Here is a 55520-nt window from a genome sequence, read left to right as displayed (position 1 = left end):
TCCTGGAGCGTACGGCCGGTCTGCGCGACCCGCGCCGCCAGCAGCAGCCCCGTCAGCGTGCCGTCACCCGTCGTCGCGTGGTCGGAGATGATCACGTGCCCGGACTGCTCGCCCCCGAGCGCGTACCCGTGCTCCTTCATCTCCTCCAGCACGTACCGGTCGCCGACCGCGGCCTGCACCAGCCGCAGCCCCTCCCGCTCCAGCGCCAGCTTGAACCCGAGGTTGGACATCACGGTGGCGACCACGGTGTCGGACCGCAGCGCGCCGCGCTCCCGCATGGCCAGCGCGAGGACGGCGAGGATCTGGTCCCCGTCGACCTCGTTGCCCTCGTGGTCTACGGCCAGGCACCGGTCCGCGTCCCCGTCGTGCGCGATCCCGAGGTGCGCCCCGTGCTCCAGGACGGCGGCCTTCAGCGGCCCGAGGTGCGTCGACCCGCACCCGTCGTTGATGTTGAGCCCGTCCGGCTCGGCACCGATCGTGACGATCTCGGCGCCGGCGCGGGTGAACGCCTCCGGAGAGACCCCGGCGGCGGCGCCGTGCGCCTCGTCGAGGACGATCTTCAGGCCGTCGAGCCGGTTGGGGAGGGCCGCGAGCAGGTGCTCGACGTACTGCCCGAAGCCGTCGTCGTAGGACCGGACGCGCCCGACGCCCGCACCCGTGGGCCGCTCCCAGGGAGCCCCGGTGCGGTGCTCCTCGTAGACGCCCTCGATCTTGTCCTCCAGCTCGTCGGCGAGCTTGTGACCGCCGCGGGCGAAGAACTTGACCCCGTTGTCGGGCATCGCGTTGTGGCTGGCGGAGAGCATCACACCGAGGTCGGCGCCCAGCTCGCCGGTGAGGAACGCCACCGCGGGGGTGGGCAGCACACCGACGCGCAGCACGTCGACGCCCGCACTGGCGAGGCCGGCCACGACGGCCGCCTCCAGGAACTCCCCGGACGCTCGCGGATCCCGCCCGACCACCGCCACCGGCTTGTGGCCCTCGAACGTTCCCGCCTCGGCGAGTACGTGTGCCGCCGCGACGGAGAGTCCGAGCGCGAGCTCGGCCGTCAGATCCGCGTTGGCGACACCGCGCACGCCGTCCGTGCCGAAGAGTCGTCCCACTGTGGTGTCCTCCGAAATTGCTCAGAATGTGCGGCTCGTACTGATGGTCACGAGTGTCCCGGCATTCCCCTGACCAAGTACATCCCCTGAGACTGTCCTCCCCCGTTCGGGGTTGTACCGACAGTCTGTGTATAAGCCTGCGATGAAGGGACGCGTGCTGGTACGCCCTGCCAAGCAAACCGCCCCGGCGGCACGGATACGTGCCACCGGGGCGATACGCGCAATGCGCGACGCACGCGGATCGCGCCCAGCGGCGCGAGCGCGATTTAGCGCTTGCTGTACTGCGGAGCCTTGCGGGCCTTCTTCAGACCGGCCTTCTTGCGCTCGACCGCACGGTCGTCGCGGCGGAGGAAGCCGGCCTTCTTGAGGGCGCCACGGTTGTTGTCGACGTCGGCCTCGTTCAGCGCGCGGGCGACACCGAGACGGAGCGCACCGGCCTGACCGGAGACACCGCCACCGGAGATGCGGGCGATGACGTCGTAGCGGCCCTCGAGCTCCAGCACCTTGAAGGGCTCGTTGACTTCCTGCTGGTGCACCTTGTTGGGGAAGTAGTCCTCAAGGGTGCGACCGTTGATCTTCCACTTGCCGGAGCCCGGGACGATCCGGACGCGGGCGATGGCGTTCTTGCGACGGCCCAGGCCGGCGGCCGGCTGCGGGTCGCCGAAGCGGGAGGCCATGGACTCGGAGGTGTACTCGCCCTCGACGGGGACGTCCGACTCCGTGGTGTAGCTGTCGATGTCAAGCTCTTCGAGCGGCTGCTCGGCAGTGGTCTCGGCCACGATTCTCCTCAGATCTTTTCTGTTTGGGGGTGTGGCCGGAACTACTGCGCGACCTGGGTGATCTCGAACGGCACCGGCTGCTGCGCAGCGTGGGGGTGCTGGTCGCCCGAGTAGACCTTCAGCTTCGAGAGCATCTGACGGCCCAGGGAGTTCTTGGGGATCATGCCCTTGATGGCCTTCTCGACGGCCTTCTCGGGGTTCTTCGCCAGCAGCTCGTCGTAACGGACGGAGCGCAGACCACCCGGGTAACCGGAGTGGCGGTACGCCAGCTTCTGGGTCTTCTTGTTGCCGGACAGGTGAACCTTGTCGGCGTTGATGATGATGACGAAGTCGCCCATGTCCATGTGAGGGGCATAGGTCGGCTTGTGCTTGCCGCGGAGGAGGTTCGCCGCAGTGGTAGCCAGACGGCCCAGGACGATGTCCTGTGCGTCGATGACGTGCCACTGGCGAGTCACATCGCCGGGCTTGGGGCTGTACGTACGCACTTCGCAGCCTTCTTCTTCAGTGGATGGGTGGTGACACATGGCATCACTGAAGCGATCGTGCAGCTGGGGACGACAGTGCCGGGAACGCTGCCCGTATGCCGCCCACTGGTAACTGCTCCAGGGAACCCGCGTAAGGGCTTCTCGCCTGAGAGCGACCAAGCCAATACGCATAACAATCGGCAAGAGTACTCGGGCCGCCCCGGACGGGTCAAAACGGCCCCGGGACCGGCCCCCACGGCACCCCTTGATCCACTTCGCCCACGGGTCCGATACGATCCGGCCCCACGTGCCGCGAGGCACGCGATTCAGGCATGCAATCTGCAAACCACGGCGTTCACCTATGAAGTTTCACAAGAACGTTGCCACCGCGATCGTGGCGGCCGGTGTCGCCCTGACCCTGGGCAGCGCCGGCACGGCGTCCGCGTCGAGCCACTACTCGGTGCCCGGCGGCCAGGTGAAGTTCACGTCCAAGGGCGAGATCCTCAAGGTCTGGGACACCAAGGCGGGCAAGACCGGCATCCACGTCGTCGTGGACGACCTGTCCGCGAAGAACCCGACGATGGACACCTGCACCGTCAAGGGCAAGGGCAAGTCCAAGACCTGCGACATGAAGTTCACGAACGGGCACAAGCTCCAGATCGACGTCTTCTCCTACACGAAGCTGAGCGACCACAGCACACGCAAGCTCGTCGCCAGCTGGAAGGACAAGGCGTAACCCGGTACCGAGGAGTAACGCGGTACCAAGGCGTGACCCATAACTGAGGAAGGCCTCCCCTCGCCCGTCTAAACTGCGGCCCATGAGCTTTGGGCAGGGGGGGTCTCAGTGGAGCCCCGGGGGTTCCCACAATCCGTGGGACAGTCAGTGGAGTTCCTCCAGTAACCAGACCCCGGACTGGGCGTCACTCGCCGAGCAGTCCGAGACACGCAACAGGCGCCGCAGACTCCTGCTGATCGTCGGCGGCGCCCTCGCCACGGTCGGCATAGGCGTCGCCGTGGCGGTGGCCGTCGTCAACACCGACAACGGCGGCAGCACCACGGCGAACGGCCCGAACGACCCGCCGGTCACGCAGGGCATACCGAGCGCCAGCGCGAAGACGGACCCGTCGTTCGCACCGACGTCGGCCCCGCCCCCGCTGAACCCGAAGGACTTCATCTCCAGCTCGGGCAAGGACAAGGCGCCGATCAGCCCGGACATCCTGTTCCCGGGCTCCCAGTTCACCAAGCGCGAGGGCGTCGTCTACCGCAAGGGCGCCACGGCCTCGACGAAGGACTGCGCCTCGGCCGTGCAGGGCACCCTCGACAAGCTCCTCACGGACAACGACTGCACCCGCTTCATGCGCGTGACCTACTTCCGGGACAAGGTCGCGACCACCATCGGCGTCGCCCTGTTCGACACCGAGGCCAAGGCGACCAAGGTCAAGGACGACTGGGACAAGCAGAGCACCATCGTCTCCCTGTCCGGTGACGGCGTCCCCGCCTTCTGCCGTACGACGGTCTGCCGCACGACCGCCAACTCCTACGGCCGCTACGCCTACTTCACCCTCTCCGGCTTCACCGACGGCAAGGACGTCACGGAGAAGGACAAGGCCGTCTTCACCGCCGGCGACGACCTCAGCAGCTCCACGTACGGACAGATCCGGCGCCGCGGCGAGACCCAGGCGGCCGCCGCGGCCAACGGGCAGTAGCCCGTCAGAACCCCCGCCGCCCGGGGTCAGCAGCAGCCGGCCCCGGGGACCCCTGGCAGACTCCGCCGGTTCCGCGCCTCCCTGCTCCGCGCGGCCAGCAGCTCGTCCGCCGGGTACCCGACCTCCTCCAGGGTCAGCCCGTGCGGCCGTACGACATGCACGGCGGAGTCCCGTACGCCGGCGGCCAGCACCTTTCCGGGCCATTCGGGCCCCCGGTGGCCGTCCCCCACGAACAGCAGGGCGCCGATCAGCGAGCGCACCATGTTGTGGCAGAAGGCGTCGGCCCGCACGGTGGCGGTGATGATCCCGTCGTCGCCCCGCACCAGGCTCAGCTCCTGCAGTGTGCGGATGGTGGTCGCCCCCTCCCGCCGCTTGCAGTACGCGGCGAAGTCGTGCTCCCCCAGCAGCCGCCGCGCGGCCTCGTTCATGGCGTCGACGTCCAGCGGCCAGTCGTGCCACAGGACGTGACCGCGCAGCAACGGATCGACACCGCCGGGGTTGTCGGTGACCCGGTAGGCGTACCGCCGCCAGATCGCCGAGAACCGCGCGTTGAAGCCGCTGGGCGCCTCCCTGAGCGCCCAGACCCGCACGTCCCTCGCCAGGCGCCCCGCGAGCCGCTTCAGCAGCTTCTCGTGGTGCTCACGCCAGACCGCCTCCGGCAGGTCCACGTGCGCCACCTGCCCCCGCGCGTGCACCCCGGCGTCCGTCCGCCCGGCCACGGTCAGCTCGAAGGTCTCCCGGGACCGCGTCACGGTCCGCAGGGCGTCCTCGATCTCCCCCTGCACGGTCCGCCGCCCGCCGGCCTGCTTGGCCCAACCGGAGAACTCACTCCCGTCGTACGACAGATCGAGCCGCACACGCACGAACCCGGGCTGCACTTCGTCACTCACTCCTGAATCCTCCCAGGTACAAAAAAGTGGGCCCGCTCCCTAAGGAACGGGCCCACTCAAACGCGCCCCGTTTTTAGGGGCGCGGGGAACTGCGCGACCAGCCACAACGAACCCGCAGCCGAAAACGCAGCCCCCCGCGGAGCGCTACGCGTCCTTGGACTCCTCGGCAGCCTCGTCCGCGCTGTCGTCAGCCTTGGTGGTGTCCACCTTGGCCTCAGCGGCAGGCGTCTCCGCGTCCTTGGCGGCACGCTTGGTGGCGGCCTCGGCCTCGCCCGTGGCCTCCTGCGCGACGGTCAGCGCCTCGACCAGCTCGATGACAGCCATGGGCGCGTTGTCGCCACGGCGGTTACCGATCTTGGTGATCCGGGTGTAGCCACCCGGACGGTTCTCGTACCGCGGGCCGATCTCGGTGAAGAGCGTGTGCACGACGCTCTTGTCCGTGATGACCTGGAGCACCTGGCGGCGGTTGTGAAGGTCGCCCTTCTTCGCCTTGGTGACCAGACGCTCGGCGTACGGCCGCAGACGGCGGGCCTTCGCCTCGGTGGTGGTGATGCGGCCGTGCTCGAAGAGCGACTTCGCGAGGTTCGCGAGAAGCAGCTTCTCGTGCGCGGCACTGCCGCCCAGACGGGCACCCTTGGTGGGCTTCGGCATGGTGTTTCTCCTAGGTGTCTGCCCCGGCCGTACCAGGTACCGGGGTCAGTATCCGAGCGGGCGGATGCCCGTCGAAGATCCGGAGTTCATTTCGACTCCGGAGGGTCCGCGCCCCGTAAGGGGCGCGGGGAACTGCGCGACCAGCCACTACGGACCCGCAGTCAGAATCCGACCGCTCGCGGAGCGACTAGTACTGCTCGGTCTCCACGAACCCGGCGTCCGCGTCGTCGTCGGCGCCGAAGGCGTCCGCGGCGGCGGTCGGGTCGAATCCGGGCGGGCTGTCCTTCAGGGCCAGGCCCATGCCGGCCAGCTTCGCCTTGACCTCGTCGATCGACTTCGCACCGAAGTTACGGATGTCGAGCAGGTCGGCCTCGGAGCGCGCGACCAGCTCACCCACGGAGTGGATGCCCTCACGCTTGAGGCAGTTGTACGACCGAACGGTGAGCTCGAGCTCCTCGATCGGCAGCGCCAGATCAGCGGCCAGGGCGGCGTCCGTCGGGGACGGACCCATGTCGATGCCCTCGGCGTCGATGTTGAGCTCACGGGCGAGACCGAAGAGCTCGACCAGCGTCTTACCGGCGGAGGCCATGGCGTCACGGGGACGCATCGCCTGCTTGGTCTCGACGTCGACGATCAGCTTGTCGAAGTCGGTGCGCTGCTCGACACGCGTGGCCTCGACCTTGTACGTGACCTTGAGAACCGGCGAGTAGATGGAGTCGACCGGGATACGGCCGATCTCCTGGCCCACCTGCTTGTTCTGCACGGCGGAGACGTAACCGCGGCCGCGCTCGACCGTCAGCTCCATCTCCAGCTTGCCCTTGCCGTTGAGCGTGGCGAGGACCAGGTCGGGGTTGTGCACCTCGACACCGGCCGGGGGCGCGATGTCGGCGGCGGTGACCAGACCCGGGCCCTGCTTGCGCAGGTACATCACGACCGGCTCGTCGTGCTCCGAGGAGACGACCAGCTGCTTGATGTTGAGGATCAGGTCGGTGACGTCCTCCTTGACGCCCGGCACGGTGGTGAACTCGTGCAGGACACCGTCGATCCGGATGCTGGTGACAGCAGCGCCGGGGATCGACGACAGGAGCGTGCGACGGAGGCTGTTGCCGAGGGTGTAGCCGAAGCCCGGCTCCAGCGGCTCGATCACGAACCGGGAGCGGAACTCGTCGACGACCTCTTCGGTCAACGAGGGACGCTGAGCGATCAGCATGTGGTGAGTCCTTCAGTCATGGGCACCCACTATTTGATGCCCTTGAGTACTACAAGGGTACGGGCGGTACGCCCCGTAAGAGCCGTACCGCCCGAAAACCTCAGACCAAGCAGTCCGTGTGTCCGACCCGAAGGGTCAGACGCGACGGCGCTTGGGCGGACGGCAGCCGTACTGCGACATTGCGGGGGACGACCCCCGCACCCCCAGCCGGAAGCCGAGCCGCCCGGAGCCGGTGCGTCAGACGCGACGGCGCTTGGGCGGACGGCAGCCGTTGTGCGGGGTGGGCGTGACGTCCTGGATGGAGCCGACCTCGAGACCGGTCGCCTGCAGCGAACGGATAGCCGTCTCACGACCCGAGCCCGGGCCCTTGACGAACACGTCGACCTTGCGCATGCCGTGCTCCTGCGCGCGACGGGCGGCCGACTCGGCGGCCATCTGCGCGGCGAACGGCGTGGACTTCCGGGAGCCCTTGAAGCCGACGTGACCGGCGGAGGCCCAGGAGATCACGTTGCCCGAGGGGTCCGTGATGGAGACGATCGTGTTGTTGAACGTGCTCTTGATGTGCGCGTGGCCGTGAGCGACGTTCTTCTTTTCCTTGCGGCGCACCTTCTTGGCAGCGCCCTGACGACCCTTGGGGGGCATCTACTAACTCCTACGGGGAGGTGGTCGGTCCTACAGCGAAGACCGCTGATGAAGCGTTGTCCGCTGAGGACTACTTCTTGCCCGGCTTCTTCTTACCGGCGATGGCGCGACGCGGGCCCTTGCGGGTGCGAGCGTTGGTGCTGGTGCGCTGACCGCGGACGGGCAGACCACGACGGTGACGGAGACCCTGGTAGCAGCCGATCTCGACCTTGCGGCGGATGTCGGCCTGGATCTCGCGACGGAGGTCACCCTCGGTCTTGATGTTGTTGTCCACGTACTCGCGGATCGCGACGAGCTGCTCCTCGGAGAGGTCGCGAACGCGGGTGTTCGGGTTGACGCCGGTCGCTGCCAGCGTCTCCTGGGAGAGGGTCCGGCCGATGCCGAACACATAGGTGAGGGCGACCTCCACGCGCTTGTCGCGCGGGATGTCAACACCGGAAACGCGTGCCATTCAATGGCTCCTGGTGATTGTCGGAGGTCTTCCGCAGAACCGGCTCCCGGCCGCCGTACCAGGTACGAACCGGGTCCCCGGCCTCCGAGCCGGGGGTGTCAGACGCCGTGCGGCGCCTGGGTCCTGCGTATGAACAATTCAGCTCGCGTCGCGCGAATCCCTGCGATGAAGATGCAGAGGGAGTGGTCGTACGTGCGTCAGCCCTGGCGCTGCTTGTGGCGCGGGTTCTCGCAGATGACCATGACCCGACCGTGACGGCGGATCACCCTGCACTTGTCGCAGATCTTCTTGACGCTCGGCTTGACCTTCATGGGGTGAGGTTCTCCGGGTCAGTGCCACCACCCGCGTCCCGGAAGACCGGGGCACGGAGAGCGGGGGCAAGATCTACTTGTAGCGGTAGACGATCCGGCCACGCGTCAGGTCGTACGGAGACAGCTCCACCACGACCCGGTCGTCAGGGAGGATGCGGATGTAGTGCATACGCATCTTGCCGCTGATGTGTGCCAGGACCTGGTGGCCGTTCTGGAGCTCGACCTTGAACATGGCGTTCGGCAGAGACTCGACGACAGTGCCCTCGATCTCGATGGCACCTTGCTTCTTGGCCACGCTTCGCCCTTCGAATCGACTACCTTGATCGACTCCGCGTAACCGAATGAGGACACACGGAAACACGAGAGCCGACGAGTCAGTCTACGCCAGGGCCTCCAGAAACACGAATTCGGTATGCATGCCCAAGGCTGAAGATCCTTACGCCGCCCCGCAGGAGCGCCCCTGAAAGGGGCGCGGGGAACTGCGCGACCAGCCCCCCACCGGACCCGCACCCGGCAACGAACCCTCAGCCCACCGGATCCGGAGCCGCAGTGATCCCGTACTCCGCCAGCTTCGCCTTGCCCCCGTCGGGAGCCGTCAGCACAAGCGGCCCCTGCTCGGTCAGGGCGACCGAGTGCTCCCAGTGCGACGACCACGTCCCGTCCGTCGTCACCACGGTCCAGTCGTCCGCCAGGACTTCCGTCTTCGGCGTCCCCAGCGACACCATCGGCTCGATCGCGAGGCAGAAGCCGGGCACCAGCTTCGGCCCCTTCCCGCGCCGCCGCTCGACGTAGTTCAGCAGATGCGGGTCCATGTGCATCTCGGTCCCGATGCCGTGGCCGCCGTAGTCCTCGACGATCCCGTACTTCCCGCCGCCCGGCTTCGGCTGCCGGCGGATGTACGTCTCGATGGCCCGCGAGACGTCGACGAGCCGGTTCCCCTGCTTCATCGCGGCGATCCCGGCCCACATGGACTCCTCGGTCACCCGCGACAGCTCGATCAGCTCCGGAGCGTGCCCGGAGCCCACGAACGCGGTATAGGCCGCGTCACCGTGCCAGCCGTCGATGATCGCGCCGCAGTCGATGGAGATGATGTCGCCGTCCTTCAGGACGACCTCGTCGCTCGGGATGCCATGGACCACGACCTCGTTCACCGAGGTGCAGATCGTCGCCGGGAAGCCGCCGTACCCGAGGAAGTTCGACTTGGCCCCGTGCTCCGCGAGAACCTTGCGGGCGACCTCGTCGAGATCCTTCGTGGAGGCACCCGGCACGGCGGCCTCCCGGGTGGCCGCGTGGATGGCGGCGACGACCAGCCCCGCCTCACGCATCTTGGCGATCTGCTCGGGACTCTTGATCTGCACCATGGGGGCCTGCGCTCTCCGTCTTCCTTGTCGTCCACGAGGCACGGGATCTCGTTCTCGCGTTTTTGCCTACACAACAGTACGGCCGCGGCGCCCCTCACGGGCACCGCGGCCGACATACCGACCGACGACCTACTGGTCGTCGTCCTCGCGCTTGAGCGCCTCCATGGCGCGCTGGGTGACTTCCTCCACCGGACCGAGCGCCGAGATCGTCACCACGAGGCCCTGGGCCTTGTAGTAGTCGATGATCGGCTCGGTCTGGGTGTGGTAGACCTCCAGGCGCTTGCGGACGGTCTCCTCGGAGTCGTCGTCACGCTGGTACAGCTCGCCGCCGCAGACGTCGCAGACGCCCTCCTGCTTCGGCTTCTTGTACGTGACGTGGAAGACGTGGGCGGAGTCGTTGCGGCAGATGCGACGGCCGGCGATCCGCTTGACGACCTCGTCCTCGGGGACCTCCAGGTCCAGCACCGCGTCCAGGTTCATGGACTCGTCCTGGAGCGTCACGTCCAGCGCCTCGGCCTGCGAGACGTTGCGCGGGAAGCCGTCGAGCAGGAAGCCGTGCTCGGCGTCCGGCTGCTCCATGCGGTCCTTGGCCATCGCGATGGTGACCTCGTCCGGCACCAGCTCGCCCTTGTCCATGTAGGACTTCGCGAGTTTGCCGAGCTCCGTCTGCTTGCTGATGTTGGCCCGGAACAGGTCGCCCGTGGAGATGTGCGGGATCGACAGGTTCTGTGCCAGGAACGCGGCCTGCGTTCCCTTACCCGCACCCGGCGGCCCGACGAGGACGATTCGCATCAGCGGAGGAACCCTTCGTAATTGCGCTGCTGGAGCTGGCTCTCGATCTGCTTCACGGTCTCCAGACCCACACCCACGATGATCAGGATGCTGGTTCCACCGAACGGGAAGTTCTGGTTTGCCCCGAGGGGCGCCAACGCCATTGTCGGTACGAGAGCGATCAGACCCAGGTACAGCGAACCCGGCCAGGTGATCCGGTTGAGCACGTAGCTCAGGTACTCAGCGGTCGGTCGGCCAGCCCGGATTCCCGGGATGAAGCCACCATACTTCTTCATGTTGTCCGCGACTTCCTCGGGGTTGAACGAGATGGCCACGTAGAAGAAGGCGAAGAAGATGATGAGGAAGAAGTAGATCGTGATGTGCGCCGGCGCGTCCGTGGGGACCAGGTTCGCGTTGATCCAACTCGCCCAGCCCGCCGTGGAGTTGGAGAACTGCACGATGAGTGCCGGGATGTAGAGCAGCGACGAGGCGAAAATCACAGGGATGATGCCCGCCTGGTTGACCTTCAGCGGAATGTAGGTCGAGGTGCCACCGTAGGAACGGCGGCCGATCATGCGCTTGGCGTACTGGACCGGAATACGACGCTGGGCCTGCTCGACGAAGACCACGAGCGCGACCATGACCAGGCCGACGGCGACGACGATGCCGAACTCGATCCAGCCGCCCGCCAGGTCGCCCTGCTCCTTGATCGCCCAGAGGGCGGACGGGAAGGTGGCGGCGATCGAGATGAACATCAGGATCGACATGCCGTTGCCGATGCCGCGGTCGGTGATCAGCTCACCGAGCCACATGACGAGGGCCGTACCGGCGGTCATGGTGATGACCATGACCATGGTGGCGAAGATGGAATCGTCGGGGACGATCATGCCTGCCTGCGCACAGCCGCTGAACAGCGAGCCACTGCGGGCGGTGGCCACGAGACCGGTGCCCTGGAGGACCGCCAGGGCCACCGTCAGGTAACGCGTGTACTGCGTGATCTTCGCCGTACCGGACTGCCCCTCCTTCTTCAGGGCTTCCAGACGCGGGATCACCACGGTCAGCAGCTGCAGAATGATGCTCGCCGTGATGTACGGCATGATGCCGAGCGCGAAGACCGTGATCTGCAGCAGCGCGCCACCACTGAACATGTTGACCAGACCGAAGAGACCTGAGTTCGTCTCGGCCTGGTCGATGCAGAACTGGACGGCGGTGTAGTCGACACCCGGGATCGGGACGTGTGTGCCGACCCGGTAGATCACGATGATGCCGAGCGTGAAGAGCAGCTTCTTGCGCAGGTCGGGCGTCTTGAACGCCCGGGCGAACGCGGTGAGCACGGTGCCTCCTGCGACCCCCGCGCTACTGCGTCAAGGGTGACGGTTTTGAGATTCTGATGAGGACGACTTACGTAACGTTTAACTGCCGCGGCGAGTGCCCGGATGAGAGCACCCTGTGAAAACGGGCAGCGCAGGTCACCTTACCGGCGAGACTGCTTCCCTTGGAACGACCAACCGGGGATACCCCATTTGTGGGGTATCCCCGGTCGGGATCGCTCAAGTCATCGAGACACCTGGTGTGTTCAGACGAGCTCGGTGACGGTACCGCCGGCGGCGGTGATCTTCTCCTTGGCGGAGCCGGAGACGGCGTCGACCGTCACCTGCAGCGCCACGGAGATCTCGCCCTGGCCGAGGACCTTGACGAGGCTGTTCTTGCGGACGGCACCCTTGGCGACCAGGTCGGCAACGGTGACCTCCCCACCCTCGGGGTAGAGGGCGGCGAGCTTGTCCAGGTTCACGACCTGGAACTCCGTCTTGAAGGGGTTCTTGAAGCCCTTCAGCTTCGGGAGACGCATGTGGAGGGGCATCTGGCCACCCTCGAAGCGCTCCGGAACCTGGTAGCGGGCCTTCGTACCCTTGGTACCACGACCGGCCGTCTTACCCTTCGACGCCTCACCACGACCGACACGGGTCTTCGCGGTCTTGGCACCGGGGGCGGGACGGAGGTTGTGGATCTTGAGCGGGTTGTTCTCCGCCATGATCAGTCGACCTCCTCGACCGTCACGAGGTGGCGGACGGTGTGCACCATGCCGCGGAACTCGGGGCGGTCCTCCTTGACGACCTGCGTGTTGATGCCCTTGAGACCAAGGGAACGCAGGGTGTCACGGTGGTTCTGCTTGCTGCCGATGTAGGACTTGACCTGCGTAATCTTGAGCTGCGCCATGATTACGCACCCGCCCCGGCACGCGCACGGAGAAGAGCCGCGGGAGCGACGTCCTCGAGGGGCAGACCACGGCGGGCCGCGATCTCCTCGGGACGCTGCAGACCCTTCAGGGCCTCCACGGTCGCGTGCACGATGTTGATCGCGTTGTCGGAGCCGAGCGACTTCGACAGCACGTCGTGGATACCGGCGCACTCGAGCACGGCACGCACCGGACCACCGGCGATAACACCGGTACCGGGGGACGCGGGCTTGAGCAGGACGACGCCGGCAGCCTTCTCACCCTGGATGGGGTGCGGGATGGTGCCCTGGATACGGGGGACCTTGAAGAAGTGCTTCTTGGCCTCCTCAACGCCCTTGGCGATGGCGGCCGGCACCTCCTTGGCCTTGCCGTAACCGACACCCACGGTGCCGTCACCGTCGCCCACCACGACCAGCGCGGTGAAGCTGAAGCGACGACCACCCTTCACAACCTTGGCGACGCGGTTGATCGCGACAACGCGCTCAACGTACGCGGTCTTCTCGGCGGCAGCTGCGCCGCCGTCACGGCCCTTCCGGTCCCGCCGCTCGCCGCCACCGGCACCGCCACCGCGGCGCTGGGGTCCAGCCATTGGATTTACCTCTCTCTTTCCGCTAGCTACGCAGCGAGCTCAGAACTTGAGCCCGGCCTCGCGGGCGGCGTCGGCCAGGGCCGCGATGCGACCCGCGTACCGGTTACCACCTCGGTCGAACACAACGGCCTCGACACCGGCGGCCTTGGCACGCTCGGCGACCAGGGCGCCGACCTTGCCGGCCTGCGCCGACTTGTCCTCCGACGCACCACGGATCGACGAGTCCAGGGTGGACGCCGACGCAAGGGTGTGACCCTTGAGGTCGTCGATCACCTGGGCCACGATGTGGCGGTTCGAGCGGGTCACGACCAGGCGGGGACGCTCAGCCGTACCGTTGACCTTCTTACGGATCCGGATGTGGCGCCGCTTGATGGCAGCACGCTTGTAAGCGTCGCCCTTAGCGATCTTCGTACCGTATGCCATGGCTTACTTACCCGCCTTTCCGACCTTGCGGCGGATGACTTCGCCCTCGTACTTGACGCCCTTGGCCTTGTACGGGTCGGGCTTGCGCAGCTTGCGGATGTTGGCCGCAACCTCGCCGACCTTCTGCTTGTCGATGCCCTCGACCTGGAAGCGGGTCGGGGTCTCCACCTTGAAGGTGATGCCCTCGGGCGCCTCGACGGTGATCGGGTGGCTGTAGCCGAGCGCGAACTCGAGGTTCGAACCCTTGGCCTGCACGCGGTAACCGACACCGCTGATCTCGAGCTTCTTCACGTAACCCTGGGTCACGCCGGTGATCATGTTCGCCACCAGCGTGCGGGACAGGCCGTGCAGGGCCTTGCTCTGACGCTCGTCGTTGGGGCGGGTGACGTTCAGAACGCCGTCCTCACCCTTGGCGATCTCGATCGGCGCGGCGACGGTGTGGGTCAGCGAGCCCTTGGGGCCCTTGACCGAGACCGTCTGGCCGTCGATGGTGACGTCCACGCCGGCGGGAACCGTGATGGGGAGCTTGCCAATACGCGACATAGCTGTTTCCTCCGATTCCTTTCCGCTACCAGACGTAGGCGAGGACTTCTCCGCCTACGCCCTTCTTGCCGGCCTGCTTGTCGGTGAGGAGCCCGTGGGACGTGGAGATGATCGCCACGCCGAGGCCGCCCAGCACCTTGGGCAGGTTGGTGGACTTCGCGTAAACCCGGAGACCGGGCTTGGAGATCCGCTTGATGCCCGCGATGGAGCGCTCACGGTTGGGGCCGAACTTCAGCTCCAGGACGAGGTTCTTGCCGACCTCGGCGTCCTCGACCTTCCAGCCCGTGATGAAGCCCTCCTGCTGGAGGATCTCCGCGATGTGAGACTTGATCTTCGATGCCGGCATCGTCACGGAGTCGTGGTATGCCGAGTTCGCGTTCCGCAGACGCGTAAGCATGTCTGCGATCGGATCAGTCATGGTCATGAAGTGGCCTTCGGCCTCTCTCGCCGGGGTTTCCTGGTGCGCCATCCCTCTCCCCGATCCGAGACGGGGCGGGTGCGGCGCGGTGGACCTACGGCGTAGTAAGTCGTACGGGCGACCGTCAGGCGCCCAACCCTCCAAGCCTAAGCCATGGAAGGGAGGGCGCCTGACACGCCCAGTGCTTACCGAGAGCTTCGGGAATCCCTAGAAAGAGGGGATTACCAGGAGCTCTTGGTCACGCCCGGCAGCTCGCCACGGTGAGCCATCTCACGGAGGCACACGCGGCACAGGCCGAACTTGCGGTACACGGAGTGCGGACGGCCACACCGCTGGCAGCGGGTGTACGCGCGCACGGCGAACTTGGGCTTACGAGCAGCCTTGGCAATCAGAGCCTTCTTCGCCATCTCGCTCACGCCTCCTTGAAGGGGAAGCCGAGGTGACGAAGGAGCGCGCGGCCCTCAGCGTCGTTGGTCGCCGTGGTCACCACGGTGATGTCCATGCCCCGGGTACGGTCGATCTTGTCCTGGTCGATCTCGTGGAACATGACCTGCTCGGTGAGACCGAAGGTGTAGTTGCCACGGCCGTCGAACTGCTTGGGGGACAGACCACGGAAGTCGCGGATGCGCGGCAGCGCGAGCGACAGGGTGCGGTCCAGGAACTCCCACATGCGGTCGCCACGGAGCGTGACGTGGGCACCGATCGGCTGGCCCTCACGCAGCTTGAACTGCGCGATGGACTTGCGGGCCTTGGTGACGGCCGGCTTCTGACCGGTGATCGTGGTGAGGTCGCGGATGGCGCCCTCGATCAGCTTGGAGTCGCGGGCGGCGTCGCCCACACCCATGTTGACCACGATCTTGACGAGGCCGGGGATCTGCATGACGTTCTCGTACTTGAACTCGTCACGCAGCTTGCCCGCGATCTCCTCGCGGTACTTCGTCTTGAGACGCGGAGTGGTGGTGGTAGCCATCAGATGTCCTCACCCGTCCGCTTGGCAACGCGAACCTTGTTGCCCTCGTCGTCGAAGCGGTAACCGACGCGGGTCACGACCTTCTTGCCGTCCTTCTCCACGACCAGCTGGACGTTGGAGACGTGGATCGGGGCCTCGGTGGTGATGATCCCGCCGGCCTGCGAACCGCGAGCGGTCGGCCCGGCCTTGGTGTGCTTCTTGACCCGGTTGACACCCTCGACCAGGACGCGGTCCTCGCGGGGGAAGGCCGCGATGACCTTGCCCTGCTTGCCCTTGTCCTTACCGGTGATGACCTGGACCAGGTCGCCCTTCTTGATCTTCATGCTTACAGCACCTCCGGCGCGAGCGAGATGATCTTCATGAACTTCTTCTCGCGCAGCTCACGGCCGACCGGGCCGAAGATACGGGTGCCGCGAGGGTCGCCGTCGTTCTTCAGAATGACGGCGGCGTTCTCGTCGAAGCGGATGTACGAGCCGTCCGGACGGCGGCGCTCCTTGACGGTGCGAACGATGACCGCCTTGACGACGTCACCCTTCTTCACGTTGCCACCGGGGATCGCGTCCTTGACGGTGGCGACGATGACGTCACCGATGCCCGCGTAGCGGCGACCGGAGCCACCGAGCACACGGATGCAAAGGATCTCCTTCGCACCAGTGTTGTCGGCGACACGCAGTCGCGACTCCTGCTGGATCACGTCTATCTCCTGATTGTCTGCCGGTTCCCTCCGGGGGTTGAACCGGAGAGCCTGGCGGAACCGCCCTGCGAGGATTGCCCCGCAGGAATTACTTGGGCCGCCCGGCGGGCTGCGGAGAACACCCACGCTGCTCGCGCGCGTGCTTCACGCAGCCCGGCCGGCTTCCGGCGAGACGTCCGTACGTCGTTTCACGGACCTCCCGCCGGGCGGCGAGCCTGATGCGGGTCAGCCCCGCAGGGACTACTTGGCCTTCTCGAGGATCTCGACGACGCGCCAGTGCTTCGTGGCGGACAGCGGCCGGGTCTCCATCAGGAGGACGCGGTCGCCGACGCCGGCGGCGTTCTGCTCGTCGTGGGCCTTGAGCTTGCTCGTGCTGCGGATGACCTTGCCGTACAGGGCGTGCTTCTTGCGGTCCTCGACGGCGACGACGACGGTCTTGTCCATCTTGTCGCTGACGACGATGCCCTCACGGGTCTTGCGGAATCCGCGAGCCTCGGTGTTCGTCTCAGTCACGTTGCTCTCGCTCATCAGGCGCTCTCCACCGTCTCGATGCCCAGCTCGCGCTCACGCATCAGGGTGTAGATCCGCGCGATGTCCTTGCGGACGGCCTTGAGCCGACCGTGGTTCTCGAGCTGACCGGTCGCCGCCTGGAAGCGGAGGTTGAACAGCTCTTCCTTGGCTTCGCGGAGCTTGTTGAGAAGCTCCTCGTCACCCAGTTCGCGCAGCTCGGACGCCTTGGTACCGGCCGACATCACGCTTCACCTGCCTCGCGCTTGACGATCCGGCACTTCATCGGCAGCTTGTGGGCGGCGCGAGTCAGGGCCTCACGGGCGATCTTCTCGTTGGGGTAGGACAGCTCGAACATGACCCGGCCCGGGTGCACGTTCGCGATCCACCACTCCGGCGAACCCTTACCGGAACCCATGCGGGTCTCGGCGGGCTTCTTCGTGAGCGGGCGGTCCGGGTAGATGTTGATCCAGACCTTGCCACCACGCTTGATGTGGCGGGTCATCGCGATACGAGCCGCCTCGATCTGGCGGTTGGTCACGTACGCCGGCGTGAGGGCCTGGATGCCGTACTCGCCGAACGCGACCGTCGTACCACCCTTGGCCTGACCACGGCGCTTCGGGTGGTGCTGCTTGCGGTGCTTGACCCTACGGGGGATCAGCATGTCCCTCAGGCCTCCGTTCCGGTGCTCTCAGCCGGAGCCGACGCGGCAGCGGCGCCCGAAGACTCAGTCTTGGGGGCCTCGGCGCCGGCAGCCTGCTGCGGCTTACGACCGCGCCCGCCACGCTCGCCACCGCGGCCACCACGGGCCGGGCGGTCAGCGCCACCACGAGCCGGGCGGTTGCCGGCACGGGCAGCGGCGTTCTCGGCGCGGACCTCGGCGATGTTCTTGACGTCGCCCTTGTAGATCCAGACCTTCACACCGATGCGGCCGAAGGTCGTCTTGGCCTCGAAGAAGCCGTAGTCCACGTTCGCGCGGAGCGTGTGCAGGGGCACACGGCCCTCGCGGTAGAACTCCGAGCGGGACATCTCGGCGCCACCGAGGCGGCCACCGCACTGGATCTTGATGCCCTTGGCGCCGGCCTTCATCGCCGACTGCATGCTCTTACGCATGGCGCGGCGGAAGGAGACGCGGGAGGAGAGCTGCTCGGCGACGGCCTGGGCCACGAGCTGAGCGTCCGTCTCGGGGTTCTTGACCTCGAGGATGTTCAGCTGGACCTGCTTGCCCGTGAGCTTCTCGAGGTCACCGCGGATGCGGTCGGCCTCGGCGCCACGGCGGCCGATGACGATGCCCGGACGCGCGGTGTGGATGTCCACACGGACGCGGTCACGGGTGCGCTCGATCTCGACCTTGGAGATGCCGGCGCGCTCCATGCCGGACGTCATCATCCGACGGATGGCGACGTCTTCCTTGACGTAGTCCTTGTACAGCTTGTCGGCGTACCAACGCGACTTGAAGTCGGTCGTGACACCGAGCCGGAACCCATGCGGGTTTACCTTCTGGCCCATTACCGGGTTCCTTCCTTGCTGCTGACGACCACGGTGATGTGGCTGGTCCGCTTGCGGATCCGGTAGGCACGGCCCTGCGCACGCGGACGGAACCGCTTCAGGGTCGGGCCCTCGTCGACGTACGCCTCGCTGATGAACAGCGAGGAGGCGTCCGTGTGGTCGTAGTTGTGCGCGGCGTTGGCGATGGCGCTGTCCAGCACCTTGCCGACCGGCACGCTCGCGGCCTGCGGGGCGAAACGCAGGACCGCCTGAGCCTCCGTGGCGTCGAGGCCACGGATGAGGTCCACCACGCGGCGGGCCTTCATGGGCGTGACGCGGATGTACCGCGCCTGGGCCCTGGCTTCCATGGTTGTCCTTCCAGTGTCTGTCATGGTCGATTCCACCCCGCGTTAGCGGCGCTTCGACTTCCGGTCGTCCTTGACGTGACCCCGGAAGGTGCGCGTCGGCGAGAACTCGCCGAGCTTGTGGCCGACCATCGACTCGGTGACGAACACCGGAATGTGGGTCTTGCCGTTGTGCACCGCGATCGTGTGGCCGAGCATGGCCGGGATGATCATCGAGCGACGGGACCAGGTCTTGATGACGTTCTTGGTGCCGGCTTCGTTCTGGGCGTCCACCTTCTTGATCAGGTGGTCGTCGACGAAGGGCCCCTTCTTGAGACTGCGCGGCATCTGAACCCGCTCCTAGCGCTTCTTGTTCGTCTTGCGGCGGCGGACGATGTACTTGTTCGAAGCCTTCTTCGGCGAACGAGTACGACCCTCCTTCTGACCCCAGGGGCTGACCGGGTGGCGACCACCGGAGGTCTTGCCCTCACCACCACCGTGGGGGTGGTCAACCGGGTTCATCGCCACACCGCGAACGGTCGGGCGGACGCCCAGCCAGCGCTTGCGGCCGGCCTTGCCCCAGTTGATGTTGCTCTGCTCGGCGTTGCCGACCTCGCCGACGGTGGCGCGGCAGCGCACGTCGACCAGGCGGATCTCACCGGACGGCATGCGGAGGTGGGCGTAGGCGCCCTCCTTCGCGAGCAGCTGCACGGAGGCACCGGCGGAGCGGGCGAACTTGGCACCGCCACCGGGACGGAGCTCGATCGCGTGGATCGTGGTACCGACCGGGATGTTGCGGAGGGCCAGGTTGTTGCCCGGCTTGATGTCGGCCCCGGGACCGTTCTCCACGCGGTCACCCTGCTGCAGGTTGCGCGGGGCGAGGATGTAGCGCTTCTCGCCGTCGGCGTAGTGCAGCAGCGCGATACGCGCGGTGCGGTTGGGGTCGTACTCGATGTGCGCGACCTTCGCCGGCACGCCGTCCTTGTCGTGACGACGGAAGTCGATCACTCGGTAGGCGCGCTTGTGTCCGCCACCCTGGTGGCGAACGGTCACACGACCGGAATTGTTACGGCCGCCCTTGCTGTGCAGGGGGCGAACCAGCGACTTCTCCGGCGTGGACCGCGTGATCTCGACGAAGTCGGCGACGCTGGAGCCACGACGGCCCGGCGTAGTCGGCTTGTACTTGCGGATTCCCATTTCTCAGTCCTCGTCCGATATCGGACGATCCGACCCGCTTACGCGGTCGGACCGCCGAAGATGTCGATACGGTCGCCCTCGGCAAGGGTCACGATCGCGCGCTTGGAGCCGGCACGCTGGCCGAAACCGGTGCGGGTCCGCTTGCGCTTGCCCTGGCGGTTGAGCGTGTTCACGCCCGTGACCTTGACCGAGAAGACCGCCTGGACGGCCTGCTTGATCTGGGTCTTGTTGGCGTCGGGGGCGACGATGAACGTGTACTTGCCCTCGTCGAGGAGCGCGTAGCTCTTCTCCGACACGACCGGCTTCAGCAGCACGTCACGGGGGTCCGTGAACGCCTTGCTGGGCGCGGTGATGACGGTGTTCTTGCCCTCGGTGGCGTGGCGACGCGCCTTGGCGACGCGCGCGGCCTTGGCGGCCTTGGCCGCCTTGGAGGCGATGGAGGGGTGACGGATGGCCATCAGACCTCAGTCCCTTCGGTGTCGTTGGCCTTCGGGCCGGCGACGAAGGACTCGAGAGCGGCCTGGGTGAAGACCACGTCGTCCGAGACGATCACGTCGTACGTGTTCAGCTGGCCCGGCTCCAGGATGTGGACCTGGGGCAGGTTGCGGGCGGAGAGCCACGCGGCCTCGTCGGCACGCTCGACGACCAGGAGCAGGTTCTTGCGCTCCGAGATCTTGCCGAACAGCGACTTGGCGGCCTTCGTGGACGGGTTCTCGCCCTCGATCACGCCGGAGACGACGTGGATGCGGTTGTGGCGGGCCCGGTCGGTGAGGGCGTGGCGCAGGGCCGCGGCCTTCATCTTCTTCGGGGTCCGCTGCGAGTAGTCACGCGGCTGCGGGCCGTGGACGACGCCACCACCGGCGAACTGCGGCGCGCGGGTCGAGCCCTGACGGGCGCGGCCGGTGCCCTTCTGCCGGTAAGGCTTCTTACCGCCACCACGGACTTCGCCGCGGGTCTTGGTCTTGTGCGTGCCCTGACGGGCAGCCGCGTTCTGCGCGACGACGACCTGGTGGATCAGCGGGATGCTGACCTTCTCCACGCCGAAGATCTCCGCGGGGAGTTCGACGCTTCCGGTCTTCTCGCCGGCAGGCGAAAGGATGTCAACAGTGCTCATCGGTACCTCAGGCCCCCTTGGCCGCGGTGCGGACCAGGACGAGGCCGCCGTTCGGACCGGGAACCGCGCCCTTGATGAGCAGCAGACCCTTCTCCGCGTCAACGGCGTGGACGGTCAGGTTCTGGGTGGTGACCCGCTCGTTGCCCATGCGACCCGCCATGCGGAGGCCCTTGAACACACGGCCGGGGGTGGCGCAGCCACCGATGGAGCCGGGGGAGCGGTGCTTGCGCTGGGTGCCGTGTCCGGCGCCGAGGCCCTTGAAGTTGTGACGCTTCATGACACCGGCGAAGCCCTTGCCCTTGCTCTTGCCGGTCACGTCCACCTTGACGCCGGCCTCGAAGACCTCGGCGGAGATCTCCTGGCCCAGCGTGTACTCGGAGGCGTCCGCGGTGCGGATCTCGACGAGGTGGCGGCGGGGGGTGACGTCGGCCTTGGCGAAGTGACCCTTGAGGGGCTTGTTCACCTTGCGCGGGTCGATCTCGCCGAAGGCGATCTGGACCGACTCGTAGCCGTCGACATCGTTCGTACGGACCTGGGTCACGACGTTGGGGCCGGCCTTGACGACGGTGACCGGAACAACACGGTTGTTCTCGTCCCACACCTGCGTCATGCCGAGCTTCTCGCCCAGGATGCCCTTGATCTGCTTAGCCATTCTCAGATCACCGACCCTCAGAGCTTGATCTCGATGTCGACACCGGCCGGGAGGTCGAGTCGCATCAGAGAGTCAACGGTCTTGGGCGTCGGGTCGAGGATGTCGATCAGGCGCTTGTGCGTGCGCATCTCGAAGTGCTCGCGCGAGTCCTTGTACTTGTGCGGCGACTTGATGACGCAGTACACGTTCTTCTCAGTGGGCAGCGGCACCGGGCCCGCGACCGACGCACCAGTGCGGGTCACCGTCTCGACGATCTTCTTCGCCGAGGAGTCGATGACCTCGTGGTCGTAGGCCTTGAGCCGGATGCGGATCTTCTGTCCCGCCATGGCTACTCAGTAGTCCTTTGTCTCGTTTAACGCTCTGGAACCCGGTGTTCCGTCACCCGCTCCTCCGACCCACGCGGTCGGGCGTGTCGCGCTCCCGCTGACACAGATGCCCCTTGTTCGAGCATCCCCAGTCTTGGGAAACGCGGCCCTTCCGGTACCGCGGGCCGGGGGCGGAGGCCCACCGGGTGCCTGGTCGGCGCCGCACCTTGCTTCCCGAAAGATTCCCGTACGTCCGCTCCAGCGCTGCCGTAAGGCAGTTGGGGCGACGAGTACTGTGGGACTCGCTTCCGGTCCTCCCGGCGGGAGGCGCGCAGCATCAACACTCGACCGAGCAACCCCGCTAGTCTGCCATACGGCGCAGCGCCTCCGCCAATCGAGCCGGAGAGATTACCCCGAGAGTGACACAGGTCAAACCCGGGTGCCGCGGCCGTCGCCCTGAGGGCGGTCGGGGGCCTCGCCCGGGTCGGTGTCGTCCCCCGTGTCGGGGAACACCAGCTTGGCCCCTCCCCTGATCACCCCCAGGCACCCCAGTCCCAGAGCCAGTCGCAGGAACCGCATGCCCCCGTCCCAGTCGCGGGGAGCGCCGAACACCAGCCAGAAGGCGAGGGAGACGGCGGCCAGGATCGTCGCCAAGCCTGTCATGCGCATTGCTAAATGACTCATGGGCGCCATGATCGCCCATGTCGTACCTCCGGCTCAGCCGGTTTCCGAGGTGCGCTCCCGGGGCGTCAGCCAGAACACCATGCCCAGGGCCAGGGCCAGGACGGCAGGGACCAGCAGGACCGCCGCCGGGCGCACCTCCTCGTGGAGGAGCCAGGCGCCCAAAAGGCCGCCGGTGAACATGGCGCCGACCGAGGCGAGGCGGCGGCCCTCGTTCGTGGCCCCCGAGCCGATGCGGGTGTCGGAGAGCAGGGGCAGTCCGCCGAGGAGCGCGGTCAGGGCGCGCGTGGACACGGTGGTGGGCAGGTCCGCGACCCGCACCCGCAGGGTGGTGACGTTGCGCACGCCCATGGCCCCGGCGACCAGCGCGACCACGGCGAAGTGCGGACCGTTCGCCGAGGCGCCCGGCGCGTCGAGGCCCGTGCGCCAGGCGACCACTCCGCCGAGCCCCAGCAGCAGCGCCTCGCCGATCAGCGCGGGCGGGAACCAGCGCCGGCCTCGGGCGTCCACGATCGACTCGAACCTGGCCCCGAGCACCGCGCCGACCGTGAAGCCGGCGAACGAGACGCCCGCCGCCGCCGGGGAGAGCCCGGCCGCACCGGTGAGCGCGAAGGAGAGGAAGAGGAGGTTGCCGGTCTGCACGGCGGTGAACACGGGGCCGAGGACCAGGAAGCTGACGGCCTCGATCACACCGGTCGTCACCGTCAGCACCACCATGATCGAGGTCAGCCCGACACCCGCTCTGGGCTTCATACCCGCGACCCTAGGCCGCGCGTAATCCGCTCGCCCGCCCGCGAGCCGCACTCCTACGCTGATCAGGTAAGTCGGCTCACGGGGGCTGTCACGGGGGAACGTCCATCATGCGCACGCACTATCCGCGGACCAGGCATCTGCCCTGGTCCCCCGGCGCGACCGCCGACGACCTGCGGGTCACCGACCTGTCGGGCCTGCGCGGCCGCGAGGTCGTCGTGACGGAGAAACTCGACGGCGAGAACACCACGCTCTACGCCGACGGCCTGCACGCCCGCTCGCTCGACTCCGCGCACCACCCCTCCCGTACCTGGGTCAAGGCGCTCCAGGCCCGTGTCGGCCACGCGGTCCCGGCGGGCTGGCGGGTGTGCGGCGAGAACATGTTCGCGCGCCACTCCCTCGCGTACGACGACCTGGACAGCTTCTTCTACGGCTTCTCGGTGTGGGACGCGGACGGGCGCTGCCTGGGCTGGGACCGGACGGTGGCGTTTCTGCGCGGACTCGGGGTTCCCGTGCCGCGCGTGCTGTGGCGGGGCGTGTTCGACGAGAGGGCGCTGCGCGCGCTGCGGCTGGACCTCGGGCGGCAGGAGGGATACGTCGTCCGCGTCGTGGACGGTTTCGCCGCGGACGAGTTCGGCGCGCGCGTCGCCAAGTGGGTGCGGGCCGGGCATGTGCGGACGGACACCCACTGGATGCACGCGGCCGTGGTGGAGAACGGGCTGGGGGCGCGGGCGCCGCTGTGGGCCGTGCGCTCCGGCGCGCCCATGGACGCCGACGCGCTGGCGGAGGCCGTCGGGCTGCCGGGCGAGGGGGACCGGGAGGCGGTGGCCCGCTTCGACCCGGAGGGGCGGACCGGGGACGAGCGGCTCGCCGGGGTGCTGGCCACGCTGCTGCACGCGCACGGCACGGGCGGTCGGCGGGCCCGGGGGGCCGCCCGGTTGGCGGGTCTCGTGGGGATGCCGCTCGCGCGCCGGGTCGCCGACCTGGTGGGGCTGCACCCCGCGCTGCACCGGCCGTATCCCGACGAGGACCGCCGCACGGGCCTGGCCCGGCTCTCCCTGGCCGCCGATCTCGGTCTGTTGCACGCGGTCGCCCGCGCCACGGCTGCGACGGACGAGGCGCGCGAGCAGGTGGAGTGGTCGGCACTGCACGCCGAGGAGGTACGGGGCCTCGACGAGCCGGCCCTGGCGGAGGCGTTCGCGGAGCTGACGCCGGATGCGGCGGTCCGGTGCCGGGCGGAGGCCCGGGAGGCGTATGCGCGGGGACGCGTGGGAGACGCGGCGGAGGCCGTCGCGGCCACCTGGCGGTGGCGGTCGGGGGCCTTCCCCAGGCTGATCCAGCTGGTCGGCCCGGCGGGCAGCGGCAAGAGCACGTTCGCGCGGGGGCTCGCGGGCGTGGACACGTATGTATCGCTGGACGACCTGCGCGCCGCGCGCGGCGCACGCGCCGACCAGCGGGCCAACGCCGAGGTGCTGCGCGCCGGGCTCGACCGGCTGGACGCGGCGCTCGCCGCCGGCGGGACGACGGTGTGGGACGCCACCTCCCTCACCCATCAGCAGCGCTCACTGGTGCACGCGGTCGCCCACCGCCGCAACGCCCTGATCACCCACGCCGTGGCCCTGGTCGACGAGGACGCGCTGGTCCGCCGCAACGGCCGCCGCGAGCACCCCGTGCCGCCGGACGTGCTCACGGCCCAGCTGCGCCGCTTCACCCCGCCGTATCCGGGCGACGCCCACCGCACCTGGTACATCGGTGCGAGCGGGACCATAGAGGACGAGATCTGAGGGAGAGGTCCGAGGAACCGTGCGGACGAGCGAGGAGATCTACCACCGGGTGCGCTGGGACGCGCGCTTCGACCCGGCCCGCTTCGTGCTCGGCGTGCTCCAGCGGAACGCCGACCCCAAGCGGGTCCCGCTGCCCGCGTTCGTGCCCGGCGGCGAGATCCCGTGGCACCGGGTGCTGTTCTTCGAAGCGGACGGCGAGCTGGTCTGGGACCGGGCCACGGGGACGGACCGGATCGACGCGACGGACGCGGGGCGCGTACGGGAGGCGCGTCTGCTGCGGGCGCCGTTCTTCACGGCGCGCACGCCGTACGTGTGGGACGGGGAGGGGTGGGCGCCCACAGCTCGTACACCGGGCGGGGCCTCGCCGTCGTCGCCCGGCCTCGGGGGCGTACGCGTACTGACCTGGAACACCCTCTGGGACCGCTACGACGCCGACCTCATCGACAGCGCCCGGCGCAGGCCGCTGCTGCTGCGGGCGTTGCGTGAGGCCGACGTGGACGTGATCGCGTTGCAGGAGGTCGAGGCGGAGCTGCTGGCCATGCTGTTGCGCGAGCCCTGGGTACGGGACGGCTGGACCCTGGGGTCGGATCCGCGCGGGCGGGACGTGGACGAGTGCGGTCTGCTCCTGCTGAGCCGGCTGCCGGTCCGCGAGGCCGCGTTCCACGCGCTGGGCCCGCACAAGGCGGTGACCGCCGTGGTCGTGGAAGCGGGCGCACGCCCCCTCGTCGTGGCGGGGACACATCTGAGCAGTGACCACTCCACCGACGGCGCGGGCCGCCGCGCCGCCGAACTGGCCCGGCTGGCCGAGGGGTTCGCGACCCTGGACACCGATCTGCTGCTCCTCGGCGACTTCAACGACGGCGGCGACACCCCTCAGCTGACCCTCGGCATGCGGGACGCCTGGAGCGAGACGCACGGCCCCGCCGACACGACCCCGACCTTCGACCCGGGCGCCAATCCGCTGGCCGCCGTCTCGTCCCTGTCGGGGCGGGCGTCCCGGCTGGACCGGGTACTGCTGCGCGGCACGGGTGTGGGGGTGCGCTCGGCACGGCTGTACGGGGACTCGCCCACGCCGGAGGGGCTGTACGTCTCGGACCACTACGGCGTACGGGTGGAGGTGGCACCCGAGGCCCCGGACGCCGACGTCGCCCGCCTCGACGCACGGCCGACGGCCCGTACGGCGCTGGCGTGGCTGCCGCCCGAGGAGCTGTGGCCCCCGATCCAGGCCGTCCGCCGCGGCCACGACCCGCAGATCGACCGCTGGCCCCCGCATGTGAACGTCCTCTTCGGCTTCGTACCGGAGCACACCTTCGAGGAGGCGGCCGCGCTGCTCGCGACGGCCGCGACCTCGCCGTTCGAAGCCCGGCTGGAGGGTGTGCACTGGTTCGGGCATCGCGATGACGCGACGGTGTGGCTGGATCCGGCGGCGGCCGGCGAGGGCCCGTGGGCCGACCTGCACAGCACCCTCGTACGCCACTTCCCGCACTGTCGCGGCCGCCGCGAGGGCTTCGCCCCGCACCTCAGCCTGGGCCGCACCACCGACCCGAACACCCTGGCCAAGGCCTGCGAGGCCCGGCTGACCCCCGTGCGGGCGCGGGTCGGCGAACTGGCGCTGCTGTCGCGGCGCGGGGACGAGCCCATGCGGGTGCGCGGGACGGTGGGCCTGGGGACGGGAGAGGTGCGGTGGGCGGAGGAACGGGCATCGGAGGAGGTGGCCGAGGTCGGCGGGGACGAGGTGGAGGACCGGATCGCCCGCCTCCTCACGGAGGCACTCCCGGACGGCGTCGTGCACGTGGTCGGCTCCCGGCGCATGGGCTGCGCGCTGCCGGGCGCGGACCTGGACCTGGTGGCGGCCCTGCCGGGAACGGTCGAACTGGCCGCCGTACAGGCGAAGTTGGCCGCGATGACGGGCGTTGCGGTCGGCGACGTACGCGAGGTGATCGGCGCACGCGTCCCCGGCGTACGGCTGCGGCTCGACGGGCTGGATGTGGATCTGGCGGTCGTGGCCACGGGGGTGATGGATCCGGCGGAGGCGGTGGAGCGGCGGGCCGAGCTGGGTGAGGCGGCGGCGAGCGCGCTCAGCGCGGTGAGCGACGCGGAGGCGGTGCTCGCGTCGGTGGGCGACCGTGGTGCGGCCTTCGCCGGGCTGGCCAGGCAGGTCAAGGCATGGGCGAGGGCGAGGGGCCTGGACTCGGCGCCGTTCGGCGGGCTCCCGGGCCTGGCGTGGTCGGTGCTATCGGCCCGCACGGCAGCGCGGTCGGCCGATCTGCCACCGGCCGACCTCCTCCGGCACTTCTTCGCGACGTGGGCGGCGTGGGACTGGCGCGAGCCGGTGGGAGAGCTGGACGGAGTTCCCGCCGGGCCCCTCACGGTCGCGACCCCGTCCGCCCCGGTTCGTTCCTGCACGGACCAGGTCACGGCAGGCATGCGAGACCTGATGACACAAGAGCTGTTCCGCGCTTGGGAGTTGCTGGAAGAGGGGAGCCCCCTGTCCGACCTCCTCACCCCTCCGCCACTCCACCGCCGCCACGCCGCCTGGGCGATCGTGACGGTGGAGGGGGGTGCGGACGAGGACCGGGGACGGGTACGCGGCAGGATGCGGGCCCTGATCACGGACCTCGCCGAACTGGCCCCCGACTGCCACGCCTGGCCCCGCCCTTCACCCCGGCCCCGCCCGCTACGCCATCGGCCTGGGCAGACCCCGCCGACCGCCGCCGCGCTGACCGCCGTGGCGGAACGCCGGCTACGCGGTCTGGCGGGAGTCACGCTGACGCGGGCGGAGGGCGGCGAGGTACCGACCCTGTACTGAGACGGAGAGGGTCAGAGGACGTCGACGTAGTCCGACGCGCTGGTGGCGACGCCGGTCGTCGAGTTGCCGTAGTAGACCCAGCGGTACGAGCCGTCGGCGGAGGCCGTGACCGTGGTCTTCAGCGTCCCCGTGCTGCTGGTGGTGGCCTTCTTCACCGTCTTGAAGGTGTCGGTGCCCTTGGCCTTGAACTGGAGGCTCACGGTACGGCCGCCGTAGCCGTCGTACTTCTTCGTGCTCCAGTTCGCCCGGGTCAGCTTGCCCGTGACGGTGATCTTCTTGCCCTTGGTGACCGGCTCGGGGGTGGCGTTGACGGTCGCCTTGGCCGCGCGCTTGAGCTGCACGGTCTGGGACCGGGTCTCGTACTCCTCGGTCTTGAGACCGCCGTTGGACTTCCACAGGCGCAGCGCGACGGCGGTCTTCCAGGTCGTGGCGGCCGCGTTGGTGTCGACCTGCTTCCGGCTCCAGTGCGGGTCGATGTGGAACTCGCCCTCGCAGCGGGCGCGCTTGGCGTCGATCTCGAAACAGGTGTAGATACCCGGCCCGATGTAGCCGTCGCCGGTGTCGACGGCCTTGCTCATGCCACCGCGGTAGATGAAGGGGTGCGCGGTGTACCCGGAGGGCCTCGCGGTGCTCTGCCCGGCCGGCAGGGCAATGTTGAAGGAGATCGGCGGCGCCACTTCCTTCGTCGTGCCCACCACGATCGGCTTGCCCTTGTTGATGACGATGTCCGACACGGTGATACCGGTGTCCGCCGCCTGAGCCGCCGGCGCGTTCAGCACCGAGAGCCCGAGCGCCCCCACGAGCGTGGCCACCGCGACGGTTCGTCTGCCTGTCTTCATTCACACCTCTTCGAATGGATGTCCGTACGGGAGGCGGCAGAGTACCAAGAGTGATCTTGCGGCGATTCCAGGAGACCGATCTGCGAGGGATGCCGAGCCACCACCGCCCCAGCCCGGTTGATATACGATCGGAGACTGTATATACGACTCGCGCGGGAGGCCCCATGTCCAGGACCCTGGTCGACCTCGACGACGACATGCTGACCTTCGCTCAGCAGCAGCTGGGCACCAAGACCAAACGGGACACCATCAACCGGGCCTTGGCCATAGCAGCGGCGATCAGCGCCGACGACCGAGCCCGCGCGCTGCGCTGGCTCCAGGCGAACGCCGACGACTTCCTCGACTTCGGCGTCCTCGAAGCCAGGGAGCAAGCAGGGTTGTGACCTACCTTGCCGACACCTCCGCCGTCTGGCGGCTCCTGCGCGGTCAGCTCAGCGCGCCCTGGCCCGGTCGCGTGGCGCGCGGCCTGGTGGCCATCTGCCCTCCGGTCGAATCGGAACTGATGCCCGGCCTGCGCGCGGACCGCGACCACGAGCCCTTCTTCACCATGATCGGCCAGACCTTCGCCTGGGTACCGGTCATCGACGACCCATGGCCGAAGATCATCGCCGTGCAGCGGGATCTGTTGCAGATCGGCCACCACAGAGGGCCCTCACCGATCGACATCCTGATCGCCCTCACCGCCGAGCATCACCGCCTGACCCTGCTCCACGTCGATGACGACTTCGCCGCGATCGCCAAGGTCAGGCCCGGCCTTTCCGCCGTACGCGGTCAGCTCCCGGCCGCGTACGACACGAAGTCCGCCCAGGCGGACGACGTGAGCGCGAGCTGAGGGAGGCGTATGTCCTTGGAGTCGCAGATGTGGACGGTGCCGGGGGTGGTGGCGATCTCGACGCAGGACTCGCCGTCGGTTCCACTGCTGTAGCTGCTCTTGAACCACGCCAGTTCAGAGGCGTCCCTGGCGGAGGTCTTGCGCATCATGTCTCTCCAACGGAAACCGTCGCCCCCGACACCGAACTCGTCAGCCCCGTCCGCAACTTCAGCGTGCGCCTGTCACCAACGCCACGCGGAGCCCGCCTGGCCCGTCTCCTCGCCACCGAGCTACTGCGCGCGTGGGGGCTGCCCTTGCACCCGGCGGACCACATCGTCGCCGAGCTGGCGGCCAACGCGGCGACGCACAGAAGGGTTCGGGGCCGCGACTTCGACCTGACGATGTACGTCATCGGTGTCACCCTCCGCGTCGAGGTGACGGACACGTGCCGCGAACGGCTCCCACGAGCCCCACACCCCTCCCCCGACGCCGAGTCCGGCCGAGGCCTCCTCCTCGTCGAGGCACTCGCCGACCGCTGGGGCACCGCACCGGGAAGGCCGCCGCGCAAGACCGTCTGGGCCGAGGTCACCCTGCGAACACCACCGGAACCGGAACCCAATTTCGTGTGCTTCGGTGCCGCGGACGGTCTTTCCCCAAGAACCCCGGGAGAGAAAGAACCCCACCAAACCCCACCCCTCCTCCCGCTCAGCAGGCCGCCTCACCCTCGCGGGTGAACATCGCCCACTCGGCTGGATTCGGGAGCGGTCACCTGCCCTACGCTCGGCGCAACACAACCGCAGACAGACGACGGCCCCCGCCGGGACGGCAATCCCAGTGCGAGGGCCTGACCACCAAGGAAGAGAACAGCTTCCCGATGGATACCCAGCACCTTAGCGCGCCCTCGCGCGCCCACGCCGGGCTTGCCGACAACAGGCAACCCAACCGGCAGAACCCCTCCGGCGGCGGCCTGATCCACGACCACACCCGCCACACCACCCGCTTCACGGTGATCGGCAACCACCTCGCCCAGCACCCGGAGCTGTCGCTGCTCGCGATCGGGCTGGCGACGCACATCCAGTCGCTGCCGAAGGGCGCCCGCGTCGACATCAAGAGCCTCGCGGCCCGCTTCAAGGAGGGCGCGACCCGGATCGCCGCAGCGCTGAACGAGTTGCAGGACCACGGCTACCTGCGCCGGGAGCGCGTACGCACGCCCGGCGGCCGGATCGTCACCCGTACGACCTCCTGCAACCAGCCCGGCCGCAGTCACGCGGATGGCGAGCCCGCACGCCCGGCGCACGCGCCCCGGAAGGACCGCCAGGACCCGAAGCAGAAGGCCCCCGCAAGCCCCTCCCCGCCGTCCCTCAACCCGCCTACCGCTCCCCACCCTCCTCCAGACCGCCACCGATCTCCTCGCCGACCTGCGCCGCACGGACCCCCGGCTGCTGCTCTCCGCCTGCGACGCCGCGCACCTCGCCCCGGGCGTCGCCGCCTGGCTGGAGCGCGACCTCACCCCCACCGCCGTACGCCACGCCCTGACCGACGACCTCCCGAACGAGCCCCTCCACCGCCCGGCCGCGTTCCTGGCCCACCGGCTCATCGCGCAGCTGCCGCCCCTGCCACCGTTCCGCGCCCCGGCGTCACCGTCACTCGTCCACTACGGCATGACGAACTGCGACGGCTGTGACCGTGGCTTCCGGGGCCCGAAAGGGAGCCGCTGCCGCGACTGCGGGCCCGACCCCAGGCCCAACCTCATGGAGGTCACCTAGGGCGTGTTTCGGAAGTCCCTTCGTCGCCCGAAGGGCGGCTCTGCGGCGTCCGGTGCGTGCTCTCGGCGCGCCGGACGAAAGGCCTCGTACTGGGTGTACTTGGCCTTTCGTCCGGTGCGGCGGTGGGGGTACCTCCCGGTCGAGCGCCAGCCGAGACCGGGGGAGCGTGCCGGGCGTCGCAGAGCAGAAGGGACTTCCGAAACACGCCCTAGCATGAACGTGACGATCCTTGCCCACGGGCCCAGACGAGGAGCGAGCGCCATGACCATCGCCCCGGACGACGCGCAGCACGGCGCCCCCCACGTCTACCGAACCATGCGGGACTTCGTTCAGTCGATGGACGACGCCCTCCCCGGCAAATTCGAGATCACCAAGGAAGGGATCGTCCACGACATGATGTCTCCGGGAGGACCTCACGAAGTGACGGCAGCACATGTCAGCCGCCGTCTGGAGAAACTCATGCCGGAGGAGTTGCTGGCCCACAACGGCACGCCCGACGTGGAGGACGAGCCGGAAGGCATCATGCGCCACCCCGATGTCATGGTGATCGCCTGGGACGATCTCAATGTCCCGGGCTCCATCGACCCCCGGACACTCGTCGCCGCGATCGAGGTCGTCTCGCGCTCCAACCCCGACAACGACTGGGTCGGCAAGATGCGCGACTACCCCCTGCTCGGCATCCCCGTCTACGCCGTCTTCGACCCCCGCACCGGCACCGGCGCCGTCCTCACCGACATCCACGCCACCCCGGACGGCCCGCGCTACGCCACCCGCAAGGACTTCGTCTACGGCGAGGACGTCACCATCGCCGACTGGACCATCTCCACGGAGAACCTGCCCCGCTACCCGGACCAGGGCTGAGGGCGACGCCGGTCACCTCCCCGCCGCCAGCCCCTCCCGCAGCGCCCCGTACGCCGGCTTCCGCCCGTACTCCTCGTCCATCGGCGTGGCCGAGCCTTCGCCCTCGAAGACGCCCGGCACCCAGGAGTACTTGTCAGTGAAGCCCCACACGGTGAAGGACCCGCAGCTCCGGGCGCCCAGACAGGCGTCCAGCAGGCGGCGGTAGTACTCCGCCTGGGTGGCCTGCTTGGCCTCGTCCACCGGCAGGATCATCCGCACGTCCACCTCCGTGAACGCCGTCCGCATCCCCAGCGCCTCGAAGCGGGCCAGGTTCTCCGCGACCTGACCCGGGAAGCCGTACTGGATCGCGAGGTGCCCCTGTGCGCCGAAGCCCTGCACCGGTACGCCCTCCGCGCGCAACCGCTTCGCCAGTTCGTAGTACGCCGTGGACTTCGCGTTGACGCCCTCCACGTTGTAGTCGTTGAGGAAGAGCTTCGCCTTCGGGTCGGCGGCGTGCGCCCAGCGGAACGCGTCCGCGATGTACGACGGGCCCAGCTCACGCAGCCAGATCGAGTTCCGCAGGCTGCCGTCCTCCTCGAAGACCTCGTTGACCACGTCCCACTGCTGGATCTTCCCCTTGTACCGCTTCACCTCGGTGGTGATGTGCTTCCTGAGGATGCCGCGCAACTCCGTCGCGCCGATCGATCCGTCCTCCACCCCGGCCGTCAGCCAGCCCGGCAGCTGGCTGTGCCAGACCAGGGTGTGCCCGCGCACCACCTGCCCGTTCGCCCGCGCGAAACGGACCAGGTCGTCGGCGGCCTTCCAGTCGTACACACCCCGCTGCGGCTCAACCGACTCCCACTTCATGACGTTCTCGGCGGTCACCGAGTTGAACTCACGGATCGTCGTCCGGCGGTACGTCCGGTCGTCCGCGAGGGCCGCCATGTCGACGGCCGTGCCGACGCGTACGCCGGCGCGGTCGGCGAGCGCCCTCAACGACGGCCCGGCATGAGATCCGTGCGCCGAGGCCGGCGGCACGGCCACCACCGTGGACAGCAGCGCCCCGGCGACCACCCCGAGCGCGGGCATGCGAAACCGGTTCATGTACGTCATCTCCAGGTCCCTTCTCAGACCTCAGAACTCGGAACTCAGAACTCGGACTCAGAACTCAGATGCGGCGGCTCTCCAGCGGCCCCAGATACGTCGGCGTCAACCCACCCGTGTCGATCACCAGGCGCTGCAGCACGACCGTCGGGTCGACCATCCAGAACGTCAGCCGGTGCACCCCGGGCCCGGAGATCGCGTGCCGGGTCACCGTCACGTTGACGTTGTCCGAGGTGTTGCGCGCCCACTGCTTGTTCATGAGTCCGTCGTCGGCCCCGGTGACGGCGTTGATGTCGACGACCTGGGGTTCCCCACCGTCGAACGACACCCCGTACCGCAGGCCACCCGTCGGAAGCGCCGGATTCCTCGGCGAGAGATACGCCCGGACCGCCACCTCCTCCACGGCCGACAGAAGACTCACCTCGTACTCCAGCCGCGGCCCGGCCCCGCCCGGCGTCTGCCGGGGCGCCGTCACGGGCCACGGCGTCACCCCCGCCCCCGTACGTCCGATCCGCTCGATCCGGCGCCAGCGCACGCGCCCGTCGGCCGACCCCACCGCCCGCGCGTAGTGCTCCGCGTCGATCGCCACGTAGCCGCCCGCCTCGACGAAGCCCCGCAGCGCCCGTGCCTCCCGAGCCGACGGCTTCTCCGCGACGGCCCTCACCGTGACCGAGGCCCCGCCCCGCTCACCGTCAACGCCCCTCCACGCGCCGCCCGCCCGGCACCCGCCCCCAGTCCACCCGCACCGCCACCCGCACCTGCTCCTCGACCCGCCCCCGCGACCGCTCCACCACCAGCCACGGCACCGACGACTCGATCCGGTACGAGAAGGGCGTACGCCCCCGGTTGAAGATCTCCACGTACTGCTGGGGCCTGGTCTGGTACGGGCTGAACACCGGAAGGACGGCCTCCGCCACCGATCCCGGCCACCACTCCCCCGCGTCCTCGGAACCGTCCACTGCCACCCCCAACCCACCCGCCTCCGGCACCTCGATCCGCCGCACCTTGGGGAAGATCTCGTCCGGCAGCGCCACATGGTCCTTCTCCGGCTGCTGCCATCCGGCGTTCGGGCCGTAGCGCTCCACGTCCCCGTACCCGATGTGCGGCTGGGTCTGGAAGCCCCGCCACTTCCCGCCCGCGACCTCGGTGTTGAAGCGATCGGCCAGCGCGAAGTCCCGCTCCAGACCCGCCTCCGCCTCGGCCGCCATACGATTCGTCGCCGCCCGCCCCTGCCCCGCGTACAGCAGGTTGCGGAACTCGGCCTCCCGCAGCTCGTACAGGTTCGCGGTGGCCGCCACCTCGTACCCGACCAGCTCGAACCACGCGTCCCGCAGGCCCTCCGGAAGCCGTCTGCCGACCCGCTCGGCCCGTCTCGCCAGGGCCCGCCACTCGTCCGTGACCCGCTCCAGCTCGCGGTGGCCGAAGTAGAAGGGTGTCTCCTGGTCGTCGTAGACCACCTCGGTGGTGCCCTCGGCGACCGTGATCCGCCGGTTCAGCAGCTCGGGCTTGCGGCGCCCCTGGAGCTGTCCGTACGTGCTCAGCACCTCGGCGATCTCGGCCGCCGCCTCCTCCCCGAAGTGCAGCCGCGCGAAGCCCCGCTCCCACTCCCCCAGGTCCTCCAGGCCCCAACGCCCGGGATTCCAGGCGTAGTCGAGGAAGAACTCGGTCGGCAGCTCGTTGCCCTTCAGGTCGCCGACGTTCGCCACCCACAGGCCGTGGTTGCCGTAGGCGTCCGCCTCGTGGAGCTGCTCCCAGAGGTTCACCAGGTTGGCGGTGTCGACCCACTTGTAGTTGCGCCCGACCCCGACGTAGTCGAAGTGGTAGTACAGCCCGTAGCCCCCGGGCCGTACGGGGTCCCCGGGGTCCGGATGCTTGCGGATGTTCCCCCAGTTGTCGTCCGTGAGGACCACGGTCACGTCGTCGGGCGCCCGCAGCCCCCGGTCCCAGTAGCGCTGGACCTCCTTGTAGAGGGTCCACACCTGCGGGGTCTCCGAGGCCGGACGCCCCGTCTCCTCCTCGATGATCCCGCGCTGCGCCGCGATGATCTCCTGCATCAGCTCGATGCCGTCACCGTCGGGCAGGCTCGTGTCGCCGTTCCCCCGCATCCCCAGCGTGACGACGCCCTCGAAGCCCTGGTCCACCATGCGCCGGATGCCGTCGCGCCAGTACGCCCGGACGGCCTCGGCGTTGCGCCGGTACGACCACTCCCCGGTGCCCCCGTAGGGGTCCCGCCCGGGGGTGACGACATTGCCCGCGCTGTCCCGCACGGCCGGTACCGCATGGCGGTTCCACTCCTCGATCCCCCGCATCATGGGCGCCTCATGAGACGTGCCCATGACAATCCCGTACTCCGTCGCCCGCGCGTGGTTCTCCGGGTCGTCCTCGGCGAAGGCCCGCCCCCACACCGCCGGCCAGACATAGTTGCCCTTGAGCCGCAGCAGCGCCTCGAAGACCTTGGCCCAGAAGTCCGCGGTGAAGCCCCCGGGGTGCCCCGGCGCCTTCCCTGGCCCGAAGTACGCCGGCGCCCACGTCCCGAGCGCCGGGTTCTCGTCGTTGATGAAGACGCCCCGGTACTTCACGGCCGGCGTCCCCTGACTGAAGCGGCCCGGCCTCACGTACACCGCCGCATGCCGGACCGACGGCACGTCGTCCCACCAGTACCAGGGCGAGACGCCGAGCCCGTACGAGACGTCGTACGCCCCGAAGATCGTGCCGCGCTGGTCGCTGCCCGCGATGACGAAGGCCCGCCGCACCCCGGGCATCGGCCGCTCGACGACCGTCTGCAGCGAGGTCTCCCACTTCCCCCGCACCCCGTCGACGTCCAGCTTTCCGGCGTCGATCAGCCCGTCGATCAGGGGACTGCGCCCGATGGTCCCCACCAGGACCATCTCCCGCGCGACCTCGCTCCCCGGCCGGACCCCCGTCACCCGCTCGATGTCGTCCCGCAGGTCCCCCGCGACCCGCACGACCCCGGGGTGATCCTCGGAACTGACCACGACCGGGGCACCGACCAGCGGGAATCCGCCGGGCACGGGCGAGAACGAGGTACACGCCCGAATCGGTGACACGCGCGCCCCCGCCCTCCCCGGGCGCCCCCGTCGCCGGACTCTCCCCGGCCCACGCGGTCCCCGGCAACGTCGGCACCGCGGCGAGACCCGCGCCCGCCCCCAGAACGCTCCTACGGCTGACGTCCCCGGCCATGCCACACCTCTCCACCGATCGCTCCGAACGCGGATTTGCTCAGCGCCATGACAAATGGTGGAGGGAGTGAAGCGAGGGGACAACGGGTCGAACGCGCCGAATAGTTTCGAAGCGTGAAGCCCCGAGGGGCCCGTACGGTCGGCGTCGTCCGGGCCCCTCGGTCCGCTCAGTTCACGGACTCCTCAAAGCTCCTCAACCCATCCCAGGGCACTTCCCTGCAGGGATCCGCCTTCCCCTTGACCGCATACATGCTCCCGGCGGGGCTGACCGATCCCTTGACCGGCTCCGGATCCTCGAAGACCAGGGTGTCGCCGGGACGCAGGACGTACGGACGGTCCACGGTGACGTCGCCCGTCCCCTCGAAGCTCCAGCGTGGCGAGTACATCTCGCCCCGGGGCTGCACACAGACGAATCCGCCCCTGGGCCTGTCGACGCTGACATGGACACCCTCGTCCCGCAGCCGCTCCGCCAGCTCCCGCTTGTCGTCCCCGCTCAGGATGATCTCCTTCATGGTGACCGTGACACTGCCGTCCCCGTTCCGCTCCACCGCGTATGCCTGCGACCCACCGGTCGACGACGGCAGCGCCGTCACCACCCCCGCCGCCGCGACACACGCCGCGAGGGCGACGAACGCCCGCCGCGGGGTGATCCGGCGGCGGATCACGGGCACGGGCACGTCCTCCGCCCGCAGCGCGATCTCGCGCTGGAGCTCGTCCAACAGCCGGTCCTCGAAGGTCTTCACCGTCTTCGTGCTCACGCCTCTCCCCCTGCGTACGTGAGTGCCACCGCGTGCTCGCCCTTTCCCGCCGCCGACCGCAGCGCCCGCCGCGCCCGGTGCAGCCGTACGCGCGCCGTGACCTTGCGTATCCCCAGCGCCGTGGCCGCCTCGGTGACGCTCAGCTCGTCGACGGCGACCAGCTCGATCACCGCCCGCTCCCCGTCGGGCAGCCCCTCCAGGGCGGTCAGCGCCCGGCGCCCGGCCTCCTCCGCGTCGAGCTTCTCCTCCAGCCGGCCGATGTCGTCGGCCTGCAGCAGCCGTCGCCCGGCGACCCTGCTGCCGAGTGCGCTCTGCCGCGCGCCGCGGCGCGCCTCCGCAGCCACCACGTTGCGCGCGATGCCGTACAGCCAGGCCGTCTCACTGCCGAGGTCGGGCCGGTAGGCGCGGGCGGAGTCGATCACCGCGAGGAAGGTCTCGGCGGTGAGGTCGGCGACGGTGTGCGGATCGGTGACCCGCCGGGCCATGAAGCGCGTGACGGCGTCGACATGGCGGCGGTAGAAGATCTCGAACGCGGCCGGGTCGTACATCTCGCCCGGCGGACCGCCCCTGCTTCTCGTGTGCGGTGCCAAGGTGTGCACCTCTCGTCATCGGTCATGCTGTCACCCGTACTTGGTCCGCCGGGCCGAAAGCGTTACCGGGCAAGCGAAAGGGCCCGTACGACCGAAGTCGTACGGGCCCCTTCAGGAGCTCAGCTGGTGCTGGAGCTACCAGGTCAGACCGACAAGCTTACTTGTTGATCTTGGTGACCTGGCCGGCGCCCACGGTCCGGCCACCCTCACGGATGGCGAACTTCAGGCCCTCTTCCATGGCGATGGGCTGGATGAGCTCCACCTTCATCTCGGTGTTGTCACCCGGCATCACCATCTCGGTGCCCTCGGGGAGGGTCACAACGCCCGTCACGTCCGTCGTACGGAAGTAGAACTGCGGACGGTAGTTGTTGAAGAACGGCGTGTGGCGGCCACCCTCGTCCTTGGACAGGATGTAGGCCTGGGCCTCGAACTCGGTGTGCGGCGTGACCGAACCGGGCTTGATGATGACCTGGCCGCGCTCGACGTCCTCGCGCTTGATGCCACGGAGGAGCAGACCGACGTTCTCACCGGCCTGGCCCTCGTCGAGCAGCTTGCGGAACATCTCGATGCCGGTGACCGTGGTGGTGGTCTTCTCGGTCTTGATACCGATGATGTCGACGGTCTCGTTGACCTTGAGGACACCACGCTCGATACGACCGGTGACGACGGTGCCACGACCGGTGATCGTGAAGACGTCCTCGATCGGCATCAGGAACGGCTTGTCGACGTCGCGCTCCGGCTCCGGGATCGCGGTGTCGACGGCGGCCATCAGGTCCAGGACCGACTGGCCCCACTCCTTGTCGCCCTCGAGCGCCTTGAGCGCGGAGACCTTGACGACCGGAACGTCGTCGCCCGGGAACTCGTACTCGGAGAGCAGCTCACGGACCTCGAGCTCGACGAGCTCCAGGATCTCCTCGTCGTCCACCATGTCGGCCTTGTTCAGGGCGACGACGATGTACGGAACGCCGACCTGGCGGGCCAGGAGCACGTGCTCCTTGGTCTGCGGCATCGGGCCGTCGGTGGCGGCGACAACGAGGATGGCGCCGTCCATCTGCGCCGCACCCGTGATCATGTTCTTGATGTAGTCCGCGTGACCGGGGCAGTCGACGTGGGCGTAGTGACGGGTCTCCGTCTGGTACTCGACGTGCGCGATGGAGATGGTGATACCGCGCTGGCGCTCCTCGGGAGCCTTGTCGATCTGGTCGAACGCCGAGGCCTCGTTCAGGTCCGGGAACGCGTCGTGCAGCACCTTGGTAATGGCGGCCGTGAGGGTCGTCTTACCGTGGTCGATGTGACCGATGGTGCCGATGTTGACGTGCGGCTTAGTCCGCTCGAACTTCGCCTTCGCCACTGGGGTCCTCCTGTGGAGTGGTTCTGAACGCCTTGCTTCATCGGCGCCAGGTGATCTTTGCTGGAAAGTCCGGGTCCCGGGGCAAACAACCGTGTTTGCGGCCGTTTGCCCCACGAGGCTCCGGAGTCAAGCCTAAAGCGTGTGCACGCGGTGCGTTGAACGCGGTGGTTCAACGCCGTGCGTCACTCGCCCTTGGCCTTCGCGATGATCTCCTCGGCGACGTTCCGCGGAACCTCGGCGTAGGAGTCGAACTGCATCGAGTAGCTTGCGCGACCCGAGGTCTTGCTGCGGAGGTCTCCGACGTAGCCGAACATCTCCGAGAGGGGCACGAGGCCCTTCACGACGCGGGCACCGGCCCGCTCCTCCATGGCCTGGATCTGACCACGGCGGGAGTTGATGTCGCCGATGACCTCACCCATGTAGTCCTCGGGCGTGGTGACCTCGACGGCCATCATCGGCTCAAGGAGCACGGGGGACGCCTTGCGCGCGGCCTCCTTGAAGGCCTGCGAACCGGCGATCTTGAACGCGAGCTCGGAGGAGTCGACCTCGTGGTAGCCACCGTCGATGAGCGTGACGCGGACGCCCGTCATCTCGTAGCCCGCGAGGATGCCGAACTGCATGGCCTCCTGCGCACCGGCGTCCACCGAAGGGATGTACTCCTTCGGGATGCGGCCACCGGTCACCTTGTTCACGAACTCGTACGAGGCGTCGCCGCCCTCGATCGGCTCGATCGCGATCTGCACCTTGGCGAACTGACCGGTACCACCGGTCTGCTTCTTGTGCGTGTAGTCGACGCGCTCGACGGCCTTGCGGATCGTCTCGCGGTAGGCGACCTGCGGCTTGCCGACGTTGGCCTCGACCTTGAACTCACGGCGCATACGGTCGACCAGCACCTCGAGGTGCAGCTCGCCCATACCACCGATGATGGTCTGGCCGGTCTCCTCGTCCGAGTGGACCTGGAAGGAGGGGTCCTCCTCCGCGAGACGCTGGATGGCGACACCCAGCTTCTCCTGGTCACCCTTGGACTTGGGCTCGATGGCGACCTGGATGACCGGCGCCGGGAAGTCCATGGACTCCAGGATCACCGGCTGCTTGTCGTCGCACAGCGTCTCACCGGTCGTGGTCTGCTTCAGACCCATGACGGCGATGATGTCGCCGGCGCCCACCGACTCGATCTCCTCACGCTTGTTCGCGTGCATGCGGTAGATCTTGCCGATGCGCTCCTTCTTGCCCTTGACGGAGTTCAGCACGGCGGTGCCGGACTCCAGGCGGCCCGAGTAGACCCGGACGAAGGTGAGCTTACCGAGGTGCGGGTCGCTCATGATCTTGAACGCCAGCGCGGACAGCGGCTCGTCGTCGGACGGCTTGCGCTTGACGACCAGCTCGGGGTCCTTCACGTCGTGGCCCTCGATGGCCTCGACGTCGAGCGGGGTCGGCAGGTAGCGCACGACCGCGTCGAGCAGGGGCTGGACGCCCTTGTTCTTGAACGCGGTGCCACAGAACACCGGGGTGACCGTGGTGTCGTTGGACTTGCCGGACGCGATGGTGATGCGACGGATCGCGGCGTACAGCTGCTCCTCGGTGGGCTCGACGCCCTCCAGGTACAGCTCCATGATCTCTTCGTCGTTCTCGGCGACGGCCTCGACGAGCTTGCCGCGGTACTCCTCGGCAGCCTCGGTGTGCGTGGCCGGGATGTCGACGACGTCGTACATCTCGCCCTTGGCGGCCTCGGCGGACCAGACCAGGGCCTTCATCGTCACGAGGTCGACGACGCCCTTGAAGTCGGCCTCGGCGCCGATCGGGAGCTGCATGACGAGCGGCTGGGCGCCCAGACGGTCCGAGATCATGTCCACACAGCGGTGGAACTCGGCGCCGGTACGGTCCAGCTTGTTGACGAAGCAGATGCGGGGCACGCCGTAACGGTCGGCCTGACGCCACACCGTCTCCGACTGCGGCTCCACGCCGGCAACGCCGTCGAACACCGTCACGGCACCGTCGAGGACGCGGAGCGAACGCTCCACCTCTACGGTGAAGTCGACGTGACCCGGGGTGTCGATGATGTTGATGGTGTGGTCGACGCCCTCGAGCGGCCAGTGACAGGTGGTGGCAGCAGAGGTGATCGTGATGCCACGCTCCTGCTCCTGCTCCATCCAGTCCATGGTGGCGGCGCCGTCGTGGACCTCACCGATCTTGTACGAAACGCCGGTGTAGAACAGGATCCGCTCGGTGGTGGTCGTCTTGCCCGCGTCGATGTGGGCCATGATCCCGATGTTGCGGACCCTGGCCAGGTCAAGCGAAGTGGTAGCCATAAGGCTTCAGTCTTCTCTCGGTCTCGATGGGGTCTGCGACTACCAGCGGTAGTGCGCGAAGGCCTTGTTGGACTCGGCCATCTTGTGCGTGTCCTCGCGCTTCTTCACAGCGGCACCCAGGCCGTTGGAGGCGTCGAGAAGCTCGTTGAGCAGACGCTCGGTCATGGTCTTCTCGCGACGGGCGCGGGAGTAACCGACCAGCCAGCGCAGCGCGAGCGTGTTGGCACGACCGGGCTTGACCTCGATCGGAACCTGGTACGTCGCACCACCGACACGGCGGGACTTGACCTCGAGGGTCGGCTTGATGTTCTCCAGAGCGCGCTTCAGCGTGATGATCGGGTCGTTGCCCGTCTTCTCACGCAGGCCCTCCATGGCGCCGTAGACGATGCGCTCCGCGGTGGAGCGCTTGCCGTTCAGCAGCACCTTGTTGATGAGCGACGTGACAAGAGGAGAACCGTAGACCGGGTCGATGATGACCGGGCGCTTCGGGGCGGGGCCCTTACGAGGCATTCTTACTTCTCCTTCTTGGCGCCGTAGCGGCTGCGGGCCTGCTTGCGGTTCTTGACACCCTGGGTGTCGAGGGAACCGCGGATGATCTTGTAGCGAACACCCGGCAGGTCCTTCACACGGCCACCACGCACGAGCACGATGGAGTGCTCCTGCAGGTTGTGCCCCTCACCCGGAATGTAAGCGGTGACCTCGATCCCGCTGGTCAGACGCACACGCGCGACCTTACGCAGGGCCGAGTTCGGCTTCTTCGGGGTGGTCGTGAACACACGCGTGCAGACGCCGCGACGCTGGGGCGAACCCTCGAGTGCGGGCGTCTTGTTCTTCTCGACCTTGTCCTGCCGGCCCTTACGGACCAGCTGCTGGATCGTAGGCACTACTTCTCCGGTTTCTGTGTGCCGAATGGTGAAGCTAACCCGGAACATTCGCCGACCCACGCGGTCGGGTGTGTCGAAACTGCTGAACTCCCGCCGCGAGGCAGAAAGGGCGCAGAGTACGGCGGCCGCTTACGGCTCCCCCTGTGCGGTTGAAGGCACGCACGAGAGCCAGGGCACACCCCAGGCACAAGGTCTGAGCGTACCTACCTCATTCGCTATGGTCAAAACAAATGGGCAGGCGGTGGTTTAACGACGAACGTCTTGGCACCGACGCGTCCGCGTCACCGGCCCGCCGGAGCTCAGGTTCCGCTGCTCGACGACACACCCGCGATCATCAGGACCAGCAGGAAGAAGGCCCAGCCCGCCACGGAGAGCCAGCCGAGGATCAGACCGGCCAGGGCGAAGCCCTCACCGCCCTCTCCGGTGCGCTTCATCTCGGCGCGGGCGGTGTGGCCCAGGATGACCGCCGGGATGCCGGTGAGCCCCAGCGACATGGTCGTGAGCACACCGCAGACCATCGCGCCCACGGCCTTGCTGTTGGTGGGCGGCGGCAGCACGGGCGCCGGCATGAACGTTCTCGGGACCATGGGCGGCATGGGCGCCATGACGCTCGGCTGCGCCGCTGTGGGCCCCTGGGGCAGGTCGGCGACCAGGAGGGTCAGCTCCCCCACCGTGCGCGCCTGGTAGGCCCTCTCGACGCGCCTCTCGTACTCGTCCTGCGGGAGGCGGCCCTCGCTGAAGCCGGCCTTCAGCACATCGACGGCACGCTCACGGTCGGCATGTGCGGCGAGCATGGAGGGACCACTGCCCTGCGCCTGCTGCCACGGCATCGGCTGCCACGACGGATTCGACACGAGAAACTCCCCCGGACTGGTTGTCCCCCCATGATGCGACAACGCCCGGCCCTCGGCACCGGTTCCCCCGCACCGGTTCTGTCCCGGTTCTGCCACATCGCACACCCGTACGCCCGCCCTGCACGCCCGTACGTCACGCCGGGCGCCCGTACGCCGCACCGACACGCCCGTGACGAGACGCCGAAGGGCGGCCACCCGAAGGTGACCGCCCATCGACTCAAGCGGCTGCGACCGCTCGCCTACTGGTTGTACGGACCGTAGTCGTAGTCCTCCAGCGGCACGGCCTGGCCGGAGCCCGTGCCGAACGGCGAGTAGTCGATGTCGTCGTAGCCGACGGCCGAGTACATCGCGGCCTTGGCCTCCTCGGTCGGCTCCACCCGGATGTTGCGGTAGCGGGACAGACCCGTACCGGCCGGGATGAGCTTACCGATGATGACGTTCTCCTTGAGGCCGATGAGGCTGTCGGACTTGGCGTTGATCGCCGCGTCCGTCAGGACTCGGGTCGTCTCCTGGAAGGAGGCGGCCGACAGCCAGGATTCCGTCGCCAGCGAGGCCTTGGTGATACCCATCAGCTGCGGACGACCGGAGGCCGGGTGACCGCCCTCCTGGACCACACGACGGTTCTCGGTCTCGAACTTCGAGCGCTCGACCAGCTCACCGGGCAGCAGCTCGGCGTCGCCGGACTCGATGATCGTCACACGGCGGAGCATCTGCCGGATGATGATCTCGATGTGCTTGTCGTGGATCGACACACCCTGCGAGTTGTAGACCTTCTGGACCTCGCCGACCAGGTGGACCTGGACGGCACGCTGACCCAGGATGCGCAGCACGTCGTGCGGGTTGGTGGCACCCACGGTGAGCTTCTGGCCCACCTCGACGTGCTCGCCCTCGCTCACCAGCAGACGGGCGCGCTTCGAGATCGGGAACGCCGTCTCGTCACTGCCGTCGTCCGGCGTGATGACGATCTTCTTGGTCTTCTCCGTCTCCTCGATGCGGACGCGACCGGCCGCCTCGGAGATCGGCGCGACACCCTTGGGCGTACGGGCCTCGAAGAGCTCGACGACACGCGGCAGACCCTGCGTGATGTCGTCACCGGCCACACCACCGGTGTGGAAGGTACGCATCGTCAGCTGGGTACCGGGCTCACCGATGGACTGGGCGGCGATGATGCCGACCGCCTCACCGATGTCGACCAGCTTGCCGGTGGCCAGGGAGCGGCCGTAGCACATGGCACACGTACCGACCTTGGACTCACAGGTCAGGATCGAGCGGGTCTTGACCTCCTCGACACCGTGGTGCACGAGCTGGTCGATGAGCACGTCGCCCAGGTCCACGTTGGCCGGCGCGATCACCTTGCCGTCGATGACGACGTCCTCGGCGAGCATGCGGGCGTAGACGCTGGTCTCGACGTCCTCGGCCTTGCGCAGGACCCCGGTCTCGTCCTTCGAGGCGATCCGCAGCTTCAGACCGCGCTCGGTGCCGCAGTCCTCCTCGCGGATGATGACGTCCTGCGAGACGTCCACCAGACGACGGGTCAGGTAACCCGAGTCGGCGGTACGCAGGGCGGTGTCCGCCAGACCCTTACGGGCACCGTGCGTGGAGATGAAGTACTCCAGGACGGACAGGCCCTCACGGAAGGACGCCTTGATGGGACGCGGGATCGTCTCGTTCTTGGCGTTCGACACCAGACCACGCATACCGGCGATCTGACGCATCTGCATCATGTTTCCGCGGGCACCCGAGTCGACCATCATGAAGATGGGGTTCGTCTTCGGGAAGTTCGCGTTCATCGCCTCGGCGACCTCGTTGGTCGCCTTGGTCCAGATCGCGATGAGCTCCTGCGTGCGCTCTTCCTTGGTGATCAGACCGCGCTCGTACTGCTTCTGGACCTTCTCGTCCTGCGCCTCGTAGCCCTTGACGATCTCCTTCTTCGCCTCGGGAACGACGACGTCGGAGATGGCCACGGTGACACCGGAACGGGTCGCCCAGAAGAAGCCGGCCGCCTTCAGGTTGTCGAGCGTCGCCGCCACGATGACCTTGGGGTAGCGCTCGGCCAGGTCGTTGACGATCTCGGAGAGCTGCTTCTTGCCCACCGAGTAGTCGACGAACGGGTAGTCCTCGGGCAGCAGCTCGTTGAAGAGCGCACGGCCGAGCGTGGTCTTCAGACGGAAGCTGTCCCCCTGCTGCCACTCCGGCTCGCCCTCCTCGCGCACCGGCGGCATCCAGCCGCGCGGCGGGATGGTACCCACCGGGAAGCGGATGTCGATCGCGGACTGCAGCGCGAGCTCGCCGGCGTCGAACGCCATGATCGCCTCGGCCGTGGAGGCGAACGAACGCCCCTCGCCCTTGGTGTCACGGAGTTCGCCGTCGGTGGTGAGGAAGAACAGACCGAGGACCATGTCCTGGGTCGGCATCGTCACCGGACGGCCGTCGGCGGGCTTGAGGATGTTGTTCGAGGACAGCATCAGGATGCGGGCCTCGGCCTGCGCCTCCGCGGAGAGCGGCAGGTGGACGGCCATCTGGTCACCGTCGAAGTCCGCGTTGAACGCGGTGCAGACGAGCGGGTGGATCTGGATGGCCTTGCCCTCGACCAGCTGCGGCTCGAAGGCCTGGATGCCGAGGCGGTGCAGGGTGGGAGCACGGTTCAGCAGCACCGGGTGCTCGGCGATGACCTCTTCGAGGACGTCGTACACGACGGTGCGGCCGCGCTCCACCATGCGCTTGGCGCTCTTGATGTTCTGCGCGTGGTTGAGGTCCACGAGCCGCTTCATCACGAACGGCTTGAAGAGCTCCAGCGCCATCGCCTTCGGCAGACCGCACTGGTGCAGCTTCAGCTGCGGACCGACGACGATCACGGAACGCGCGGAGTAGTCCACACGCTTGCCGAGCAGGTTCTGACGGAATCGACCCTGCTTGCCCTTCAGCATGTCGCTGAGGGACTTCAGCGGGCGGTTACCGGGACCGGTCACCGGGCGACCACGACGACCGTTGTCGAAGAGGGCGTCGACGGCCTCCTGGAGCATGCGCTTCTCGTTGTTCACGATGATCTCGGGCGCGCCGAGGTCGAGAAGCCGCTTCAGACGGTTGTTCCGGTTGATCACACGGCGGTACAGGTCGTTCAGGTCGGAGGTCGCGAAGCGGCCACCGTCCAGCTGCACCATCGGGCGGAGGTCCGGCGGGATGACCGGCACGCAGTCGAGCACCATGCCCTTGGGGCTGTTGCTGGTCTGCAGGAACGCGGAGACGACCTTGAGGCGCTTGAGCGCACGGGTCTTCTTCTGGCCCTTGCCGGTACGGATGATCTCGCGGAGGCGCTCGGCCTCCTCGTCGAGGTCGAAGGACTCCAGGCGCTTCTGCAGCGCCGCGGCACCCATCGAGCCGTCGAAGTACGTGCCGAAGCGGTCACGCAGCTCGCGGTAGAGGAGCTCGTCGCCCTCCAGGTCCTGGACCTTGAGGTTCTTGAACCGGGTCCACACCTCGTCGAGACGGTCGATCTCGCGCTGCGTACGGTCGCGCAGCTGCTTCATCTCACGCTCGGCGCCCTCGCGCACCTTGCGGCGCACGTCGGCCTTGGCGCCCTCGGCCTCCAGCTCGGCCAGGTCGGTCTCGAGCTTCTTGGCGCGGGCTTCGAGGTCGGCGTCGCGACGGTTCTCGATCTGCTGCCGCTCGACGGAGACGTGCGCCTCCAGGGAAGGCAGGTCGCGGGTGCGGCGCTCCTCGTCGACGTACGTGATCATGTACGCCGCGAAGTAGATGACCTTCTCCAGGTCCTTCGGGGCGAGGTCGAGCAGGTAGCCCAGCCGCGACGGAACGCCCTTGAAGTACCAGATGTGGGTGACGGGAGCGGCCAGCTCGATGTGGCCCATCCGCTCACGGCGCACCTTGGCGCGCGTGACCTCGACGCCACAGCGCTCACAGATGATGCCCTTGAAGCGGACACGCTTGTACTTGCCGCAGTAGCACTCCCAGTCCCGGGTCGGACCGAAGATCTTCTCGCAGAAGAGTCCGTCCTTTTCGGGCTTGAGCGTGCGGTAGTTGATCGTCTCGGGCTTCTTGACCTCGCCGTGGCTCCACTGACGGATGTCGTCAGCGGTGGCCAGACCGATCCGGAGCTCGTCGAAGAAGTTGACGTCGAGCACTATGCGTCAATCCCTCTCAGGGTTGTAAGTCTTTGGTCTGATACGGGGGTCCTGGGGCCGGCCGGGCTCTTCACGAGCCCGGCCGAACTCCCGTCAGACCTCTTCGACGCTGCTCGGCTCGCGCCGGGACAGGTCGATGCCGAGCTCCTCCGCAGCGCGGAAGACGTCCTCGTCGGTGTCACGCATCTCGATGGACATACCGTCGCTGGACAGCACCTCCACGTTCAGGCAGAGAGACTGCATCTCCTTGATGAGCACCTTGAAGGACTCGGGGATGCCGGGCTCGGGGATGTTCTCGCCCTTGACGATGGCCTCGTAGACCTTCACGCGGCCGGTGACGTCGTCGGACTTGATGGTCAGCAGCTCCTGGAGGGCGTACGCGGCGCCGTAAGCCTCCAGCGCCCACACCTCCATCTCACCGAAGCGCTGGCCACCGAACTGGGCCTTACCACCCAGCGGCTGCTGGGTGATCATCGAGTACGGGCCGGTCGACCGTGCGTGCAGCTTGTCGTCGACCAGGTGGTGCAGCTTGAGGATGTACATGTACCCGACCGAGATCGGGTCCGGGAACGGCTCACCGGAGCGGCCGTCGAACAGACGCGCCTTGCCGGAGGGGAGCACCATGCGCTCGCCGTCGCGGTTGGGGATGGTGTGCTGCAGCAGACCGGCGAGCTCGTCCTCACGGGCACCGTCGAAGACCGGGGTCGCGACGTTGGTGCCGGGGGCGACGGAGTCGGCGCCGATCGCCTGGAGGCGCTGCGCCCAGTCCTCGGCGAGACCGGAGACGTCCCAGCCGCGGCTGGCGAGCCAGCCGAGGTGGATCTCCAGTACCTGTCCCGGGTTCATTCGGGACGGCACACCGAGCGGGTTGAGGATGATGTCGACCGGGGTGCCGTCCTCCAGGAACGGCATGTCCTCGATCGGCAGGATCTTCGAGATGACGCCCTTGTTGCCGTGACGGCCGGCGAGCTTGTCACCGTCGGTGATCTTGCGCTTCTGTGCCACGTACACGCGCACCAGCTGGTTGACACCGGGGGGAAGCTCGTCGCCCTCCTCACGGTCGAAGACGCGGACGCCGATGACCTTGCCGATCTCGCCGTGCGGGACCTTCAGCGAGGTGTCACGGACCTCACGGGCCTTCTCACCGAAGATCGCACGGAGCAGGCGCTCCTCCGGGGTCAGCTCGGTCTCACCCTTGGGCGTGACCTTGCCGACCAGGATGTCGCCGGCTACGACCTCGGCACCGATACGGATGATGCCGCGCTCGTCGAGGTCGGCGAGGACCTCCTCGGAGACGTTCGGGATGTCCCGGGTGATCTCCTCGGGGCCGAGCTTGGTGTCACGGGCGTCGACCTCGTGCTCCTCGATGTGGATCGAGGAGAGGACGTCGTCCTGCACGAGGCGCTGCGACAGGATGATCGCGTCCTCGTAGTTGTGACCCTCCCACGGCATGAACGCCACGAGCAGGTTCTTGCCCAGCGCCATCTCGCCGTTCTCGGTGGCCGGACCGTCGGCCAGGACCTGGCCCTCGATGATCCGGTCGCCCTCGTTGACGATGACCTTCTGGTTGACCGAGGTGCCCTGGTTGGAGCGGGCGAACTTGGCCAGGCGGTACGTGATGTACGTGCCGTCGTCGTTGGTGGTGGTGATGTAGTCGGCGGAGACCTCCTGGACCACACCCGCCTTCTCGGCCTTGACCACGTCGCCGGCGTCGACGGCGGAGCGGTACTCCATGCCGGTGCCGACGAGCGGGGACTCGCTCTTGATGAGCGGCACGGCCTGACGCATCATGTTCGCGCCCATGAGGGCACGGTTGGCGTCGTCGTGCTCCAGGAAGGGGATCATGGCGGTCGCGACCGACACCATCTGGCGCGGCGAGACGTCCATGTAGTCGACGTCGTCACCGGGGACGTAGTCGACCTCGCCGCCACGGCGGCGGACCAGGACGCGGTTCTCGGTGAAGCGCAGTTCGTCGTTGAGCGTGGCGTTGGCCTGCGCGATGACGAAGCGGTCCTCCTCGTCGGCCGTCAGGTAGTCGACCTCGTCGGTGACCTGACCGTCGACGACCTTGCGGTACGGCGTCTCCACGAAACCGAACGCGTTGACGCGGCCGTAGGAGGCGAGCGAGCCGATCAGACCGATGTTCGGGCCTTCGGGCGTCTCGATCGGGCACATGCGTCCGTAGTGGGACGGGTGCACGTCACGGACCTCGAAGCCGGCCCGCTCACGGGACAGACCACCGGGACCCAGCGCCGAGAGACGACGCTTGTGCGTCAGACCCGACAGCGGGTTGTTCTGGTCCATGAACTGCGACAGCTGGCTGGTGCCGAAGAACTCCTTGATGGAGGCGACGACCGGCCGGATGTTGATCAGGGTCTGGGGCGTGATCGCCTCGACGTCCTGGGTCGTCATGCGCTCGCGGACGACACGCTCCATACGCGCCAGACCCGTACGGACCTGGTTCTGGATGAGCTCGCCGACGCTGCGCAGACGGCGGTTGCCGAAGTGGTCGATGTCGTCGGTCTCGACGACGATCGTCTGGCCGTTGTCGGCGGCCGTCTCGGTCTCGCCCGCGTGCAGCTTCACCAGGTACTTGATCGTCGAGATGACGTCCTCGACGGTCAGGACGCCCGCGTCGAGCGGCGCCTCCGCACCCAGCTTCTTGTTGACCTTGTAGCGGCCGACCTTCGCGAGGTCGTAGCGCTTGGGGTTGAAGTACAGGTTCTCCAGCAGCGTCTGCGCGGCCTCACGCGTGGGGGGCTCGCCCGGACGCAGCTTGCGGTAGATGTCGAGCAGCGCGTCGTCCTGCCCCTGGGTGTGGTCCTTCTCCAGGGTGGCGCGCATGGACTCGTACTCGCCGAACTCCTCCAGGATCTGCTCGGTGGTCCAGCCGAGGGCCTTGAGGAGAACGGTCACGGACTGCTTGCGCTTGCGGTCGATACGCACACCGACCATGTCACGCTTGTCGATCTCCATCTCCAGCCAGGCACCCCGGGACGGGATGATCTTGGCGGAGAAGATGTCCTTGTCGGAGGTCTTGTCGATGGAGGAGTCGAAGTAGACACCGGGCGAGCGGACCAGCTGCGACACGACGACACGCTCGGTGCCGTTGATCACGAAGGTGCCCTTGTGGGTCATGAGCGGGAAGTCGCCCATGAAGACCGTCTGGGACTTGATCTCGCCGGTCTCGTTGTTGGTGAACTCGGCCGTGACGAAGAGCGGGGCCGCGTAGGTGAAGTCGCGGTCCTTGCACTCGTCGATGCTGTTCTTCGGCGGCTCGAAGCGGTGGTCGCGGAAGGTCAGCGACATCGACCCGGAGAAGTCCTCGATCGGGGAGATCTCCTCGAAGATCTCCTCCAGACCGGACTTCGTGGGGACGTCCTGACCGTTCTCCAGAGCCTCCTCGACCCGACTCTGCCAGGCGGTGTTGCCGAGCAGCCAGTCAAAGCTCTCGGTCTGCAGCGCGAGCAGGTTGGGAACCTCGAGGGGCTCCTTGATCTTTGCAAAGGAGATGCGCAGCGGGGCGGTGCTGGCGCCGTTGTTCGTATTCGCGGTCGAGGCGTTGCGCGAGGCGGCCAAGAGGGGGTCCTTCCGAGGGCTCGGACTCACTACGCGCGTACCGGCCCCCTCGACCGGGCGCGGAGATGGAAAGCCCCAGGTGAGGGACGTTCAATCGTCGGTGCTCGAGCGAGGGCATGCCCCTGGTGACGGGCAGGAGGCAGCTAACAGGCAGCGCAAAGGGTCAGTGTAGCCAGTTGGCCCACTGATGTCCAGTGCGGGTTTACGGACCCTCGGAAACCCTCGTTGTTCCTCAACGCCTGCGGCAAGCCACGCCCTCGATGCACATCGATACTGCCCTCTTCGCCGTCGATCCATGCCTCGGAGTTCGGATCCGTGTGACGACGCGTCCTGAGAATTGCGCGCTGCGTGCAGTTCGTCAAGGCCCCCCATGCCCGAACCAGATGCTGCGATCGTCACTCGCGGCCGGTCACCAGGGGTGCTCGGAGGCACGACGAAGATCACCATACTCGCCGCCACCGACAGTGCAAGGCAGCCGTCACTCGACGTCCCGGAACGCCGAAAGGCGACCACCCACATGGGTGATCGCCCTTCGGTACGTCCGCGTTACAGCCCCGAGCCCGGAGCCTGGCGCGAGCGGGTCCGCAGTGGACCCGTGGGCCTTACTTGACCTCGACGGAGGCGCCGGCGCCCTTGAGGGACTCGGCGGCCTTCTCCGCGGCCTCCTTGGCGACCTTCTCGAGAACGGGCTTCGGGGCGCCGTCCACGAGGTCCTTGGCCTCCTTCAGACCCAGGGAGGTCAGCTCACGCACGACCTTGATGACCTGGATCTTCTTGTCGCCGGCACCGGTGAGGATGACGTCGAACTCGTCCTGCTCCTCAGCGGCCTCGGCCGGGGCGCCGGGGACGGCGGGGCCGGCGACGGCGACGGCCGCGGCGGCGGTGACGTCGAACTTCTCCTCGAACGCCTTCACGAACTCGGAGAGCTCGATGAGGGTCATCTCCTCGAACTGCGCGAGCAGGTCTTCCTGGCTGAGCTTCGCCATGATGGGCGATCCTTCCACTAATTCGGCAGGTGCCGGATGTATCGAAACGGCGGGCGTACTTACGGCCCGCTACGACCCGCGCCTCAGGCGGCGCGGATCAATGCGCGAGCCGAGTTACTCGGCACCGCCCTGCTCGTCCTGCTTGGCGCGAAGAGCGTCCACGGTGCGGACGAGCTTCGAGGGAAGCGCCTGGAAGAGCTGAGCAGTCTGGGACTGCTTGCCCTTGAAGGCACCCGCCAGCTTGGAGAGCAGAACCTCGCGGGACTCGAGGTCCGCAAGCTTCTTGATCTCGTCGGCGGACAGCGCCTTGCCGTCAAGGACACCGCCCTTGATGACGAGGTTCGGGTTGTCCTTGGCGAAGTCACGAAGACCCTTCGCCGACGTCACCGGGTCACCGGTGATGAAGGCAACCGCCGTCGGACCGTTGAACAGGTCGTCGAGCGTCGAGATCCCGGCCTCGTTGGCCGCGATCTTGGTCAGCGTGTTCTTCACCACGGCGTACTGGGCGTCTTCACCGAGCGAACGGCGCAGGTTCTTCAGCTGCGCGACGGTGAGACCCCGGTACTCGGTCAGCACGGCGGCGTTCGAGCTACGGAACTGCTCCGTGAGCTCGGCCACCGCGGCAGCCTTGTCGGGCCTTGCCATAGAGCGTCGGCCTCCTTCCGGGTGATGAGGACCGCTCAGAAGGGGCCGAACACAACGAAACGCCCCGGCGCAGGCGCACGGGGCGTAGCTCGACCGGACGAATTCCGTACGTGCACGGAACCGGACCGGGAGCAACTTCCACAGTCACCTGCGCGGGTCGTCCGCAGTGGAGCGGATCCTTCGGCCACCGCGCCCTCTCACGAGCACACGGCAACGACCAGCGGTCTTTGGCTTCTCCGGAAGGTTAGATGACATACGAGGTGTCAAGCAAATCCGCTCCTTGAGGGCGCCACTCAGCCGGATCCGGGGCGGCCCACCACCTCGTCGAGGTCCACGGTGTCACCGGCCGCCGGAGGCTCGACGGACACGGACGGGTCGACGGCCAGGAAGGTGACGGTCATGTCGAGGGGACCGGTCTCGACCCAGCGCCCCTCCTTGTTCAGCGTGCTGGTCTCCCCTCGCAGCCGGAACTGTCTGGTCCCGCCGTCCTCGTCGACCCAGAGTTCCATGGCGAGCGCGCTGCCGACCTTCAGGCCCAGACCCATGAACTGGTCGAAGCTGTTGGTCGAGAGCTCCCATGCCTTCTTGCCCTGGGCCGCCCCCTGAGCCGCCCTCAGCCCCTTGCCCGTGACCGTGCCCCGGTAGCGGGTGGTCCGGGTGCCGTCCACCTCCTCGGTGCCAACCTCCCGCAGGTCCTCGGCGCCGGTCAGGATCGTGGACTGCACCAGCGGGCTGCCCTCCAGTTGCCGGGGCAGGACCCGATAGGACTGGTTGTCCACGCTGAGGCCGCCCCACGCGGCCGGTGCCGCCCGGAGCCAGTGCCTGCCGGCGGTCTCCACCCCCACGAGCCCGGCGTCGCCGAGAGTTGCCTCGTCCAGCTCGGTGTACATGGCCTCGTCCACGAACCGGATCTCGACGGAGCCTTTCTCGCTCGTCCCCAGCCCGGTCACTTCCATGCGCAGCACGGACGGCCGCACGCCCATGGATGCCTCGGCCCGCACCTTCCCGTGCCCGGGCAGCGTGCCGCTCACCCGGTACCGCAGCGACGTGACGTCCGTGGTCCGCTCGGCGGCCCGGGCCACGGCCTCGGCGGGTGTCTTCGGCTTCGCCTCGGCCTGCGCCTGCGTGCCACAGGCGGTGGCACCGCCGAGCAGCGCAGCCACGACGGCGACGCCGACCGCCCCGCGGCCGTGTACGGAGCGTACGGAGCCGCGCGCGGCAAACCTCATGTGTCCCCCTGGTCCCTCACGCCCCACCTCTATGGGACGGCTGGGACACTAACGCCGCCCGGTCGTGTCTGTCCCGCGAATTCAGCTCGTCGGCGATGAGCTCATCAGGTCCTTGTAGTCGACCGTCTCGGCGGCCGGCGGCTCCTTGGTGGAGACGTCGACGCCGTAGTCGCTGTAGTGAACCGTGGAGTTCACCGTGCCGTTCGCGGTGTCGGCCTTCTCGACCTTCTTGACCAGCAGGTCGTCCTCGTCGATCCAGAGGTCGATGTCGACGGTGGTGATGCCGGAGGCCTTCAGCTGCTCCTCCAGTTCGGCCCGCATGTCCTCGCCGAGGTTCGCGTTCCGCTCCTGGAGGTCGGCGACGTCCACGGTGCCGGCGTAGTGCGTGGTCCGCTCCCCGCGGACGTCCTCCTCACCGACCTCCTCGACGTCACCGGAGGCCAGCAGGAGCCGTACGGACTGGTTCGGTGTGACGCTCCTGAAGTGCTCCTGCACATAGGCGCCGGAGGCCCCGCCGATCATCTCGTCCATGTCCTCGTACGCGTACCGGATCCACCGCTTGCCTCCGTACCGGCCGGCGAACAGGTCACCCATGTCCGCGTAGTAGGCGTCGGGCAGGTAGCGGGCCTCGGTCGAGGTGATGCCCAGGCGGTGCATCTGGTCGGCCGCCTGGCCGCCGGTGTAGGTGATGGTCATCGTGCCGTCGAGACCGTCGGCCCAGTCGACCTCGCCGTCGGCCTCGATGGACATCAGCTCGCCCAGGTCGCCGGTGGACTCGATCCTCGACGAGTCGGCGTCACGGGTGGAGGAGTCCGCGAGCTTGAGCGCCGCGAACGGATCGTCCCCGCCGTGCTCGTCCGAGTCCGGCGAGCCGCAGGCCACCACCCCCGTCAGCGCGGCCACCACCGCGAACGACACCGCCGTACGGCGACGCGTGCTCGTCCTGGTCATCCGTCCCCACCCCCCAGGGAGATTCACCGTGCTCCGCACACCAGGGCAGCACATGCGCGCGCGTATGCCCACCCGTACGCCGGAAGGACCCGTGAGGATCCCTGCGGAGCCCGTATGCCCGTATGCCCGTATGCCGAAAAGGGACGAGCCCCGCACCTCTGAAGGTTGCGGGGCTCGTCCTCGGGCTGTGCGACCGCGACGCGGCTGCCGGTGAGCGTCAGGCTCAGACGGCGGCCGGGTCCTCCTCGACGAGGAGGTTGCGGGTGCGGTTGGAGTCGACCGGGATGCCGGGGCCGATCGTGGTGCTGATCGCGGCCTTCTTGATGTAGCGCCCCTTGGCGGCCGACGGCTTCAGACGGAGGATCTCCTCCAGCGCCGCGGCGTAGTTCTCCACCAGCTTGGTGTCGTCGAACGACGTCTTGCCGATGATGAAGTGCAGGTTCGAGTGCTTGTCGACGCGGAACTCGATCTTGCCGCCCTTGATGTCGTTGACGGCCTTCACGACGTCCGGGGTCACGGTGCCGGTCTTGGGGTTCGGCATGAGACCACGGGGACCGAGCACGCGGCCGAGGCGGCCGACCTTGCCCATGAGGTCCGGGGTGGCGACGACGGCGTCGAAGTCCAGACGGCCCTTCGCCACCTCGTCGATCAGTTCGTCGGAGCCGACGATGTCGGCGCCGGCGGCGGTCGCGGCCTCGGCACGGTCACCGGTCGCGAAGACCAGGACCCGGGCGGTCTTACCGGTGCCGTGCGGGAGGTTCACGGTGCCACGAACCATCTGGTCGGCCTTGCGCGGGTCGACACCCAGACGGAAGGCGACCTCGACGGTGCCGTCGAACTTGGAG

At 68.1% G+C, this 55520-nt stretch carries 63 protein-coding genes and 2 pseudogenes (2 of these 65 running past the window's edge); 10 read left to right on the top strand and 55 right to left on the bottom strand.

The window, feature by feature from the left end:
• The 3 genes from glmM to rplM form a co-directional block, all read right to left on the bottom strand.
• Positions 1-1100: the 5' portion of a phosphoglucosamine mutase gene (glmM, locus tag E4N62_RS30165; RefSeq protein ID WP_230219596.1), read on the bottom strand. The gene continues 259 nt to the left of window position 1, outside the view; only the first 1100 of its 1359 coding nucleotides appear in the window; the start codon lies at positions 1098-1100; its stop codon lies beyond the left edge, outside the window.
• Between the two features lie 266 nt (positions 1101-1366).
• Positions 1367-1879, bottom strand: a complete 513-nt coding sequence (rpsI, locus tag E4N62_RS30160; RefSeq protein WP_184904621.1) for a 30S ribosomal protein S9 — start codon at positions 1877-1879, stop codon at positions 1367-1369.
• Positions 1880-1920: 41 nt separating this feature from the next.
• Entirely contained in the window at positions 1921-2364 is a 444-nt protein-coding gene (rplM, locus tag E4N62_RS30155; RefSeq protein WP_033528354.1) for a 50S ribosomal protein L13, read from the bottom strand.
• A 340-nt stretch (positions 2365-2704) separates the two neighbouring features.
• Between rplM and E4N62_RS30150 the strand changes: the two genes are divergently transcribed.
• Together E4N62_RS30150 and E4N62_RS30145 are read left to right on the top strand one after the other, a co-directional pair.
• Positions 2705-3079 carry a hypothetical protein gene (locus tag E4N62_RS30150; RefSeq protein WP_230219595.1) on the top strand — a complete coding sequence of 125 codons (375 nt, stop codon included), beginning with the start codon at positions 2705-2707 and terminating at the stop codon, positions 3077-3079.
• A gap of 82 nt (positions 3080-3161) precedes the next feature.
• Positions 3162-4049, top strand: a complete 888-nt coding sequence (locus E4N62_RS30145; protein ID WP_184904624.1) for a hypothetical protein — start codon at positions 3162-3164, stop codon at positions 4047-4049.
• Between the two features lie 26 nt (positions 4050-4075).
• Here E4N62_RS30145 and truA read toward each other — a convergent pair whose 3' ends face one another.
• From truA to E4N62_RS29980, 33 genes are all read right to left on the bottom strand, one after another.
• Positions 4076-4939, bottom strand: a complete 864-nt coding sequence (gene truA / locus E4N62_RS30140; protein ID WP_230219593.1) for a tRNA pseudouridine(38-40) synthase TruA — start codon at positions 4937-4939, stop codon at positions 4076-4078.
• 144 nt (positions 4940-5083) lie between these two features.
• Entirely contained in the window at positions 5084-5590 is a 507-nt protein-coding gene (gene rplQ / locus E4N62_RS30135; RefSeq protein WP_230219591.1) for a 50S ribosomal protein L17, read from the bottom strand.
• 187 nt (positions 5591-5777) lie between these two features.
• On the bottom strand, positions 5778-6800 hold the full coding sequence (locus tag E4N62_RS30130; protein ID WP_003966937.1) for a DNA-directed RNA polymerase subunit alpha: 1023 nt from the start codon (positions 6798-6800) through the stop codon (positions 5778-5780).
• 237 nt (positions 6801-7037) lie between these two features.
• Entirely contained in the window at positions 7038-7442 is a 405-nt protein-coding gene (gene rpsK, locus E4N62_RS30125; RefSeq protein WP_003956432.1) for a 30S ribosomal protein S11, read from the bottom strand.
• 70 nt (positions 7443-7512) lie between these two features.
• Positions 7513-7893, bottom strand: a complete 381-nt coding sequence (gene rpsM / locus E4N62_RS30120) for a 30S ribosomal protein S13 (protein WP_128433137.1) — start codon at positions 7891-7893, stop codon at positions 7513-7515.
• 197 nt (positions 7894-8090) lie between these two features.
• Positions 8091-8204, bottom strand: coding sequence for a 50S ribosomal protein L36 (rpmJ, locus tag E4N62_RS30115; RefSeq protein WP_003998809.1), 114 nt, complete (start codon positions 8202-8204; stop codon positions 8091-8093).
• A gap of 73 nt (positions 8205-8277) precedes the next feature.
• Entirely contained in the window at positions 8278-8499 is a 222-nt protein-coding gene (gene infA / locus E4N62_RS30110; RefSeq protein ID WP_003948620.1) for a translation initiation factor IF-1, read from the bottom strand.
• A 229-nt stretch (positions 8500-8728) separates the two neighbouring features.
• The gene (gene map / locus E4N62_RS30105) at positions 8729-9565 is read right to left on the bottom strand and encodes a type I methionyl aminopeptidase (protein WP_230219589.1); all 837 of its coding nucleotides are present in this window, start codon (positions 9563-9565) and stop codon (positions 8729-8731) included.
• 129 nt (positions 9566-9694) lie between these two features.
• On the bottom strand, positions 9695-10357 hold the full coding sequence (locus E4N62_RS30100; protein WP_230219587.1) for an adenylate kinase: 663 nt from the start codon (positions 10355-10357) through the stop codon (positions 9695-9697).
• Positions 10357-11670: a preprotein translocase subunit SecY gene (gene secY, locus E4N62_RS30095; RefSeq protein ID WP_230219585.1), complete on the bottom strand. Its 1314-nt coding sequence runs from the start codon at positions 11668-11670 to the stop codon at positions 10357-10359. The genes E4N62_RS30100 and secY overlap by 1 nt, the downstream gene beginning before the upstream one ends.
• A 242-nt stretch (positions 11671-11912) precedes the next feature.
• Positions 11913-12368 (bottom strand): 50S ribosomal protein L15, encoded by a 456-nt coding sequence (gene rplO, locus E4N62_RS30090; RefSeq protein ID WP_059079051.1) that lies wholly within the window; start codon positions 12366-12368, stop codon positions 11913-11915.
• Positions 12369-12370: 2 nt separating this feature from the next.
• Positions 12371-12553, bottom strand: a complete 183-nt coding sequence (gene rpmD / locus E4N62_RS30085) for a 50S ribosomal protein L30 (protein ID WP_003974250.1) — start codon at positions 12551-12553, stop codon at positions 12371-12373.
• A 2-nt stretch (positions 12554-12555) separates the two neighbouring features.
• Positions 12556-13161, bottom strand: a complete 606-nt coding sequence (gene rpsE / locus E4N62_RS30080) for a 30S ribosomal protein S5 (protein WP_009190144.1) — start codon at positions 13159-13161, stop codon at positions 12556-12558.
• Positions 13162-13200: 39 nt separating this feature from the next.
• Entirely contained in the window at positions 13201-13584 is a 384-nt protein-coding gene (rplR, locus tag E4N62_RS30075) for a 50S ribosomal protein L18 (RefSeq protein ID WP_005481210.1), read from the bottom strand.
• A 3-nt stretch (positions 13585-13587) separates the two neighbouring features.
• The gene (rplF, locus tag E4N62_RS30070; RefSeq protein ID WP_184904635.1) at positions 13588-14127 is read right to left on the bottom strand and encodes a 50S ribosomal protein L6; all 540 of its coding nucleotides are present in this window, start codon (positions 14125-14127) and stop codon (positions 13588-13590) included.
• A gap of 25 nt (positions 14128-14152) precedes the next feature.
• Positions 14153-14551 carry a 30S ribosomal protein S8 gene (rpsH, locus tag E4N62_RS30065; RefSeq protein ID WP_007384075.1) on the bottom strand — a complete coding sequence of 133 codons (399 nt, stop codon included), beginning with the start codon at positions 14549-14551 and terminating at the stop codon, positions 14153-14155.
• A gap of 215 nt (positions 14552-14766) precedes the next feature.
• Positions 14767-14952 (bottom strand): type Z 30S ribosomal protein S14, encoded by a 186-nt coding sequence (locus E4N62_RS30060; RefSeq protein ID WP_004571834.1) that lies wholly within the window; start codon positions 14950-14952, stop codon positions 14767-14769.
• Positions 14953-14957: 5 nt separating this feature from the next.
• Positions 14958-15515: a 50S ribosomal protein L5 gene (rplE, locus tag E4N62_RS30055; protein ID WP_020135807.1), complete on the bottom strand. Its 558-nt coding sequence runs from the start codon at positions 15513-15515 to the stop codon at positions 14958-14960.
• Complete coding sequence (gene rplX / locus E4N62_RS30050; protein WP_184904637.1) at positions 15515-15838, bottom strand: 50S ribosomal protein L24; 324 nt, start codon at positions 15836-15838, stop codon at positions 15515-15517. Before rplX ends, rplE begins: the two co-directional genes overlap by 1 nt.
• Positions 15839-15840: 2 nt before the next feature.
• Positions 15841-16209, bottom strand: a complete 369-nt coding sequence (rplN, locus tag E4N62_RS30045; RefSeq protein ID WP_003998823.1) for a 50S ribosomal protein L14 — start codon at positions 16207-16209, stop codon at positions 15841-15843.
• Between the two features lie 240 nt (positions 16210-16449).
• Positions 16450-16737: a 30S ribosomal protein S17 gene (gene rpsQ, locus E4N62_RS30040; protein WP_013001413.1), complete on the bottom strand. Its 288-nt coding sequence runs from the start codon at positions 16735-16737 to the stop codon at positions 16450-16452.
• On the bottom strand, positions 16737-16961 hold the full coding sequence (gene rpmC, locus E4N62_RS30035; RefSeq protein WP_005481220.1) for a 50S ribosomal protein L29: 225 nt from the start codon (positions 16959-16961) through the stop codon (positions 16737-16739). The genes rpsQ and rpmC overlap by 1 nt, the downstream gene beginning before the upstream one ends.
• Positions 16961-17380: a 50S ribosomal protein L16 gene (rplP, locus tag E4N62_RS30030; RefSeq protein WP_004927269.1), complete on the bottom strand. Its 420-nt coding sequence runs from the start codon at positions 17378-17380 to the stop codon at positions 16961-16963. Before rplP ends, rpmC begins: the two co-directional genes overlap by 1 nt.
• Positions 17381-17385: 5 nt before the next feature.
• A complete protein-coding gene (rpsC, locus tag E4N62_RS30025; protein ID WP_230219583.1) occupies positions 17386-18225 on the bottom strand; it encodes a 30S ribosomal protein S3 in 840 nt (279 codons plus the stop codon).
• Entirely contained in the window at positions 18225-18572 is a 348-nt protein-coding gene (rplV, locus tag E4N62_RS30020; protein ID WP_184904641.1) for a 50S ribosomal protein L22, read from the bottom strand. The genes rpsC and rplV overlap by 1 nt, the downstream gene beginning before the upstream one ends.
• 42 nt (positions 18573-18614) lie before the next feature.
• Positions 18615-18896 carry a 30S ribosomal protein S19 gene (gene rpsS, locus E4N62_RS30015; RefSeq protein WP_033528345.1) on the bottom strand — a complete coding sequence of 94 codons (282 nt, stop codon included), beginning with the start codon at positions 18894-18896 and terminating at the stop codon, positions 18615-18617.
• A 12-nt stretch (positions 18897-18908) separates the two neighbouring features.
• Positions 18909-19745 (bottom strand): 50S ribosomal protein L2, encoded by an 837-nt coding sequence (gene rplB, locus E4N62_RS30010; protein ID WP_230219581.1) that lies wholly within the window; start codon positions 19743-19745, stop codon positions 18909-18911.
• A gap of 38 nt (positions 19746-19783) precedes the next feature.
• A complete protein-coding gene (gene rplW, locus E4N62_RS30005) occupies positions 19784-20203 on the bottom strand; it encodes a 50S ribosomal protein L23 (protein WP_230219579.1) in 420 nt (139 codons plus the stop codon).
• Complete coding sequence (gene rplD / locus E4N62_RS30000; RefSeq protein ID WP_230219577.1) at positions 20203-20859, bottom strand: 50S ribosomal protein L4; 657 nt, start codon at positions 20857-20859, stop codon at positions 20203-20205. The genes rplW and rplD overlap by 1 nt, the downstream gene beginning before the upstream one ends.
• 7 nt (positions 20860-20866) lie before the next feature.
• The gene (gene rplC, locus E4N62_RS29995; protein ID WP_005481233.1) at positions 20867-21511 is read right to left on the bottom strand and encodes a 50S ribosomal protein L3; all 645 of its coding nucleotides are present in this window, start codon (positions 21509-21511) and stop codon (positions 20867-20869) included.
• Positions 21512-21528: 17 nt separating this feature from the next.
• On the bottom strand, positions 21529-21837 hold the full coding sequence (gene rpsJ / locus E4N62_RS29990; RefSeq protein WP_003948644.1) for a 30S ribosomal protein S10: 309 nt from the start codon (positions 21835-21837) through the stop codon (positions 21529-21531).
• 408 nt (positions 21838-22245) lie between these two features.
• Positions 22246-22500, bottom strand: coding sequence for a hypothetical protein (locus tag E4N62_RS29985; RefSeq protein WP_230219575.1), 255 nt, complete (start codon positions 22498-22500; stop codon positions 22246-22248).
• Positions 22501-22533: 33 nt separating this feature from the next.
• Positions 22534-23250 (bottom strand): YoaK family protein, encoded by a 717-nt coding sequence (locus E4N62_RS29980; RefSeq protein WP_230219573.1) that lies wholly within the window; start codon positions 23248-23250, stop codon positions 22534-22536.
• Positions 23251-23357: 107 nt separating this feature from the next.
• Between E4N62_RS29980 and E4N62_RS29975 the strand changes: the two genes are divergently transcribed.
• Positions 23358-25031 carry an RNA ligase family protein gene (locus tag E4N62_RS29975; RefSeq protein WP_230219571.1) on the top strand — a complete coding sequence of 558 codons (1674 nt, stop codon included), beginning with the start codon at positions 23358-23360 and terminating at the stop codon, positions 25029-25031.
• A 19-nt stretch (positions 25032-25050) separates the two neighbouring features.
• A pseudogene (locus E4N62_RS29970) lies at positions 25051-27840 on the top strand (poly(A) polymerase).
• Positions 27841-27851: 11 nt separating this feature from the next.
• Here the strand turns inward: E4N62_RS29970 and E4N62_RS29965 are convergent.
• A complete protein-coding gene (locus E4N62_RS29965; RefSeq protein WP_230219569.1) occupies positions 27852-28679 on the bottom strand; it encodes a hypothetical protein in 828 nt (275 codons plus the stop codon).
• A 164-nt stretch (positions 28680-28843) separates the two neighbouring features.
• Between E4N62_RS29965 and E4N62_RS29960 the strand changes: the two genes are divergently transcribed.
• Together E4N62_RS29960 and E4N62_RS29955 are read left to right on the top strand one after the other, a co-directional pair.
• Complete coding sequence (locus tag E4N62_RS29960) at positions 28844-29062, top strand: DUF2191 domain-containing protein (protein WP_230219568.1); 219 nt, start codon at positions 28844-28846, stop codon at positions 29060-29062.
• On the top strand, positions 29059-29511 hold the full coding sequence (locus tag E4N62_RS29955) for a PIN domain nuclease (protein ID WP_230219567.1): 453 nt from the start codon (positions 29059-29061) through the stop codon (positions 29509-29511). The genes E4N62_RS29960 and E4N62_RS29955 overlap by 4 nt, the downstream gene beginning before the upstream one ends.
• Here E4N62_RS29955 and E4N62_RS29950 read toward each other — a convergent pair.
• On the bottom strand, positions 29451-29660 hold the full coding sequence (locus E4N62_RS29950; protein WP_230219566.1) for a DUF397 domain-containing protein: 210 nt from the start codon (positions 29658-29660) through the stop codon (positions 29451-29453). The two genes, E4N62_RS29955 and E4N62_RS29950, sit on opposite strands and share 61 nt — an antisense overlap.
• A gap of 63 nt (positions 29661-29723) precedes the next feature.
• Between E4N62_RS29950 and E4N62_RS29945 the strand changes: the two genes are divergently transcribed.
• The 3 genes and pseudogenes from E4N62_RS29945 to E4N62_RS29935 all read left to right on the top strand — a co-directional run bounded on the left by E4N62_RS29945 (position 29724) and on the right by E4N62_RS29935 (position 32117).
• On the top strand, positions 29724-30224 hold the full coding sequence (locus E4N62_RS29945; protein WP_230219564.1) for an ATP-binding protein: 501 nt from the start codon (positions 29724-29726) through the stop codon (positions 30222-30224).
• A gap of 140 nt (positions 30225-30364) precedes the next feature.
• A pseudogene (locus E4N62_RS49740) lies at positions 30365-31256 on the top strand (helix-turn-helix domain-containing protein).
• A gap of 261 nt (positions 31257-31517) precedes the next feature.
• Positions 31518-32117 carry a Uma2 family endonuclease gene (locus E4N62_RS29935; protein WP_230219560.1) on the top strand — a complete coding sequence of 200 codons (600 nt, stop codon included), beginning with the start codon at positions 31518-31520 and terminating at the stop codon, positions 32115-32117.
• A 12-nt stretch (positions 32118-32129) separates the two neighbouring features.
• Here E4N62_RS29935 and E4N62_RS29930 read toward each other — a convergent pair whose 3' ends face one another.
• From E4N62_RS29930 to E4N62_RS29890, 10 genes are all read right to left on the bottom strand, one after another.
• Complete coding sequence (locus E4N62_RS29930) at positions 32130-33209, bottom strand: endo-1,4-beta-xylanase (RefSeq protein ID WP_230219558.1); 1080 nt, start codon at positions 33207-33209, stop codon at positions 32130-32132.
• 55 nt (positions 33210-33264) lie between these two features.
• Positions 33265-33864: a hypothetical protein gene (locus tag E4N62_RS49735; RefSeq protein WP_374117082.1), complete on the bottom strand. Its 600-nt coding sequence runs from the start codon at positions 33862-33864 to the stop codon at positions 33265-33267.
• A 28-nt stretch (positions 33865-33892) separates the two neighbouring features.
• Positions 33893-36232: a glycosyl hydrolase 115 family protein gene (locus E4N62_RS29925; protein WP_374117081.1), complete on the bottom strand. Its 2340-nt coding sequence runs from the start codon at positions 36230-36232 to the stop codon at positions 33893-33895.
• 335 nt (positions 36233-36567) lie between these two features.
• On the bottom strand, positions 36568-37158 hold the full coding sequence (locus tag E4N62_RS29920) for a hypothetical protein (RefSeq protein WP_230219556.1): 591 nt from the start codon (positions 37156-37158) through the stop codon (positions 36568-36570).
• On the bottom strand, positions 37155-37706 hold the full coding sequence (locus E4N62_RS29915; RefSeq protein ID WP_230220258.1) for an RNA polymerase sigma factor: 552 nt from the start codon (positions 37704-37706) through the stop codon (positions 37155-37157). The genes E4N62_RS29920 and E4N62_RS29915 overlap by 4 nt, the downstream gene beginning before the upstream one ends.
• 199 nt (positions 37707-37905) lie before the next feature.
• Positions 37906-39099 carry an elongation factor Tu gene (gene tuf / locus E4N62_RS29910; RefSeq protein ID WP_115906452.1) on the bottom strand — a complete coding sequence of 398 codons (1194 nt, stop codon included), beginning with the start codon at positions 39097-39099 and terminating at the stop codon, positions 37906-37908.
• Positions 39100-39281: 182 nt separating this feature from the next.
• A complete protein-coding gene (gene fusA, locus E4N62_RS29905) occupies positions 39282-41408 on the bottom strand; it encodes an elongation factor G (protein ID WP_033528328.1) in 2127 nt (708 codons plus the stop codon).
• Positions 41409-41447: 39 nt separating this feature from the next.
• Positions 41448-41918: a 30S ribosomal protein S7 gene (gene rpsG, locus E4N62_RS29900; protein ID WP_003992340.1), complete on the bottom strand. Its 471-nt coding sequence runs from the start codon at positions 41916-41918 to the stop codon at positions 41448-41450.
• Between the two features lie 2 nt (positions 41919-41920).
• The gene (rpsL, locus tag E4N62_RS29895) at positions 41921-42292 is read right to left on the bottom strand and encodes a 30S ribosomal protein S12 (protein ID WP_003948652.1); all 372 of its coding nucleotides are present in this window, start codon (positions 42290-42292) and stop codon (positions 41921-41923) included.
• A 299-nt stretch (positions 42293-42591) separates the two neighbouring features.
• Positions 42592-43086 (bottom strand): DUF1707 and DUF4190 domain-containing protein, encoded by a 495-nt coding sequence (locus E4N62_RS29890; RefSeq protein ID WP_230220256.1) that lies wholly within the window; start codon positions 43084-43086, stop codon positions 42592-42594.
• 90 nt (positions 43087-43176) lie between these two features.
• Here E4N62_RS29890 and E4N62_RS29885 point away from each other — a divergent pair, with 90 nt between their 5' ends.
• Positions 43177-43407, top strand: coding sequence for a hypothetical protein (locus E4N62_RS29885; protein WP_230219554.1), 231 nt, complete (start codon positions 43177-43179; stop codon positions 43405-43407).
• On the opposite strand, the gene E4N62_RS29880 is transcribed toward E4N62_RS29885, so the two are convergent.
• The 7 genes from E4N62_RS29880 to rplA all read right to left on the bottom strand — a co-directional run.
• Positions 43386-47285: a DNA-directed RNA polymerase subunit beta' gene (locus E4N62_RS29880; RefSeq protein WP_230219553.1), complete on the bottom strand. Its 3900-nt coding sequence runs from the start codon at positions 47283-47285 to the stop codon at positions 43386-43388. The genes E4N62_RS29885 and E4N62_RS29880 overlap by 22 nt on opposite strands.
• Positions 47286-47378: 93 nt before the next feature.
• Positions 47379-50864 carry a DNA-directed RNA polymerase subunit beta gene (gene rpoB / locus E4N62_RS29875; RefSeq protein ID WP_230219552.1) on the bottom strand — a complete coding sequence of 1162 codons (3486 nt, stop codon included), beginning with the start codon at positions 50862-50864 and terminating at the stop codon, positions 47379-47381.
• Positions 50865-51466: 602 nt separating this feature from the next.
• On the bottom strand, positions 51467-51850 hold the full coding sequence (gene rplL, locus E4N62_RS29870) for a 50S ribosomal protein L7/L12 (protein ID WP_060887961.1): 384 nt from the start codon (positions 51848-51850) through the stop codon (positions 51467-51469).
• Between the two features lie 114 nt (positions 51851-51964).
• Positions 51965-52495, bottom strand: a complete 531-nt coding sequence (rplJ, locus tag E4N62_RS29865) for a 50S ribosomal protein L10 (RefSeq protein WP_033528319.1) — start codon at positions 52493-52495, stop codon at positions 51965-51967.
• A 293-nt stretch (positions 52496-52788) separates the two neighbouring features.
• Positions 52789-53724, bottom strand: coding sequence for a hypothetical protein (locus tag E4N62_RS29860; protein WP_230219551.1), 936 nt, complete (start codon positions 53722-53724; stop codon positions 52789-52791).
• Between the two features lie 81 nt (positions 53725-53805).
• Positions 53806-54675, bottom strand: a complete 870-nt coding sequence (locus E4N62_RS29855; RefSeq protein WP_230219550.1) for a hypothetical protein — start codon at positions 54673-54675, stop codon at positions 53806-53808.
• A 223-nt stretch (positions 54676-54898) separates the two neighbouring features.
• Positions 54899-55520 carry the 3' portion of a 50S ribosomal protein L1 gene (gene rplA, locus E4N62_RS29850; protein ID WP_184904681.1) on the bottom strand. It continues 104 nt past the right edge of the window, so 622 of the gene's 726 nt are visible here — the last part of the coding sequence; its start codon lies off the right edge, out of view; it ends in the stop codon at positions 54899-54901.

Source organism: Streptomyces sp. MNU76 (assembly GCF_020982545.1).
Taxonomy (GTDB): domain Bacteria; phylum Actinomycetota; class Actinomycetes; order Streptomycetales; family Streptomycetaceae; genus Streptomyces.
This window is presented reverse-complemented; position numbering and strand designations above follow the sequence as displayed.

Coding starts and splice junctions, on each gene's coding strand:
- E4N62_RS30150 (WP_230219595.1), top strand. CDS start 2,705: ATGAAGTTTCACAAGAACGTTGCCACCGCGATCGTGGCGGCCGGTGTC.
- E4N62_RS30145 (WP_184904624.1), top strand. CDS start 3,162: ATGAGCTTTGGGCAGGGGGGGTCTCAGTGGAGCCCCGGGGGTTCCCAC.
- rplQ (WP_230219591.1), bottom strand. CDS start 5,590: ATGCCGAAGCCCACCAAGGGTGCCCGTCTGGGCGGCAGTGCCGCGCAC.
- E4N62_RS30130 (WP_003966937.1), bottom strand. CDS start 6,800: ATGCTGATCGCTCAGCGTCCCTCGTTGACCGAAGAGGTCGTCGACGAG.
- rpsK (WP_003956432.1), bottom strand. CDS start 7,442: ATGCCCCCCAAGGGTCGTCAGGGCGCTGCCAAGAAGGTGCGCCGCAAG.
- rpsM (WP_128433137.1), bottom strand. CDS start 7,893: ATGGCACGCGTTTCCGGTGTTGACATCCCGCGCGACAAGCGCGTGGAG.
- rpmJ (WP_003998809.1), bottom strand. CDS start 8,204: ATGAAGGTCAAGCCGAGCGTCAAGAAGATCTGCGACAAGTGCAGGGTG.
- map (WP_230219589.1), bottom strand. CDS start 9,565: ATGGTGCAGATCAAGAGTCCCGAGCAGATCGCCAAGATGCGTGAGGCG.
- E4N62_RS30100 (WP_230219587.1), bottom strand. CDS start 10,357: ATGCGAATCGTCCTCGTCGGGCCGCCGGGTGCGGGTAAGGGAACGCAG.
- rplO (WP_059079051.1), bottom strand. CDS start 12,368: ATGGCGGAGAACAACCCGCTCAAGATCCACAACCTCCGTCCCGCCCCC.
- rpmD (WP_003974250.1), bottom strand. CDS start 12,553: ATGGCGCAGCTCAAGATTACGCAGGTCAAGTCCTACATCGGCAGCAAG.
- rpsE (WP_009190144.1), bottom strand. CDS start 13,161: ATGGCTGGACCCCAGCGCCGCGGTGGCGGTGCCGGTGGCGGCGAGCGG.
- rplR (WP_005481210.1), bottom strand. CDS start 13,584: ATGGCATACGGTACGAAGATCGCTAAGGGCGACGCTTACAAGCGTGCT.
- rplF (WP_184904635.1), bottom strand. CDS start 14,127: ATGTCGCGTATTGGCAAGCTCCCCATCACGGTTCCCGCCGGCGTGGAC.
- rpsH (WP_007384075.1), bottom strand. CDS start 14,551: ATGACCATGACTGATCCGATCGCAGACATGCTTACGCGTCTGCGGAAC.
- E4N62_RS30060 (WP_004571834.1), bottom strand. CDS start 14,952: ATGGCGAAGAAGGCTCTGATTGCCAAGGCTGCTCGTAAGCCCAAGTTC.
- rplE (WP_020135807.1), bottom strand. CDS start 15,515: ATGGCTACCACCACCACTCCGCGTCTCAAGACGAAGTACCGCGAGGAG.
- rplX (WP_184904637.1), bottom strand. CDS start 15,838: ATGAAGATCAAGAAGGGCGACCTGGTCCAGGTCATCACCGGTAAGGAC.
- rpsQ (WP_013001413.1), bottom strand. CDS start 16,737: ATGAGCGAGAGCAACGTGACTGAGACGAACACCGAGGCTCGCGGATTC.
- rpmC (WP_005481220.1), bottom strand. CDS start 16,961: ATGTCGGCCGGTACCAAGGCGTCCGAGCTGCGCGAACTGGGTGACGAG.
- rplP (WP_004927269.1), bottom strand. CDS start 17,380: ATGCTGATCCCCCGTAGGGTCAAGCACCGCAAGCAGCACCACCCGAAG.
- rpsC (WP_230219583.1), bottom strand. CDS start 18,225: ATGGGCCAGAAGGTAAACCCGCATGGGTTCCGGCTCGGTGTCACGACC.
- rplV (WP_184904641.1), bottom strand. CDS start 18,572: ATGGAAGCCAGGGCCCAGGCGCGGTACATCCGCGTCACGCCCATGAAG.
- rpsS (WP_033528345.1), bottom strand. CDS start 18,896: ATGCCGCGCAGTCTCAAGAAGGGGCCCTTCGTCGACGACCACCTGATC.
- rplB (WP_230219581.1), bottom strand. CDS start 19,745: ATGGGAATCCGCAAGTACAAGCCGACTACGCCGGGCCGTCGTGGCTCC.
- rplW (WP_230219579.1), bottom strand. CDS start 20,203: ATGGCCATCCGTCACCCCTCCATCGCCTCCAAGGCGGCCAAGGCCGCC.
- rplD (WP_230219577.1), bottom strand. CDS start 20,859: ATGAGCACTGTTGACATCCTTTCGCCTGCCGGCGAGAAGACCGGAAGC.
- rplC (WP_005481233.1), bottom strand. CDS start 21,511: ATGGCTAAGCAGATCAAGGGCATCCTGGGCGAGAAGCTCGGCATGACG.
- rpsJ (WP_003948644.1), bottom strand. CDS start 21,837: ATGGCGGGACAGAAGATCCGCATCCGGCTCAAGGCCTACGACCACGAG.
- E4N62_RS29985 (WP_230219575.1), bottom strand. CDS start 22,500: ATGAGTCATTTAGCAATGCGCATGACAGGCTTGGCGACGATCCTGGCC.
- E4N62_RS29980 (WP_230219573.1), bottom strand. CDS start 23,250: ATGAAGCCCAGAGCGGGTGTCGGGCTGACCTCGATCATGGTGGTGCTG.
- E4N62_RS29975 (WP_230219571.1), top strand. CDS start 23,358: ATGCGCACGCACTATCCGCGGACCAGGCATCTGCCCTGGTCCCCCGGC.
- E4N62_RS29965 (WP_230219569.1), bottom strand. CDS start 28,679: ATGAAGACAGGCAGACGAACCGTCGCGGTGGCCACGCTCGTGGGGGCG.
- E4N62_RS29960 (WP_230219568.1), top strand. CDS start 28,844: ATGTCCAGGACCCTGGTCGACCTCGACGACGACATGCTGACCTTCGCT.
- E4N62_RS29950 (WP_230219566.1), bottom strand. CDS start 29,660: ATGATGCGCAAGACCTCCGCCAGGGACGCCTCTGAACTGGCGTGGTTC.
- E4N62_RS29935 (WP_230219560.1), top strand. CDS start 31,518: ATGACCATCGCCCCGGACGACGCGCAGCACGGCGCCCCCCACGTCTAC.
- E4N62_RS29930 (WP_230219558.1), bottom strand. CDS start 33,209: ATGACGTACATGAACCGGTTTCGCATGCCCGCGCTCGGGGTGGTCGCC.
- E4N62_RS29915 (WP_230220258.1), bottom strand. CDS start 37,706: ATGTACGACCCGGCCGCGTTCGAGATCTTCTACCGCCGCCATGTCGAC.
- fusA (WP_033528328.1), bottom strand. CDS start 41,408: ATGGCTACCACTTCGCTTGACCTGGCCAGGGTCCGCAACATCGGGATC.
- rpsG (WP_003992340.1), bottom strand. CDS start 41,918: ATGCCTCGTAAGGGCCCCGCCCCGAAGCGCCCGGTCATCATCGACCCG.
- E4N62_RS29890 (WP_230220256.1), bottom strand. CDS start 43,086: ATGCTCGCCGCACATGCCGACCGTGAGCGTGCCGTCGATGTGCTGAAG.
- E4N62_RS29885 (WP_230219554.1), top strand. CDS start 43,177: ATGATGCGACAACGCCCGGCCCTCGGCACCGGTTCCCCCGCACCGGTT.
- rplL (WP_060887961.1), bottom strand. CDS start 51,850: ATGGCGAAGCTCAGCCAGGAAGACCTGCTCGCGCAGTTCGAGGAGATG.
- rplJ (WP_033528319.1), bottom strand. CDS start 52,495: ATGGCAAGGCCCGACAAGGCTGCCGCGGTGGCCGAGCTCACGGAGCAG.
- E4N62_RS29860 (WP_230219551.1), bottom strand. CDS start 53,724: ATGAGGTTTGCCGCGCGCGGCTCCGTACGCTCCGTACACGGCCGCGGG.
- E4N62_RS29855 (WP_230219550.1), bottom strand. CDS start 54,675: ATGACCAGGACGAGCACGCGTCGCCGTACGGCGGTGTCGTTCGCGGTG.